Origin of the sequence: Oceanobacillus luteolus, assembly GCF_023715655.1 — a bacterium.
Classification (GTDB): Bacteria; Bacillota; Bacilli; order Bacillales; family Amphibacillaceae; genus Oceanobacillus; species Oceanobacillus luteolus.
In genome coordinates, this window is record NZ_JAMBON010000028.1 from 1 (window position 1) to 47572 (window position 47572).

The 47572-nt window shown below is 42.1% G+C and carries 39 protein-coding genes; 35 read left to right on the forward strand and 4 right to left on the reverse strand.

Annotated features, from left to right (window positions below):
- Window positions 1–159: 159 nt before the first annotated feature.
- Window positions 160–909, reverse strand: coding sequence for a hydrogen peroxide-dependent heme synthase (gene hemQ, locus M3210_RS14235; protein ID WP_251515711.1), 750 nt, complete (start codon window positions 907–909; stop codon window positions 160–162).
- Between the two features lie 182 nt (window positions 910–1091).
- On the opposite strand from hemQ, the gene pta reads away from it, so the two are divergent.
- Entirely contained in the window at window positions 1092–2069 is a 978-nt protein-coding gene (pta, locus tag M3210_RS14240) for a phosphate acetyltransferase (protein ID WP_251515713.1), read from the forward strand.
- Between the two features lie 346 nt (window positions 2070–2415).
- Here pta and M3210_RS14245 read toward each other — a convergent pair whose 3' ends face one another.
- Window positions 2416–3264: a lipoate--protein ligase family protein gene (locus M3210_RS14245; RefSeq protein WP_251515715.1), complete on the reverse strand. Its 849-nt coding sequence runs from the start codon at window positions 3262–3264 to the stop codon at window positions 2416–2418.
- Between the two features lie 80 nt (window positions 3265–3344).
- Here M3210_RS14245 and M3210_RS14250 point away from each other — a divergent pair, with 80 nt between their 5' ends.
- The 3 genes from M3210_RS14250 (at window position 3345) to M3210_RS14260 (ending at window position 5771) form a co-directional block, all read left to right on the forward strand.
- The gene (locus M3210_RS14250) at window positions 3345–4667 is read left to right on the forward strand and encodes an HD domain-containing protein (protein ID WP_251515717.1); all 1323 of its coding nucleotides are present in this window, start codon (window positions 3345–3347) and stop codon (window positions 4665–4667) included.
- A complete protein-coding gene (locus M3210_RS14255) occupies window positions 4657–5154 on the forward strand; it encodes a YwgA family protein (protein ID WP_251515719.1) in 498 nt (165 codons plus the stop codon). Before M3210_RS14250 ends, M3210_RS14255 begins: the two co-directional genes overlap by 11 nt.
- Window positions 5155–5258: 104 nt before the next feature.
- Entirely contained in the window at window positions 5259–5771 is a 513-nt protein-coding gene (locus M3210_RS14260) for a YwhD family protein (protein ID WP_251515721.1), read from the forward strand.
- A gap of 186 nt (window positions 5772–5957) precedes the next feature.
- Here M3210_RS14260 and M3210_RS14265 read toward each other — a convergent pair whose 3' ends face one another.
- Window positions 5958–7979 carry a transglycosylase domain-containing protein gene (locus tag M3210_RS14265; RefSeq protein ID WP_251515723.1) on the reverse strand — a complete coding sequence of 674 codons (2022 nt, stop codon included), beginning with the start codon at window positions 7977–7979 and terminating at the stop codon, window positions 5958–5960.
- 848 nt (window positions 7980–8827) lie between these two features.
- The gene (locus tag M3210_RS14270) at window positions 8828–9406 is read right to left on the reverse strand and encodes an NADPH-dependent FMN reductase (protein ID WP_251515725.1); all 579 of its coding nucleotides are present in this window, start codon (window positions 9404–9406) and stop codon (window positions 8828–8830) included.
- 228 nt (window positions 9407–9634) lie between these two features.
- On the opposite strand from M3210_RS14270, the gene M3210_RS14275 reads away from it, so the two are divergent.
- The 31 genes from M3210_RS14275 (at window position 9635) to glyA (ending at window position 46864) form a co-directional block, all read left to right on the forward strand.
- On the forward strand, window positions 9635–10072 hold the full coding sequence (locus M3210_RS14275; protein WP_251515727.1) for a YwiB family protein: 438 nt from the start codon (window positions 9635–9637) through the stop codon (window positions 10070–10072).
- Window positions 10069–11742: an arginine--tRNA ligase gene (gene argS / locus M3210_RS14280; RefSeq protein WP_251515729.1), complete on the forward strand. Its 1674-nt coding sequence runs from the start codon at window positions 10069–10071 to the stop codon at window positions 11740–11742. The genes M3210_RS14275 and argS overlap by 4 nt, the downstream gene beginning before the upstream one ends.
- 748 nt (window positions 11743–12490) lie before the next feature.
- Window positions 12491–14593, forward strand: a complete 2103-nt coding sequence (locus M3210_RS14285) for a heterodisulfide reductase-related iron-sulfur binding cluster (protein ID WP_251515731.1) — start codon at window positions 12491–12493, stop codon at window positions 14591–14593.
- A 465-nt stretch (window positions 14594–15058) separates the two neighbouring features.
- A complete protein-coding gene (locus M3210_RS14290; RefSeq protein ID WP_251515733.1) occupies window positions 15059–16240 on the forward strand; it encodes an acetyl-CoA C-acetyltransferase in 1182 nt (393 codons plus the stop codon).
- A 25-nt stretch (window positions 16241–16265) separates the two neighbouring features.
- A complete protein-coding gene (locus M3210_RS14295; RefSeq protein ID WP_251515735.1) occupies window positions 16266–17117 on the forward strand; it encodes a 3-hydroxybutyryl-CoA dehydrogenase in 852 nt (283 codons plus the stop codon).
- A gap of 19 nt (window positions 17118–17136) precedes the next feature.
- Window positions 17137–18270, forward strand: coding sequence for an acyl-CoA dehydrogenase (locus M3210_RS14300; protein ID WP_251515737.1), 1134 nt, complete (start codon window positions 17137–17139; stop codon window positions 18268–18270).
- An 11-nt stretch (window positions 18271–18281) separates the two neighbouring features.
- Window positions 18282–19421 (forward strand): acyl-CoA dehydrogenase, encoded by a 1140-nt coding sequence (locus M3210_RS14305; protein WP_251515739.1) that lies wholly within the window; start codon window positions 18282–18284, stop codon window positions 19419–19421.
- A gap of 252 nt (window positions 19422–19673) precedes the next feature.
- Window positions 19674–20621 (forward strand): methylmalonyl Co-A mutase-associated GTPase MeaB, encoded by a 948-nt coding sequence (meaB, locus tag M3210_RS14310; RefSeq protein WP_251515746.1) that lies wholly within the window; start codon window positions 19674–19676, stop codon window positions 20619–20621.
- Window positions 20614–21234 carry a TetR/AcrR family transcriptional regulator gene (locus M3210_RS14315; protein WP_251515776.1) on the forward strand — a complete coding sequence of 207 codons (621 nt, stop codon included), beginning with the start codon at window positions 20614–20616 and terminating at the stop codon, window positions 21232–21234. Before meaB ends, M3210_RS14315 begins: the two co-directional genes overlap by 8 nt.
- 19 nt (window positions 21235–21253) lie before the next feature.
- On the forward strand, window positions 21254–24496 hold the full coding sequence (gene icmF, locus M3210_RS14320) for a fused isobutyryl-CoA mutase/GTPase IcmF (RefSeq protein WP_251515748.1): 3243 nt from the start codon (window positions 21254–21256) through the stop codon (window positions 24494–24496).
- Window positions 24497–25541: 1045 nt separating this feature from the next.
- A complete protein-coding gene (gene rpoE, locus M3210_RS14325) occupies window positions 25542–26045 on the forward strand; it encodes a DNA-directed RNA polymerase subunit delta (RefSeq protein WP_251515750.1) in 504 nt (167 codons plus the stop codon).
- 266 nt (window positions 26046–26311) lie between these two features.
- Window positions 26312–27919 (forward strand): CTP synthase, encoded by a 1608-nt coding sequence (pyrG, locus tag M3210_RS14330; protein WP_251515752.1) that lies wholly within the window; start codon window positions 26312–26314, stop codon window positions 27917–27919.
- A gap of 144 nt (window positions 27920–28063) precedes the next feature.
- Window positions 28064–28429 carry a response regulator gene (locus M3210_RS14335; RefSeq protein WP_251515754.1) on the forward strand — a complete coding sequence of 122 codons (366 nt, stop codon included), beginning with the start codon at window positions 28064–28066 and terminating at the stop codon, window positions 28427–28429.
- 267 nt (window positions 28430–28696) lie between these two features.
- The gene (gene fba / locus M3210_RS14340) at window positions 28697–29551 is read left to right on the forward strand and encodes a class II fructose-1,6-bisphosphate aldolase (protein WP_251515756.1); all 855 of its coding nucleotides are present in this window, start codon (window positions 28697–28699) and stop codon (window positions 29549–29551) included.
- Window positions 29552–29584: 33 nt separating this feature from the next.
- A complete protein-coding gene (gene fsa / locus M3210_RS14345) occupies window positions 29585–30229 on the forward strand; it encodes a fructose-6-phosphate aldolase (RefSeq protein WP_251515758.1) in 645 nt (214 codons plus the stop codon).
- 134 nt (window positions 30230–30363) lie between these two features.
- On the forward strand, window positions 30364–31650 hold the full coding sequence (gene murA, locus M3210_RS14350; protein ID WP_251515760.1) for a UDP-N-acetylglucosamine 1-carboxyvinyltransferase: 1287 nt from the start codon (window positions 30364–30366) through the stop codon (window positions 31648–31650).
- A gap of 72 nt (window positions 31651–31722) precedes the next feature.
- Window positions 31723–32691, forward strand: a complete 969-nt coding sequence (gene glpX / locus M3210_RS14355) for a class II fructose-bisphosphatase (protein WP_251515761.1) — start codon at window positions 31723–31725, stop codon at window positions 32689–32691.
- Between the two features lie 341 nt (window positions 32692–33032).
- Window positions 33033–34313, forward strand: a complete 1281-nt coding sequence (gene rho / locus M3210_RS14360; protein WP_251515762.1) for a transcription termination factor Rho — start codon at window positions 33033–33035, stop codon at window positions 34311–34313.
- A gap of 455 nt (window positions 34314–34768) precedes the next feature.
- Complete coding sequence (locus M3210_RS14365; protein WP_251515763.1) at window positions 34769–35014, forward strand: type B 50S ribosomal protein L31; 246 nt, start codon at window positions 34769–34771, stop codon at window positions 35012–35014.
- Between the two features lie 281 nt (window positions 35015–35295).
- Window positions 35296–35916: a thymidine kinase gene (locus tag M3210_RS14370; protein WP_251515764.1), complete on the forward strand. Its 621-nt coding sequence runs from the start codon at window positions 35296–35298 to the stop codon at window positions 35914–35916.
- A 372-nt stretch (window positions 35917–36288) separates the two neighbouring features.
- Complete coding sequence (gene prfA / locus M3210_RS14375; RefSeq protein ID WP_251515765.1) at window positions 36289–37359, forward strand: peptide chain release factor 1; 1071 nt, start codon at window positions 36289–36291, stop codon at window positions 37357–37359.
- Between the two features lie 4 nt (window positions 37360–37363).
- Entirely contained in the window at window positions 37364–38215 is an 852-nt protein-coding gene (gene prmC, locus M3210_RS14380; protein WP_349774367.1) for a peptide chain release factor N(5)-glutamine methyltransferase, read from the forward strand.
- A gap of 182 nt (window positions 38216–38397) precedes the next feature.
- Window positions 38398–39006, forward strand: a complete 609-nt coding sequence (spoIIR, locus tag M3210_RS14385; protein ID WP_251515768.1) for a stage II sporulation protein R — start codon at window positions 38398–38400, stop codon at window positions 39004–39006.
- A gap of 129 nt (window positions 39007–39135) precedes the next feature.
- Window positions 39136–39537, forward strand: coding sequence for a GNAT family N-acetyltransferase (locus tag M3210_RS14390; RefSeq protein WP_251515769.1), 402 nt, complete (start codon window positions 39136–39138; stop codon window positions 39535–39537).
- Between the two features lie 208 nt (window positions 39538–39745).
- Window positions 39746–40759, forward strand: coding sequence for an L-threonylcarbamoyladenylate synthase (locus tag M3210_RS14395; RefSeq protein WP_251515770.1), 1014 nt, complete (start codon window positions 39746–39748; stop codon window positions 40757–40759).
- Between the two features lie 61 nt (window positions 40760–40820).
- On the forward strand, window positions 40821–41375 hold the full coding sequence (locus M3210_RS14400; RefSeq protein ID WP_251515771.1) for a manganese efflux pump MntP: 555 nt from the start codon (window positions 40821–40823) through the stop codon (window positions 41373–41375).
- An 801-nt stretch (window positions 41376–42176) separates the two neighbouring features.
- Window positions 42177–42782 (forward strand): arsenate reductase/protein-tyrosine-phosphatase family protein, encoded by a 606-nt coding sequence (locus M3210_RS14405; protein WP_285853808.1) that lies wholly within the window; start codon window positions 42177–42179, stop codon window positions 42780–42782.
- A 6-nt stretch (window positions 42783–42788) separates the two neighbouring features.
- Window positions 42789–44078 (forward strand): methyl-accepting chemotaxis protein, encoded by a 1290-nt coding sequence (locus tag M3210_RS14410; protein WP_251515772.1) that lies wholly within the window; start codon window positions 42789–42791, stop codon window positions 44076–44078.
- Between the two features lie 17 nt (window positions 44079–44095).
- Window positions 44096–44536: a ribose 5-phosphate isomerase B gene (rpiB, locus tag M3210_RS14415; RefSeq protein WP_251515773.1), complete on the forward strand. Its 441-nt coding sequence runs from the start codon at window positions 44096–44098 to the stop codon at window positions 44534–44536.
- Between the two features lie 448 nt (window positions 44537–44984).
- Window positions 44985–45533: a TIGR01440 family protein gene (locus M3210_RS14420; RefSeq protein WP_251515774.1), complete on the forward strand. Its 549-nt coding sequence runs from the start codon at window positions 44985–44987 to the stop codon at window positions 45531–45533.
- 74 nt (window positions 45534–45607) lie between these two features.
- Entirely contained in the window at window positions 45608–46864 is a 1257-nt protein-coding gene (gene glyA / locus M3210_RS14425) for a serine hydroxymethyltransferase (protein WP_251515775.1), read from the forward strand.
- The last annotated feature ends 708 nt before the right edge of the window (window positions 46865–47572 follow it).

Sequence of the window (47572 nt, forward strand, 5' to 3'; positions counted from 1 at the left end):
TATTTATGAAGCATTATAATGAAGAGCGTATTCAAGAAAAATTAGGCTACCAATCTCCAATAGAATTTCGTGGAATGGCAGCCTAAGAAGGTGTTTTATTATTGTCTCAAATTGCTATGTCAGTCTAGATGGAAGGCTTTTTTATAGACTAACTTCATATTAAACTTCAAAATAACCTGCAAAATCTTCTTCAGGTAGGTATGCTCCGATTATGAAGTCACCGAATTCGGCAAACTTAGTCGTCACTTCATCAAAACGCATTTCGTATACGATTTTTTTGAACTGAAGTGGGTCGTGGGCGAATAGAGTGACACACCATTCCCATTCATCCAAACCGATGGAACCACTGATGATTTCTTTCACTTTGCCAGCATATTTGCGGCCAGTCATTCCATGCTCATAAAGTAATCTTGTACGTTCCGCTTTGGAGATTTCAAACCAGTTCGCATGTTGCTCACGACGGCGAGCCATTGGATAGAAACATGCGTATTCCCATTTTGGCAGAATCGGTTTCAATCTTGCTTCCACCGCTGGGGAAAGCTCTCTGTCTTTTCCTTCTTGCATCGGATTATGCATAGTCATTTCCACGATGGATACATAAGAGTATGCAGGGATAAGGAAATCCCCCAGCTTAGAACGATTAATATCTCGTTTGATTTCTTCCAGCTCGTCCATTGTAGGACGTAGGAAAATAAATAACAGATCAGCTTTATTGCCGACCACTTTATAGACAGATTGACTTCCTTCTTTATTTTCTTCAACAGCATCCCATTTTTTCATGATTTCCTGAAATTCATTGATTGCTGCTTTACGTTCTTCTTCTGCGATCATTTTCCATGATGGCCAGTCAAAAGTGCGTGTATCATGTAGTTTGCACCAACCATCCATTGTTACTACTGCTTCAGCCATTCTATCTCTCCTAACATAATTGAATCTGCTTTCAATATAGCATAACTACCATATGTAATTCATCTTATAACTGTAGCTGTCAAACCTTTGTCAAATATCGGGTCAAATCAGTGGTTATTTCTTTCATTCATTAGCCAAATACCGTAAAATATTAGGTAAGACATCATAATGGAGGCGTTACAATGAGTGACTTATTCCAAGAGTTAAAACATAAAATTACTTCTGCAGACAAGAAAATTGTTTTTCCAGAAAGCCTGGACGAGCGAATCTTGGAAGCAGTATCGAAATTAAGTAAAGAGGGACTGCTGACACCTGTTTTAATTGGTGAAGAAAGTGCCATCCAGGAAAAAGCAAATTCCCTGTCATATGATATTAGTGGCTGTACGATAATCGCTCCTAATCATTATCCAGCTTTTGAAGAAATGGTAGAATCCTTTGTTGAGCGTCGAAAAGGAAAAGCTACGCCGGAACAAGCTCGTGAGGTTCTAAAGAATGAGAACTATTTTGGAACGATGCTTGTCTATCAAAATGAAGCGGATGGACTAGTAAGTGGCGCCGTCCACTCTACATCAGACACCGTTCGCCCGGCACTGCAAATCATTAAAACAAAGCCTGGGGTGAAGAAAACTTCTGGTGTATTCATTATGGTCAGAAATGAGGAAAAATATGTATTTGGCGACTGTGCCATCAATATTGCACCAGATGCAAATGACCTTGCTGAAATTGCAGTGGAAACTGCAGGGACTGCGAAGCTCTTTAATATCGACCCGCGAGTTGCCATGTTAAGCTTTTCTACAAAAGGCTCTGCGAAGTCAGAAGAGACAGAGCGGGTAATCGATGCGCTACAGATAGCCAAGGAGACTAACCCAGATCTTGTCATCGATGGAGAATTCCAATTCGATGCTGCCTTTGTACCAAGTGTTGCAGCTAAAAAAGCTCCAGATTCGGTCATCAAAGGAGATGCAAATGTATTTATTTTCCCAAGCCTTGAAGCGGGAAACATCGGCTATAAAATTGCCCAGCGCCTAGGTGGTTTTGAAGCAGTTGGGCCAATCTTGCAAGGACTTAACAGCCCCGTCAATGATTTATCCCGCGGGTGCAGCGCAGATGACGTGTACAAGCTCGCAATCATCACAGCAGCCCAAGCATTGGAAAGTTAATATCATATCAAAACGCATGGAACCAGCAGTTGGTTACATGTGTTTTTGTTTTGCTGAGACGTTGCTGGTTTAAATTCCTGGAAACTTGCTATTGGGAAGTGTTCGGTCAAATAAAGAGATTTTACTTTTCCGAAACCCTGCTTCCAAGGAGCGTTCGGGCAAATAAAGTGGCTTTACTTTCCCGAATTCCCGCTTATAAGAAGTGCTCGGTCGAATAAAGTGGTCTTACTTTCCTGAAATCCCGCTTACAAGATGTGCTCAGTCAAATAAAGCAGCTCTACTTTCCCTAATCCATGTCTACATGGATTGTTCAGGAAAATAAAGCTGCTTTATCTTATTCCAGGCATTAACGCTGGTCAATCCGCTCATTTCGCTTCAGCATTTGCTCATAGCGCTTTTCAAATGTTGCTTTCTCTTGCTCCGAGAACTCCTGCACGATAATTTCTTCGCTCAAATTCTCTAATGCGCGGTATACTCGACTTTTCACATCATCAACTGTCAGCGGGTGGTCGAGCAGATCGGATAGAGACCCCATCACTTCTGGAACAACTTCAGGATATACAAACTTCGTGCTTTCATCTCTTTTACTCAGCCTATAAAACTCTTGGATATGACGGGCGCGCTGTTGGCTATTGCCACGTACATCCAAATAAATTTGTGTCGCTGCTGCTTCCTTGATTCGACGCTGGGAGATACCGGCAAATTTTTTGCCATTAATACTTAAATCATAGTCCCCAGGACAGTAGGAGCCGACGATTTCATAAGCTTCGATTTCTCCTGTCAAATCTTGAAACATATGCTGGACAAAATGATACATCGCTTCATATGCATCGTGGATGGAAACATGCTGTACATCTGGTAATACCAAGGACAAATTAAGCACATCCTCGTCCAATGCTACCGCAAGTCCACCAGAATTACGGATAATGACTCGGTACCCTTGCTCCTGCAAGTAGGCGACCCCGTCGTCCAGAAAAGGTAGACGCCCGTCCGGAATTCCCAACACAATGGTACTCGGATGCTTCCATAGGCGAAAAGCAGGAGGGGATGCGCCGTTGCTCACTGCAGTTGCAATCGCATCATCTATCGCAAAAGAAGTCATTGCTGTATAAGGTTTCCCTTCAAATTCATGCAGAGCAGTGTGATCTATATAACGAAAAGTTTCATAACTTATAATTTCATCCCATTTTTTCATAGTTTTCTCCTTATCCTTTTTTCCTATCCAATTGTATTATATAATAAGTTAATAATCACCAAAAGAAACGGGTGGAAAAGTTGGCATATAAAGATGATCAATTATCAGAGGAGAAAGTATTTAAAGATCCAGTGCACCGCTATGTGCATGTGCGGGATCGTGTCATATGGGATCTGATTGCGACCCCGGAATTTCAAAGATTACGGCGCATTAAACAGCTAGGAACGACGCATCTGACCTTCCACGGTGCAGAACATAGCCGCTTCAACCATTCCCTCGGAGTCTATGAAATTGTCCGGAGAATCCTCAATAACTTCAAAGACCGTGAACATTGGAACAATGAGGAACGGTTACTCTGCCTTTGTGCGGCATTGCTTCATGACCTTGGACATGGACCTTTTTCCCATTCCTTTGAAAAAGTTTTCAAGCTCGATCATGAGTATTTCACCCAGGCCATCATTGTGGGCGATACGAAAGTAAATGAAATTTTGGAGAAAGTCAGTCCAGGTTTTGCGCGTAAAGTGGCAGACGTAATCGGAAAAACGTATGAAGATAAATTAGTCGTCAGTCTCATCTCCAGCCAAATTGATGCAGACCGGATGGATTACTTGCAACGTGATGCTTATTTCACTGGTGTCAGCTACGGTCATTTTGATATGGAAAGAATCCTCCGTGTCATGCGTCCAATCGAAGATCAGGTCGTCATAAAATCTACAGGTATGCATGCGGTGGAGGACTATATTATGAGCCGCTATCAAATGTACTGGCAAGTATATTTCCATCCTGTCACACGCAGTGCGGAAGTCATTTTATCGAAAATACTTCACCGTGCGAAACATTTATATCAAGATGTAGGGTATACGTTTAAATTAGAACCTATTCATTTCATTTCATTCTTTGAGGAAGATGTTTCCTTAGAAGATTATTTGAAACTGGATGAATCGGTTGTCCAATATTACTTCCAACTTTGGCAAGAGGAAGAGGACGAGATTCTAAGCGACCTGTGCGAACGTTTTATGAATCGCCGGCTTTTCAAATATGTCGAGTTCAATCCGAACTTACAAATTAATGATCTTCTGGAGCTTACGCAGTTATTTATGAAAGCAGGAATTGAGCCGGAATACTATCTAGTTGTAGATTCATCCTCCGATCTTCCGTATGACTTTTACCGGCCGGGAGAAGAGGAAGAGCGGCTGCCGATCCACTTGCAAATGCCGAATGGAAGCTTGAAAGAATTATCTCGGCATTCCGATATTGTTGAATCGATTTCCGGGAAAAAACGGACCGACCACAAATTGTATTTCCCACTGGACAAGCTGAAGGCCCTCACAGACAACGGATTAAAACGACAAATTATGGACATTCTTTACGGGCAAGGAGAGAGTAGAAAAAATGTTAATTAAACACGCAAAATTGATTCACTTTTTTTGTGTTGCCAATGAAGTAACCGGCCGAAAGAAATTGCAGAAGATGATCTATATTTTACAAAAAGCCGATTGTCCATTTGAGGAGAAATATCAATTTCATTTCTATGGACCCTATTCGGAAGAGTTGACGTTACGAGTCGAAGAGCTCTGTAACCTTGGATTTCTTACTGAAACAAAGGAAGATAAAGCGAACTACTTCCAGTATTGTTATCACGTCACACCGGAAGGCGAGAATTTCTTGAAGCAATTCACGCTCGACATGCCGGATATGATGGAAAAAGTGGATTTGCTGAAATCAAAAAGCTCGCGTTTTCTTGAACTTGTCTCTACTATTTTATACTTCGAAGATTTACCACAGCTTGAACAAGTAGAAAAACTGCACCAAGTGAAACCGAAACAAAACTTCTCGGATGAAGAGATAAAAGAAGCATATAAGTTTATTACACAGATTCGTGAGTTATAATTGGGATAAAGGAATAATGCCTTTCCCATTATGATGTGGGACAGGAAACACTGCTGTCCTGCTTTTTTATAGGAGTCAATTAGAGAGTGAAAGGAGTAATGACAATGACAAATGATCAAGAAAAAAAGAAAAATAGATTTACGATTATAAAAGATGATTCAACTGATGGACATGGAGGATACGGAGTGGGGGCAATCAGCTTAGAAAATATGTCTTCTGTCATCGTCGACCCGAATGAGAATAAAGCGTACGTTGATATGGGAGCGATGCATGCCCGCAGTGAAGTGGAGCGCCGCGTAAAGTGGATCCGAAATAAAGAAGAGGTACCAAATGGTAAGCTGTATTGGATCGTTTGGGTGAACCTTGATCGTAATGAGAAAGGCACGTATTATGCAGGGGTTGCCGGCAGTGAAATCCGCGTAGACCGGGAAATCAAGCGCGCCTACAAATCAATGGCAGAGCATGTGAAACATATGGAGCAGTCACTAAAAAATAAAATCGTCATCGACCATATGGATGAACATTCGAAAAAGTTGTTACGGGATTATCTCATTGAATTTAACGAAGAGATGTGGAATAACTCAACAGATGAATTAAAACAAGCGTTTGAACAGTGAGATTTGAACAAAATGTGACGAAAAAAGTAAAAAAACGTTAAAAAGTTGTGATTTAAGGTAGAAATTTGTAAAATATATTTAAATGGACATTTTTACTAGGACAAAAAAGAAACCAACAGTAGCTGAGCTGGACACTCGCTGCTCGTTGGTTTCTTTTTTGTAACAAACCTATTCAATTCGGGCGGTTCAGCCGAAAAACATTTGAAACCACTTTTTGAAAAATCCATCTTCCTCTTGGTCAGGATTGATTTGTGGCTCGCAATAATCCATTGGCTCTGTACCTTCCTCAAAGTACATGATTATATTCTCTCCACAGTAGGGAGTAGCACGCAATCCGGTTTCCAAATCAATCGGAACACCAACGACGCCATCTGGAACTGGAAAGTTTTCTTGAGGCTGGTCCTTATGGGCTGCCTCCATGACACGGGCCCAAATTTCTTTCGCATAAGTTGACTCTTGTACCAATTCAATCGTCCGGTTATCGTCATATCCTGTCCAAACCCCTGTTGCTATGGATGGGCTGTAACCAACCATCCAGTTATCCGAGGCAGTGGTACCGGACTTACCCGCATATAATCTCGACAATTGATTGGAAATCGGGCTACCTGTAACCGGCATATAACCATTCAACTTTGGCTCAAAAATCCCACTTAACAGATGGGTCAAAATAAAACTCGTCTTCTCATTCAATACCTGCTTCTGGCGCGGCTGCTCTCTTTCATAAATTACTCGATCATGTTTATCGATAATTTTTTCTATCGTATAGGGCGAAGTTTCTTTCCCGCCATTCCCCAGCATGCTATAAGCGTTAACCAATTCCTCCAGAGATACCGCCGCTGTGCCTAGGGCAAGGGACGGGACGGATGGCAGATCACCATCAATCCCGAATTTTTTCGCCGTTTCCACTAAACGATCGGTCCCCAAATAGATATTCGTCCGTACCGCATACACATTATCAGAAAGGGCAATCGCTTGAGCGAGATTGATCGGTTCGTAAGCGTAATAATGATTGAAGTTACTCGGTTCGTATATTTCACCGTTGTTCAATCTGAATGCCGTCGGCTTGCTCATCAGTTCCGTAAGTGGGGTATAACCGCTTTCCAGAGCGGTGTAATATAAAAATGGTTTAAAGCTTGATCCTGGCATACGTTCCGCACTCGTCGCCCGGTTGAACTCACTATTACGATAATTTTTACCTCCTGATAGGGCGAGCACCGCTCCCGTGTGGATATCCATTGAATAGATGGCCGTTTCAAGTTCTGTATCTTCTGGAATCACCTCGGGTATCACTTCTTCCAACTCGGTCTGGAGGTCCTCATCGAGTGTTGTATATAACCGATATCCACCTGAACGTATCTCTTCCTCAGGCAGTTCAAGGATGCCAGCCGCCTCGCTGATCGCTTGATCAAGAAAGTGTCCGGCAAACTCTTGGATCATCTTTTCTCCATTTGAATCGTATTCCAGTTTTTCATTAGCTGCCATATAATAAGTCGCATCGTCAATCACATTTCCACGCCAGAGGGTCTTGAGAATCAAGTCTTTCCTTGCAACGGCCTTCTCTTCGTTATTAAAGGGGGAATAGTGGGTTGGACCTTTAGGTATTCCAACCAACATCGCCGCCTCGGCATAAGAGAGATCTTCTTGGGATTTCCCGAAAAAATATTGACTCGCTGTTTCAATTCCATATGCTCCATGTCCGTAATAAATGGTATTTAAATAACCTTCCAATATTTCATCTTTTGTATAGTGCATTTCCAATTGAATCGTGTAAAATGCTTCCTTCAGCTTACGTACCCATGTCTTTTCATGGGTTAAATAGAGATTCCGAGCAAGCTGTTGAGTAATGGTACTGGCACCCTCGCGCAGCGAACCGGTCTGGATATTTTTTAAAATCGCTCCCCCGATCCGCTTAATATCAAATCCAAAGTGATCATAAAAATGTTTATCCTCAATGAGGATGGTTGTCGCAATTACTTTATCGGAAATGTCATCAAGCTCTATCCAAAAACGGTTCTCAAAAGCGCTCTCGACACCAATTATCTTTTCGTTATTACTATAAATCATTGTGTTTTGTTCGGTGCTCATTGGCGGAGGTCCCATCAAGTAACTTACCCCGAGCAATCCAATTACAGATAAGAGGACGACTGCAACCATGTAAAAACCTAACTTGAATATAATTCTTGGCAATCGTTTTTTTCGCCTTTTCACTTCTTCCAGCTCCCCTAATACTCGCTTTTCATCCAGTATGGGAAAATTAGGGAGAAAATAAACAATAATCCCTTGTTTTCTATTAGGAATGAGAATGGTGCAAGAGCTTCAGCTTAGGATGATTCACTCCGTTCGTGTTCTAATAAGTAGTCTAAGAGCATGAGTTAGGGAGAATTATTTATGCTTCGTGCTTTTGTAATTGATCTAAGAGCATGAGTGAGCAGAAATCTCCGCGGTTCGTGTACTTATAATTGTTCTAAGAGCATGAGTGGAAAGAATTCATTGTGGTTCGTGTTCCTATAATCGTTCTAAGAGCATGAATGAGCAGAAATTTCCGCGGTTCGTGTACTTATAATCGTTCTAAGAGCATGTACGAGAAGAATTTCCCGCGGTTCATGTTTTTATAAGTGGTCTAAGAACATGAATGAGAAGAATTTCCCGTGCCTCGTGTTCTAATAAGTAGTCTAAGAGCATGAACGAGTATAATTTTCCGCAGTTCGTGTACTTATAAGTATTCTAAGAGCACGAATGAGAAGAATTCCTCGTGCCTCGTGCTCTTATAAGTAGTCTAAGAGCACGAATGAGAAGAATTCCCTGTGATTCGTGTTCTTATAAGTGGTCTAAGAACATGAATGAGAAGAATTCCCTGCGCTTCATGTTCTTACAAGTGTTCTAAGAGCATGAACGAAAAAATTCTCCCGTGGTTCATGTTCTTACAAGCATTCTAAGTACACGAATGAATAGCTTCCGTCTATCATTCCGTTCTTATATACCAAATAAGGACACGAACAAGAGGTATTCTCTTCCGTTCGTGTCCTTAACTTTTACTAGAGCTGGATTGAGTTACCTTATACTTCCACAGCTGTTTTTTCTCTAACTGTTTTCAATGCCGTAGACCATGTAACAACTTCATCCAGCATGGTGTTGATTGTAGCTTCATGATACGGTGCTGGATTGAATACGCTCATATCCTGGAAGTCAGTGAATAAGCTTAATCCCGGTTGTGTACCGACTACCGCCACATTTGGAACGGATAATGCCAAACGCAGATTGTTTGCGGCAGTCACGCCGAGGGTGGATCCGTAGCCGACGATTCCTGCTGCTTTGTTATTCCATTCAGGATAGAGGTAATCAATTGCATCTTTTAATGATGAAGTGATTGCTTTGTTGTACTCCGGTGTAATGAAAACAAATCCATCAAGCTCATCAATCTTTTTTGACCAGACTTTCGCTTCCGGTGCTTGGTAATCTTGAGACATGATCGCTGGAACTGGCTCGTTGAATGGTGGCAGGTTATAATCTTTAATATCCACTAATTCATATTCCGCATCTGTTCTTTTGTCGGCAATGGATTTCACCCATTCTGCCACTTGTGTATTTACTCTTCCTTGTCTCGTACTTCCTGTAATAATTCCAATCTTAACCATTTGTATTCCTCCTAAGTAATTTGTTTTGTTGTATTTGCTTGTAATTCAATCCTAGTACATAATTAAACTGCCGGAAACTAATGGTTTTTCATTTTTGTTGTTTATCCAACATAAATCAAAAATTGTTTGAAAAGTTCCGTAGAATAGGGAACAATACATATTTTTATTGATAAGCTTGCTATTTTATCGATATAATAGTTACATTATCTAAAAAGGAAAGTCGATAACATGAATGAGCCAAAAAAACGAGTAGCTGTTGAATTGAAGACGACGATTCAAGATGCTGCCGATAAAGAAATGAACGCAGTAAAGGCCAATGGTGTCTTTATACAGAGTGCTGGAAGGGATGTCTTGTCCTATAAAGAAAAAGTTGATGATATGGATATCACTACGATGATTACGATTCAACAAGAAAAAGTATCGATTAAACGAAGTGGGGCAGTCTCCATGCATCAACAATTTCGTCTTGGACAGTTGACGGAGAATGTCTACAAACATCCCCATGGCAACATCCATATGGAAACTTTTACAAATACAATCGTGTATGAACAGCTTCAACCTAGTAAATCTGCGCGATTGAGACTGAAATATACGGTGAAGTTAAACGGACAGGATGAAAGAAATCATATGTTAGAGCTATTTATTAAAGAGGAGGACTCTGAATGAACGTATTAGAACAAACAGAGCAGCAGCTGAAACAGGAAATTGCTCAAGCAGTGCTTACAGCAGGACTTGCTAGCAAGGAAGAGCTTCCTGAAGTGATTTTGGAAAAACCAAAAGATAAATCCCATGGTGATTTTGCAACGAATATCGCAATGCAACTAGCCCGGATTGCTAAAAAAGCTCCACGACAAATTGCGGACGATATCGTGAAGGAAATCAATCAAGAAGAAGCATCCATTGAAAAAATTGAAATTGCTGGACCAGGATTCATCAACTTCTTCATGAAAAATGACTTCCTGCAACAAATTATTCCAACGGTCTTGGAACAAGGGGAAAATTACGGCAGATCGAATGCCGGAAATGGGGAACGGGTACAAGTGGAATTCGTATCGGTGAACCCAACTGGAGACCTGCATCTTGGTCATGCGCGTGGAGCGGCTTACGGAGATGTGCTTTGTAATGTGTTCGATGCAGCTGGATACAATGTTGAACGGGAATATTATATCAATGATGCTGGAAGCCAAATTGATAATCTCGGTTTATCTGTTGAGGCGCGTTATTTACAGGAACTCGGTCAAGATGTCGAAATGCCAGAAGATGGCTATCATGGTCAAGTCATTATCGATATGGCAAAAGCGATTATTGAAGAAGACGGCGATAAATGGCTGGAGAAATCCCATCAAGAGCGTTTGGAATATATGAAGGAATATGGCTTAAAAGCTTCCTTGAAAAACATTGAACGCGACTTAAAAGATTTCCAAGTCGAGTTTGACAATTGGTTTTCAGAGCGTTCTCTTTATGAAGATAATCAGATTCAGGATGCGATCAAGAAGCTGGAAGAAGGGGACTACGTCTATGAAAAAGATGGGGCAACGTGGTTCAAGTCTACCGCATTCGGTGAAGACGACAAAGACCGTGTCATCATCAAACAAGATGGCAGTTACACATACCTGACTCCAGATATTGCGTATCATAAAAATAAATTAGATCGTGGTTTTGATAAAATCATTAACGTTTGGGGCTCTGACCACCATGGTTATGTTGCCCGGATGAAAGCTGCAATTCAAGCTTTAGGATATTCAGCAGACAAGTTTGATGTAAAAATCATTCAAATGGTGAATCTCTTCGAAGGCGGCGAAAAGGTCCGCATGAGTAAGCGTACTGGAAAAGCGGTCAGCCTCCGTGAATTGATGGACGAAGTGGGCATTGATGCGACGCGCTACTTCTTCGTTTCCCGTTCGAACGATTCCCAGCTTGATTTTGACATGGACCTTGCACGTTCCCAGTCCAATGAAAACCCGGTATACTACGTACAATATGCCCATGCTCGGATCTGTACGATGTTGGAGCAGGCGAAAAATAAAGGCTTTGATGTTGATGCGGAGTTTAATCCTGAAATTTTAACAGCTGAAAAAGAGCAGGATTTATTAAAGAAACTTGGTGAATTCCCACAAACAATCGCTGACGCGGCGGAAAAACATGCACCACAACGTCTAACAAATTACGTGTTCGAGCTAGCATCATTACTTCATAGCTTCTATAACGCTGAAAAAGTACTCGATGCCGACGCTCAAGAACGTACAACTGCAAGAATAGCTTTAATGAAAGCAGTCCGAATTACCATCGCCAATGCATTGAATCTAATTGGTGTAACTGCACCAGAAAAAATGTAATTTAAATAAAAAGCCAAATCATTTCCTAGGGGGGGATGATTTGGCTTTTTTGGGCTTCATTCCTATTGGAGGTCCGCAGTACAAATACCTCTCGCTTTCCGCGGGCGGCTGGGAAGCCTCCTCGCGAGCAAGCTCGCTGTGGGGTCTCCCCTAAGCCTTTCCTCCCGCAGGAGTCTCGAGATATTTGGACTGCTCTCTGCTAAAATCAATAATGGCATTTTGATTATATAAGGCAATAGCGCTACTTGTAAGTAAAAATATCGTATGAATTAGATAAGTAAATTTATTCATTACGCTAAATAACAGAAATACCTGGGAGCAGCCCCCGATACACCGGAGACTCCTGTGGGAGCAGAGGCATCGGTGAGACCCCACAAGGCGCTTGCGCCTGAGGCAGACTAAGAACGCCACGTCCTGTGGCAACGTCTGCACTAGCACGTCCTGTGCGTCGGAGGCTCACAAAGCCGCCCACGGAAAGCGAAGGTGTATCGGGGGCTGCGGACCGTCAGAAGAAATTCTTTGAGTACATTAGGTTAGTAATCTGTATTAATCTCCAAATAATAAAATAATTTTATTTATACAAATCTATTGACTGAATGGTCATTCACCTATAAAGTAGTAGTAAAGAATTTTCTAAACTGGCGGTACATATCAAATATTGTATCATCCCCAGTTGCCATCAAATTTTTTTAGCACATTATGAAATCGCTATCATTCTGAATAAATAAAAAAGAGGGGGAGCATATAAATGGATACATTTCTTATCATCAACTGGATCGCATTCTTAATTGTAACGATTTATGCAATCTATTTATTTGCTAGAGTTGTTACGACTAGAATAGCCTACATCAAACTGGGGAGGAAGTCAGAGTTTGATGGCGAAGTTAAGTTACGCTTGAAGCGAGTAGGCAAGATTGTGTTTGGACAATCGAAATTGCTGAAGGACAAAAAATCGGGAATCATTCATGTCATGATGTTTTACGGATTTATCCTTGTCCAATTTGGCGCAATTGATATGTTCATCAAAGGATTGTCACCTGGAAACCATTTGCCGTTCGGTCCATTATACCCAGGATTCGTCTTTTTCCAAGAGCTTGTCACATTGATGATTCTCGTGGCGGTTGTTTGGGCCTTCTATCGCCGATACATGGAAAAGCTTGTCCGCTTGAAAAGGGGCTTTAAAGCTGGGGTCGTACTTATCTTTATCGGCACACTCATGCTTTCCGTGTTATTTGGAAATGGAATGCTCATGCTCTGGGAGGAGCGCGCAACTGCATGGACAGAGCCTGTTGCAAGTTTAGTAGCATCCACCTTTAGCTTCTTATCGCCAGAAGCTGCGATGGTCTTGTTTTTCATTGCATGGTGGGTCCATACGGTAACCCTTTTAGCGTTCTTAGTGTATATTCCACAATCCAAGCACTTCCACTTGCTTGCGGCACCAGTCAATGTGTTCTTAAGTAAGAAAGTGCCTGGTAAGCTTGAAAAGATTGATTTTGATATCGATGAGGAAGATGAAGACGAAGAGATTTCCTTTGGGGTAGGCAAGGTCGAGGACTTCAAGCAGTTCCAAATGATTGACTTTTATGCCTGCGTGGAATGCGGTCGCTGTACGGACGTCTGTCCAGCTGCAGGAACAGGAAAAATGCTTTCCCCAATGGATATTATGATCAAGCTCCGTGACCATTTAACGGAAAAAGGAGCAGCTGTAACCGGAAAATCTCCATGGGTTCCGAGCTATGCATTCGCCGGAGCAGCTGGAAACCAAGCAAGTGCAGGCGGAGAAGCTGCAGAAACGATTCAAAATATGAGTTTAGTAGGCGATGTCATTACAGCTGAAGAGCTTTCTGGTTGTACGACTTGCCGGAACTGTGAAGATGCTTGTCCTGTAAATAACGAACATGTTGGTACAATTATCGACCTGCGCCGTTATCTTGTGATGACGGAAGGGAAAATGGATTCCGACATCCAACGTGCGGTACAAAACATCGAGCGTCAAGGGAATCCGTGGGGCTTATCGAAAAAAGACCGTATCAAATGGCGTGAAGAAGATGAGTCAGTTTATATTCCGACAGTAAAAGAGTTGAAAAAAGAAGGAAAAGACTTTGAATACTTGTTCTGGGTAAGCTCGATGGGTGCGTACGACAGCCGTAGCCAAAAGATTGCCATCGCTTTTGCGAAACTGATGAATAAAGCTGGAGTGAGCTTTGCGATTTTAGGAAATACAGAGGCAAACTCAGGAGACACGGCTCGTCGAATTGGAAACGAATTCCTTTTCCAAGAAATTGCTGAAAAGAACATCAAACAGTTTACAAAATACGATGTGAAGAAAATCGTCACGATCGACCCGCATGCATATAATATATTTAAGAATGAATATCCGGACTTTGGCTTTGAGGCAGAAGTGTATCATCACACTCAACTACTCTACGATCTTATCATGGAAGGCAGCCTACAGCCAAAGGGAAGCATTAATGAACGCCTAACTTATCATGATTCATGTTATCTTGGAAGATATAATGGTGTCTATGACCCACCTAGGGAAATCCTAAAATCAATTCCAGGTTTGGAGTTGGTGGAAATGGTCCGTAACCGAGAGAACGGAATGTGTTGTGGAGCCGGTGGAGGCTTGATGTGGACGGAAGAAACGACTGGAACCCGCATCAACGTAGCTCGTACGGAACAAGCTTTAGCCGTCAGCCCATCGATGATTTCCACTGGATGCCCATATTGCTTGACGATGATCAGTGATGGAACGAAAGCAAAAGAAGTCGATGAAGACATCAGTACCATGGATGTTGCAGAAATTCTAGCAATCTCTGTATTCAAGGAAGAAGAAGCAAAGACTGCCTAAGCTCAAAAGCGAAAGTGCCCGTTTAGGGACGTACAGACTGGACCGAACCGCAGGAGATAAAGGAAACATGCCCCTTTAGGGGTATGCCGACGTTGGGCTTTAGCCCGTACTTAGTCGGCCCTCCTAAACATAGAGTCGATGTTGACTTATCGTGTCATGAGGTTTGGGAAGTCTGATAGTCCCAATGCTCGTCGTGTTGCAAGCTTAGTCGGTGTAGCGGCACTCCTCGCAAAGCTGCACGGAGTATTACAAAGTAGCAGATTCATGAAGATATACAAGTCGATGCTTCACTGGAGCTGGACGTGGCTATTGAACAAAACTACTCAGACATGCAGAAATTCTGCTCTTTAGCCTAATAGTACAATAGAAAGAGGTATAAACCCTATACCTCTTTCTTTACAACCAACACTTGAGCGAGCGTTCAATCGCAAGCTTGATATTAATATATTTTAAAGGAGGATTATTATGAGAAAAACGGTAATCGTATCTGGAGCAAGGACACCATTCGGAAAATTTGGGGGTGCTTTAAAAGCTTTTCAAGCATCTGATCTTGGGGGAAAAGTGATTTCGGAAGCGGTGAAGCAAGCTGGAATTGATGGTGAACAAGTAGATGAAGTAATTATGGGGTCAGTTTTACAAGGTGGTCAAGGTCAAATTCCATCTCGTCAAGCAGCTAGAAAAGCAGGGCTTCCATGGGGAGTGAAAACAGAAACAATCAACAAAGTCTGTGCATCCGGCCTTCGCGCAGTGACGCTTGCGGATCAGCTTATCCGTCTTGGTGATGAAGACGTTATTGTTGCAGGGGGTATGGAAAGCATGAGCAATGCTCCATACATCCTGAAAGATGCTCGCTGGGGAAATCGCATGGGGGATAAGCAGGTCGTCGATATGATGATTCACGATGGACTAACTTGTTCATTTGAAGGCGTCCATATGGGGAATTACGGAAACTCGACTGCAAATGAATTCAATGTAAGCCGTGAAGCACAAGATGACTGGGCATATCGCAGCCACAAACTTGCAGTAGAAGCGATTGAATCCGGAAAATTTAAAGATGAAATTGTGCCACTTGAAGTTCCACAACGTAAAGGTGACCCAATCGTTGTTGATACAGACGAAGCACCACGAAAAGATACAAGTGCAGAAAAACTTGCGCAACTGCGTCCAGCTTTTGATCCTGATGGAACGATAACTGCAGGAAATGCACCAGGTATCAATGATGGAGCAGCTGCTTTTGTTGTCATGGGTGATGATAAGGCAGAGGAGCTGGGAATTAACCCGCTCGCAACCGTTCTTGGTCACGCTGAAGTAGCGGTGGAAGCGAAAGATTTCCCACAAACTCCAGGTATCGTCATCAATAAGCTTTTAGAAAAAACAGGTTATACGAAAGACGATATCGATTTGTTTGAAATCAACGAAGCGTTTGCGGTCGTTTCCTTGGCAAGTAGCCAAATTGCTGGAATTGATATGGATAAAGTGAATGTTAACGGTGGTGCAGTTGCACTTGGGCATCCAATTGGTGCAAGTGGAGCGCGGATTATCCTCACGTTGATCCACGAATTGAAGCGTCGTGGCGGCGGACTTGGAATTGCGGCAATTTGTAGTGGCGGCGGCCAAGGTGACGCGATCTTAATCGAAGTAAAATAGAAACTTCATTCGGGAGGAAGAACACATGACAATCAAAAAAGTAATGGTCATTGGAGCAGGACAGATGGGTTCGGGGATCGCCCAAGTAAATGCCCAGGCTGGCTTCGATGTTCTTTTATATGATGCCAACCAAGAAGCTATTGAAAAAGGTCTTCAACATATTGAGAAACTCCTTATCCGGGCAGTGGATAAGGAGAGAATCACCGAAGACGAGAAAACAGCTACCCTGAAGCGACTCCAGCCAGCGAAATCGCTTAAAGATGCTGAAAGTTGTGATCTCGTAATTGAAGCGATTGTTGAAAATATGGATGTCAAAACAAAGGTGTTCCGTGAACTGGACGAAATCACACCAGAACATACGATATTAGCGACCAATACTTCATCCTTGCCGATTACAGAAATCGCAGCGGCAACTAAACGGCCGGAAAAAGTGATTGGCATGCATTTTATGAATCCTGTTCCAGTCATGAAGCTGGTGGAAGTGATTCGTGGAATTCAAACGAGTGATGAAACCTATGAAACGATCGCGAAGATGTCAGAAGCGCTCGGAAAAACATCTGTTGAAGTTGCTGATTTTCCTGGCTTTGCGGCAAACCGCATTCTTATGCCGATGATCAATGAAGCGATTTACGCCGTATATGAAGGAGTAGCAACGCCTGAGGATATTGATACGGTGATGAAGCTGGGTATGAATCATCCGATGGGACCACTTACGCTTGCGGACTTTATCGGCTTGGATACGTGCCTATATATTATGGAAGTTCTATATGAAGGTTTTGGAGACAGCAAATATCGCCCGTGTCCGCTACTTAGGAAGTATGTGAAGGCAGGTTGGCTCGGTAAGAAATCAGGCCGTGGTTTCTATGTATACGACTAACACCTTGGAGGTTACTACGATGGATTTAACGTTCACTGAAGAGCAGGAAATGATGCGGAAGATGGTCCGTGATTTTGCCAAAGATGAAATTGTCCCAGCGGTTGAGCAAATGGAAAAGGAAGATCGTTTTCCTATAGAGATTATCCGTAAAATGGGTGAGCTCGGTTTAATGGGGATTCCAATCCCTGAGGAGTATGGCGGAACAGGGATGGACTACACATCGTATATCATCGCTATTAATGAAATATCCAAGGCAAGTGCTGGTGTAGGTGTCATTTTATCGGTCCATACTTCGGTAGGTACGAATCCGATTCTAAAGTTTGGTAGTGAAGAACAGAAGAAAAAGTACATTCCGAAGCTTGCTTCTGGTGAATATATCGGCGCATTTGCCCTTACCGAGCCAGGTGCCGGGTCTGACGCAGCGAATATTAAAACGAAAGCTAGGCTGGAAGGCGACGACTATATTTTAAATGGGTCTAAATTATTCATCACAAACGGTATAGCAGCCAATACATTTATCACATTCGCGAGAACGGGCGAGGGGAATAAAGGAATCAGCGCTTTTATTATCGAAAGAGACACGCTAGGACTCTCTATCGGTAAAGCGGAGAAGAAAATGGGACTGCACGGAACAGGAACAGTAACGTTAAGTTTTGACAACTGCAAAGTGCCAAAAGGACAGCTTCTTGGAGAAGTAGGGGAAGGTTTTAAAATTGCCATGGCTAACTTGAATTTTGGCCGCATCGGAATTGCCGCCCAAGCGTTAGGGGTCGCGGAAGCAGCTTTTGAACATGCTGTGGATTATGCGAAGGAAAGGGAACAATTCGGAAAGCCGATTGCCCACAATCAAGGCATCTCCTTTAAATTAGCTGACTTGGCGACGCAAATTGAAGCAGCAAAACTATTAATCTATCGCGCGGTCGATCTTGCCGAACGGAATCTGCCGCACAGTAAGGAAGCATCTATGGCGAAAATGTATGCATCCAATACGGCAATGAAGACAGCTATTGAAGCGGTTCAAATATATGGCGGATATGGTTATACCGAAGATTATCCGGTAGAACGCTTTTTCCGTGAAGCAAAAGTGACGCAAATCTATGAAGGAACAAACGAAATTCAACATATCGTAATCGCAAAAAACTTACTGAATTAGGGGGAGACAGAATGAATTTTCAACTGACAGAAGAACAGGAAATGTTACGGAAAATGGTTCGCGATTTCGCCGTGAAGGAAGTGGAACCGACGGCTGCTGAGCGTGACGAAGAAGAACGTTTTGACCGGGAGATATTCGATAAAATGGCAGAACTAGGACTCACTGGAATCCCGTGGCCTGAAGAATACGGTGGAATTGGTTCCGACTTTGTGAGTTACTGTATCGCAGTTGAAGAATTATCCCGAGTCTGTGCCTCGACGGGCGTAACGCTATCGGCTCATTTGTCCCTTGCCAGCTGGCCGATTTATGCGTATGGGAATGAAGAACAAAAGAAAAATTTCCTATACCGATTAGCTACAGGTGAAGCGCTCGGTGCTTATGCATTATCGGAGCCAGGTGCTGGAAGTGACGTTGCCGCAATGAAAACAACCGCTAAAAAAGATGGCGATGCTTACGTATTGAACGGAAATAAAGTATGGATTACAAATGGCGGTGTCGCTGATATTTATATCGTGTTTGCAAAAACTGATCCAGATGCACGTCATAAAGGAATCAGCGCATTCATCGTGGAAAAAGGAACAGAAGGATTCTCCTTTGGTAAAAAAGAGAAGAAACTGGGAATCCGTTCCTCCCCGACGACAGAATTAATCTTTGAAAACTGCCGAGTCCCTAAAGAAAACCTTCTTGGGGAAGAAGGGGAAGGTTTTAAAATTGCGATGACTACCCTCGATGGTGGCCGCAATGGTATTGCAGCTCAAGCAGTTGGAATTGCTCAAGGCGCATTAGATGCATCGATTAATTATGCAAAGGAAAGAGAACAATTCGGAAAACCAATTGCCCATAACCAAGGAATCTCTTTTAAACTAGCAGATATGGCAACCGAAGTAGAAGCAGCCCGCTTATTAACGTATCAAGCTGCATGGCTTGAGAGCAATGGCAAACCATATGGCAAAGAATCCGCCATGTCCAAACTATTCGCAGGTGACGCTGCCATGCGCATCACAGTCGAAGCAGTCCAAATCTTCGGCGGCTACGGCTACACAAAAGACTACCCAGTAGAACGCTACATGCGCGACGCAAAAATCACTCAAATCTACGAAGGCACCCAAGAAGTCCAACGCCTCGTCATCGGACGCACAGTGACTAAGTAATTGAGTGGGTCACGGTTTCATACTAGGTTATATAAAGCTATTCTATTAATAATCAAATAAAGATCACTGTAAAATGGGATTCCCTCGGAGCAGTCCAAATACCTCGAGACTCCTGCGGGAGGATAGGCCAGAGTGAGACCCCGCAGCGCAGCGAGGAGGCTTACGGGCCGCCCGCGGAAAGCGAGAGGTATTTGGACTGCGGACCTCGGGGGAGAATCACACAGAATGAAACCAACTGAAAGGAAGAACCAAATGCATGAAATAGTTGAACGGATCAAACAAAAGGATATTCGTGCCCTTGCCCGAGCTATCACAATGGTGGAAAACGACCACCCAGAAAAGCTCGAGCTATTAAGCGACGTGTTTAGCCAGCAAAAACATGCTGTCTATGTCGGACTTACCGGCTCACCCGGCGCAGGTAAGAGCTCCCTCGTAAACCGGCTCATTACCCAAATCCGGAATGAGGGAAAAACCGTCGCTGTCATCGCAATCGATCCTACGAGTCCGTTCAGCGGTGGTGCACTCCTCGGTGACCGGGTCCGGATGAATGAACATTTTCTCGATGAAGGAGTGTTTATCCGGAGTATGGCCACCCGTGGCAGTCTGGGCGGCCTTGCCCGAGCTACGAAGGATGCGGTGCGAATATGCGATGCTTACGGATTCGATGTCATTCTAGTCGAGACGGTCGGTGTCGGACAATCTGAACTTGATATTATGAAAATTGTTGATACAACCGCAGTCGTGCTTACTCCTAACAGCGGAGATGTGCTGCAAATTTTCAAAGCAGGCATCATGGAAATCGCGGATCTCTTTGTCATCAACAAAGCAGATCTCCATGGATTTGGGAAGTTAAAAGCACTACTCAAAGAGCTGGTGATGATCACCGCAACGGAAGAAAGAGAAACACCGATTGTAAAGACAATAACAACTGAAAATAAAGGCATCGATAAGCTTTGGATGAAGATTAAAGAACATCATGACTACTTGTATCGTACTGAAGAAGGTAAACGTAAACGGACGATGCAGCAAGAACTGGAAGTGTATGAACTGATCCGAGATGAAATTTGGCGGGATGTGGAACAGTTTGTGGAGGCGAGGAAACATTTCCAGCCAATTGAAGCGGATGCTGACCCATATCGTTTAGCGAAGGATTGGTATACAAGATGGAAGAAGGAGGGAGACCACAGTGGTGATGGATAAGAATCAAATTATCTCCTCCGTAAAAGATGAGGACCTGATTAAAAAACGCCGCAATCAAATGATTCAGGGTGCGATACGGCTTTTTAAAGAGAAAGGTTTCCACCGGACAACGACAAGGGAAATCGCGAAAGAATCTGGATTCAGTATCGGTACGCTGTACGAATATATCCGCAAAAAGGAAGACGTTTTATTTTTAGTTTGCGACTACATTTATGATGGGGTGCAGGAGCGGTTCGAATCAGCGATGAAACTGGACGCTCCCTCGAAGGAAAATGTTGAAGCAGTCATCCGTTCTTACTATCAATTAATGGATGACATGCAAGAAGAGATCCTTGTTCTTTATCAAGAAATAAAAGGACTGAATAAAGAAACGAGAAAATACGTACTTAAAAAGGAAAAAGATATGGTGGCCATGCTGGAGAAATTGATTCTTTCCAGTTACGCGAACCTCGATGAAGCAGCGGCTGCCATTGTGGCTAACAATATTTTTGTCCAGGGCCATATGTGGGCTTTCCGCCGTTGGATTTTACAAAAAAGCTTCACCATCGAAGAGTACGCGAATATCCAAATTAATCTTAACCTGAACGGTCTCTTGCATATGAAGAAAAACTAAAGGGGAAGGAGAAATACCTATGCAACAAGTGGAGATTTATAAACCGAAAAATCCCGTCCGCTTTGTCACTGCATCCAGTCTGTTCGACGGCCATGACGCATCGATAAATATCATGCGCCGTATCCTGCAGTCAACTGGGGCAGAAGTGATTCACCTTGGACATAATCGCTCTGTAGAGGAAATCGTTTATGCTGCCATCCAAGAAGATGCGCAAGCCATTGCCATCTCTTCTTATCAAGGTGGTCATGTGGAGTACTTCAAATATATTGTTGATTTGCTGAAAGAACTCGGTTCGGAGCATATTAAAGTATTCGGAGGCGGAGGAGGAACGATTATCCCTCGGGAAATCAAAGAACTCCATGATTATGGTGTCGATTGGATATTTTCTCCGGAGGACGGAAGAAAGTACGGCCTTCAAGGAATGATTAATAAGATTATGGAACTCAGTGATTTCATGCCGCCGGTTGATATCGAAAAAGAGAAACCACGATTATACAATAGTGAGCGGGACGCCATGGCCAAATTTATTACGTACATGGAAAACACACCGGATGATTCAGAAGAAAAGGAAAAACTTCTGCAGGAATTCCAGGAAAAAGCGAATGAAAATCTACCGGTATTAGGAATCACGGGTACAGGTGGGGCAGGGAAAAGTTCTCTTACTGACGAACTTATCCGCCGATTTTTAAATGAGGTACCAGATAAGAAGATTGCTGTCATTTCGATTGATCCGACGAAAAGAAAAACTGGTGGTGCACTTCTAGGCGACCGAATCCGGATGAATGCGATTTTTAATGAGCGGGTCTACATGCGATCGTTGGCAACAAGGGATTCTCGGGATGAACTGTCAAAAGCAATCAATGACGTCCTAGATGTCGTCCGGGCTACTGACTTTGACTTTATCATCGTGGAAACAAGTGGTATTGGTCAAGGAAATGCCGCAATTACTGATGTGACCGATCTATCCATGTATGTCATGACAGCTGAATTCGGTGCACCTACCCAACTTGAGAAAATTGACATGATTGACTATGCGGATTTCATTGTCATCAATAAATTCGAACAACGTGGTTCGGAGGATGCATTGAATCAAGTCCGCAAACAATTTGAGCGAAGCCGCATGTTGTTCGGGCAGGATAAAACGAAATATCCGGTATTTGGCACCATTGCCAGCCAATTCAATGATAAAGGAACAAACGCACTTTTCGCCTCGATTATCGATACATTGAATGAGCGTTATGATTGGAATGAGGAAGTTGATTTTGAGAGGCATGTCCTCTCAGAAAAACAAAATCAAATCATCTCCAGCGAACGCCGTCATTACTTACGTGAAATTGCCAGCATTATCCGCAATTATAATAAAAAGATTGAAGATCAAAGTGATATTGCGAGAAAGCTTTATCAGTTTCAAGGTACAATCGACATCATCGAGGATGAAGAAGTAAAAGAATTACTCCAAACGACAATGAAACAATATGAGAAGCAGCTCGATAATCAGTCGCGGGAACTTCTTGAATCTTGGGATGAAACGAAGGAAAAATATAGTGGAGACACCATTACATTCAAAGTCCGTGATAAAGAAATCGTTACAGAAATAACCACAGAATCTTTATCCGGCTTGAAAATCCCGAAGGTGGCATTTCCGAAATTCCAAGATTGGGGCGAGCGTCTCCGCTGGCTGATGAAGGAAAACGTTCCAGGTGCTTTTCCGTTTACAGCTGGAGTATTCCCGTTTAAACGTGAAGGCGAAGACCCGACCCGACAGTTTGCCGGAGAAGGAACGCCGGACCGGACGAATCGCCGTTTCCATTATTTATCCAAGGATTCCGAAGCAAAACGACTCTCCACCGCCTTCGACTCGGTCACTTTATATGGAGAAGACCCAGCCGAGCGTCCAGATATTTTTGGAAAAATTGGTGAAAGTGGTGTAAACGTTTGCACGTTGGACGATATGAAAAAGCTATACGCCGGTTTTGATCTGACACATCCGCTGACGTCTGTTTCTATGACCATCAACGGGCCAGCACCGATTATTCTAGCCATGTATTTCAACACGGCAATCGACCAGCAGGTGGATAAATTTACCAAGGGAAACGGCCGCCAGCCAACACAGGAAGAATATGAAAAAATCAAAGCTGAAACGATTTCTGTCATTCGCGGTACCGTGCAAGCGGATATTTTAAAAGAAGATCAAGGTCAAAATACATGTATCTTCTCAACTGAATTCGCCCTGCGCATGATGGGAGATATCCAGGAATATTTTATAGAAAATAATGTACGTAATTATTATTCTGTCTCGATTTCCGGCTACCATATCGCCGAAGCGGGAGCGAACCCGATTACCCAGCTTGCATTTACATTGGCGAACGGCTTTACCTATGTCGAGTACTATTTAAGTCGGGGAATGGATGTAAATAAGTTTGCACAAAATCTATCTTTCTTCTTCTCCAATGGACTGGATCCGGAGTATACCGTAATCGGCCGTGTCGCGCGCCGCATTTGGGCAGTTGTCATGAAGGAAAAGTATGGAGCAAACGAACGAGCGCAAAAGCTGAAATATCATGTCCAGACTTCGGGCCGTTCCTTGCACGCTCAGGAAATTGATTTTAATGATATTCGGACAACGTTACAGGCACTTCTAGCTATTCAAGATAATACAAACTCGCTTCATACAAATGCATATGACGAAGCAATCACAACACCGACAGAGGAATCTGTCCGCCGTGCGATGGCAATTCAAATGATTATTAATAAAGAATTTGGACTGACAAAGAACGAGAACTCCATCCAAGGCTCCTTTATCGTTGAAGAATTAACGGACCTTGTGGAGGAAGCCGTTCTGAAAGAATTTGAAAGGATGAATGATCGGGGTGGAGTGCTTGGAGCGATGGAGCGTCAATACCAACGCGGCAAAATCCAGGAAGAGTCCCTCTACTATGAAGGGAAAAAACATTCCGGTGAACTTCCAATCGTTGGCGTGAATACGTATCTCAATCCCAACCCGCCATCTGATGAAGAGATTGATTCCATGGAACTTGCCCGCGCATCCCAAGAAGAAAAACAACATCAAATCACAGAACTGCGCAAATTCCAAAAGAAACACGAAAACGAAACAGAAGCAGCATTAACCCGCTTAAAAGAAGTCGCCGTATCCGGAGGCAATATTTTCGAAGAACTGCTAGAAACAGTAAAAGTTGCCAGCCTCGGCCAAATCACAAGCGCCCTCTACGAAGTTGGCGGACAGTATAGAAGAAATATGTAAACAGAAATGGAAGGTATCCGCTTATGTAGTGGATACCTTCTTTTTCATTTGTTGGGCACTATAGAACTTAGAGCCAACACTCTTCTTGTCGTGAAGCAACCAGAGAAGTACTCAATCCTGACAAGAGAAGCATCCTCATGTCATGAACGCATCAAAACGCTTGGTCTTCATGACAATATAGGTGTCCTCAAGTCATGAACGCATCAAAACGCTTGGTCTTCATGACAATATAGGTGTTCTCATGTCATGAATGCATCAAAACGCTTGGTCTTCATGACAATATAGGTGTTCTCATGTCATGAATGCATCAAAAAGCGTGGTCTTCATGACAATATAGGTGTTCTCATGTCATGAATGCATCAAAAAGCGTGGTCTTCGTGACAATATAGGTGTTCTCATGTCATGAACGCATTCAAAAACTTTATCTTCGTGACAAGAGAGGCGTCCTCATGTCATGAACACATTCAAAAATTTTATCTTCTTGACAAGAGAAGCGTTCTCATGTCATGAACCGCATTCAAAAACTTTATCTTCGTGACAATATAGGCTTCCTCATGTCATGTACGCATTCAAAAACTTTATCTTCGTGACAAGAGAGGCGTCCTCATGTCATGAACGCATTCAAAAACTTTATCTTCCTGACAAGAGAAGCATCCTCATGTCACGAATGCAACAAAAATCTTTGTCTTCCTGACAAGAGATATCGCTCTTGTCAGGAATGCATCAAAAACTCCATCTTTCAGATAAGAGAGCGCATCGTCTAAATGAACATTCAAGATCCTCAGCTCAAGTTCAGCTTTTTTATCCGTTACGAAACTAATCTTAGATTCACATTCATATTCTAAAAAATCTCTCAGCGGATTTCCTCTAAGAAACTTTGTATAATTTCTCTTAAACCCCTAGCATAAACACTATATACTTGTATATAATGAAAGGTATGTTTATCTTAGTAATATAAAAGTTTTGCTAAATGAATCATTTATGGTAAAGTACTTAAATCAATTACAAATTTTATTATGAATATATAGTAAAGGGAGTGCGTGCAGTGTTAGGTAAATATAGCCAAGAAGAATTAAAGAAAAAGTCCATGCTTGAATTGGCGAGCATCATTTTAAAAGATGCAAAAAAAGCATTAAACTTCAATGAAATTTATGACCAAATAGCTGAAATCAAAGAATACACCCAAGAAGAGAAGGACGAGCGTGTTGCTCAGTTTTACACGGAGCTGAACGTGGATGGCAGTTTTATGACCATCGGTTCCAATATTTGGGGCTTGAAAGAGTGGTATCCGGTGGAGCAGGCAGATGAGCAAGTCACTTCTGTACCGAAGAAGCGTAAGAAGAAAAAAGGCGACGATGACTTGGATGACGATGACCTGGAATTCGATGAAGATCTAGACCTCGTTGAATTAGGCGAAGAGGAAGAAGAATTAGAAGAACTCGATGTCTACGATGAGGATGTCTTTGATGAGGATTTGGAAGATGATGAAGAGGAAGTCCTTGAAGTAGACTTGGATGTTGAAGACGAAGATGATGAGGAAAAAATCTAAGAAGGCTACTTGACTTTTTCTATCAGGATAAGTACAATTTTATTTGGGCTCCTTAATTGAGAAGAACAGGCGTTTTCCCAGAAAAAAATGGGAAGGCGCTTTTATTTTTTATAATAAAAATTATTTAAAGCGTCAGCTGGAGACACATGAATATTCATGTCCAGCTCCGCTTTTGAATTTTTTATACAGAGTCACCAAATCAAGTTATAAATGTTTGTCTTCGGGCAACATATGAATAGAATCTTTGGAAAGAAAGAGGGAAAGCAGTGACTAAATATATATTCGTTACAGGTGGAGTTGTTTCTTCATTAGGAAAAGGAATTACAGCTGCCTCACTTGGTCGTTTACTTAAGAACCGTGGGCTAAAGGTTACCATTCAAAAATTTGATCCTTATATTAACGTGGATCCTGGAACAATGAGTCCGTATCAGCATGGAGAGGTATTCGTCACGAATGATGGTGCTGAGACAGATTTGGACCTTGGTCACTATGAGCGTTTTATCGATATCAACCTGAACAAATACAGCAATATTACAACTGGAAAAGTGTATTCGACTGTCATTAAGAAAGAACGCCGCGGCGATTACAACGGTGGTACGGTCCAAGTCATTCCGCATATAACGAATGAAATCAAAGACCAAGTCTTCCGTGCAGGCAGTGCAACAGATGCGGATGTCGTCATTACCGAAATTGGCGGTACGGTCGGAGATATTGAGTCTCTTCCTTTCCTTGAAGCCATTCGTCAAATTAAAAATGAAGTAGGCAGAAACAGTGTCATGTATGTCCACTGTACATTGGTACCATACATTGCAGCTGCTGGCGAGTTGAAGACAAAACCGACACAGCACAGTGTGAAAGAATTGCGTTCGCTTGGAATTCAGCCAGATGTCATTGTGCTTCGTACAGAAGTAGATGTATCTAAAGAACAGAAAGAGAAAATTGCTTTATTCTGTGATATTGCAGAAGAAGCCGTAATTGAAATGCCGGATGCCGACACTTTATATCAAATTCCAATCTCCCTTCAAGAACAACATTTAGATCAGCTAGTTTGTGACCGTTTTGGTTTGGACTGCGAAGAAGCGGATATGGATGAATGGGTGCAGCTCGTTGAAAAAGTGCGCAATCTATCCAAAACGATTGAAATTGGTCTCGTTGGAAAATACGTGGAATTGCCAGATGCATACTTATCTGTCGTTGAATCATTAAAGCACGCTGGTTATGAATTTGATGCAGATATTAATGTGCATTGGATCAATTCGGAAACACTGACGAAAGAAGCGATTGAGGAAGAACTATCTCACGTCGACGGCATTATCGTTCCTGGTGGATTCGGTACACGTGGCATTGATGGTAAAATTGAGGCTATCCGCTATGCTAGAGAAAACAACATTCCGTTCTTTGGCATTTGTTTAGGAATGCAGCTTGCAACAGTGGAATTTGCCCGTAATGTTGTTGGATTGGAAAATGCCCATTCTGCAGAAATCGATCCAAACACGAAACATCCTGTAATTTCTCTGCTTCCTGATCAAGAGGATGTAGTGGATTTAGGTGGAACACTGCGTCTTGGAGCTTATCCATGTAAATTAGTGGAAGGCACTAAAGCAAGAGAAGCATATGAAGGAAAAGATATGATAGAAGAACGTCATCGCCACCGCTATGAATTTAATAATGAATACCGTGAACAGTTGGAAGAGAAAGGCTTTGTCATCTCAGGTCTTAGCCCGGATGGAAGATTAGTGGAAATTATTGAGCTGAAAGATCATCCTTGGTTTGTAGCTTGTCAATTCCACCCAGAATTTACTTCTCGACCAACTCGTGCCCAAAGTTTATTTAAAGGGTTCATTGGTGCTATTGCAAATGGAAAAAAGAGTTAATGTCCTAGGACATTAACTCTTTATTTTTACTCCATTTATAGACCAAAATATCTACAATTAAAATGTAAACTGAATAAAATGAAGGAATTTCATGACATGTATCGAACTTAGAGAATGGGGAGAATGATAAGAGGGGGACAAATTATGTTAAAGGATGTATTGGTAGTTGATGATCAACCGGGAATCCGCCTATTATTGACGGATATTTTAATGAATGAGGGCTATAATGTGACTACTGCCAGTAATGGTAAGGAGGCTATCGAAAAGCTTGTCGAGAAACATTTTGCTACCATCCTGCTGGATTATAAATTGCCGATTGTAGACGGTGTGGAAGTATTAAAAAAGATAGAGGAATTAAACCTCCGCATACCTGCAATAGTAATGAGTGGTCTAGTAGAAAAAATCGAAAATGAGCTGGAAAGTTTTCCAATTGTGAAAACCGTTTTAGCGAAACCTTTTGATATTCAGCAAATTCCTATTCTTGTAGAACAGTCTATTGATTCTCTTTAACCTGAAGAAACGTTGAAAGTTGTACAACTGTCGGAGCTTCATCCCATGAATATCTACTATATCCCTCAAACAAAGCTTACACCTTCCTCGAGGGAATAATAAAAGTCCAATATGCAACTACTTTAATCTGTTGCACCAAAGAGTTTGAGTTGGTATTCTTATAGTAACGTCTATTGGAATTTCAGCTCCGTGATATCTTTGGATGGCTCGTAGCTTCAAATAATATTCAATCGGACGGTTGTTACATACTTTAGAGGAGGAATTACCATGCCATTAGTTTCAATGAAGGAAATGCTGGAAACAGCCAAGGATAAAGGATATGCCGTTGGTCAGTTCAATATTAACAACCTTGAGTACTGCCAAGCGATTTTGCAAGCAGCTGAAGAAGAAAAATCTCCAGTAATCTTAGGTGTTTCAGAAGGTGCAGCAAAATATATGGGTGGTTTCAAAGTAGTTGTTGCGATGGTGAAAGCTCTTATGGATTCTTACGGTACAACGGTACCAGTAGCTATCCACTTGGATCATGGTACCAGCTTCAAGGCATGTGCAGAAGCAATTCATGCTGGTTTCACTTCCGTTATGATTGATGCATCTCACTCGCCAATTGAAGAAAATATTGCTACTACGAAGAAAGTGGTGGAACTAGCTCATATCCACGGTGTATCTGTAGAAGCAGAAGTAGGAACAGTTGGTGGAGAAGAGGACGGTATAGTCGGTGGTATTATGTATGCCGATCCAGATGAATGTAAACAGCTCGTTCAAGAAACGAATGTCGACTGCCTTGCACCTGCATTGGGTTCTGTTCATGGTCCATATCAAGGAGAACCGAACTTAGGCTTTAAAGAGATGGAAGAAATTTTAAATCTTGTTCAAGTCCCACTTGTACTTCACGGTGGTACAGGTATTCCATTGAAAGATATTCAAAAAGCAATTTCTCTAGGTACAGCAAAAATCAACGTAAATACAGAAAACCAAATGGCACAAACAAAAGCTGTTCGTGAAGTATTGGCTCAAAAACCGGATCTGTACGATCCACGTAAATATTTAGGACCTGGTACGGAAGCAATCAAAGAAACAGTAAAAGGAAAAATGCGTGAATTTGGTTCATCTCAACAAGCATAAATAAAGAAATAATCACAAAATGGAGGGACAACGATGAAATTTTTTATTGATACAGCGAACATAGACGACATCCGTTCAGCAAACGCATTAGGTATCTTAGATGGGGTTACGACAAACCCATCATTAGTGGCGAAAGAAGGCGTTTCTTTCCACGACCGTCTGCGTGAAATTACGGAAGAAGTTTCTGGTTCCGTAAGTGCGGAAGTTATTGCAGAAGATGCTGAAGGTATGATTGAAGAAGGAAAAGAATTAGCGGCGATTGCTCCAAACATTACAGTAAAAGTTCCGATGACTTTGGAAGGTTTGAAGGCAGTTAAAGCATTCAGCGATTTAAATATCAAAACGAATGTGACGCTTATTTTCAATGCAAACCAAGCACTTCTTGCAGCTCGTGCGGGCGCAACTTATGTTTCTCCATTCTTAGGCCGTCTCGATGACATTGGTCATAACGGGATGGAATTGATTTCAACAATTGCAGAGATATTCGATACACATGGAATTGCTACGGAAATCATTGCAGCATCTATCCGCCATCCGCTACATGTAACGGATGCAGCGCTTCACGGTGCGGATATTGCAACGATTCCTTACAATGTATTGGCTCAGTTAGTGAAACATCCATTAACGGATCAAGGTATCGAACGCTTCCTGCAAGACTGGGAAAATGCGAAACAATAGCATAAAAATTGGTTGACGTGTAAAACTAAGAAGTATAGAAATCTGCTCATTGGACAAGCTATCCCCTTTCCGTCACTGGAATGGAAAGGGGATGGGCGGATTTAAATAAATCCTCAGTAGGAGCGATTTGAGATATGCAAAAAATACTTATTGAAGGTGGCCATCCATTAAACGGAAAAGTACGAATCAGTGGTGCAAAGAATAGTGCAGTCGCACTACTCCCAGCCGCCATTTTAGCTGATTCTGCCGTTACGATTGAGGGATTGCCCAATATTTCTGATGTGGAAACATTAAGTGACCTGTTGGAAGAAATTGGCGGTACTGTTTCGAGACAAGACAATAATATTACCATTGATCCAGCGAACATGGTTGCGATGCCACTTCCAAATGGGAAAGTGAAAAAGCTCCGTGCCTCGTATTATTTCATGGGGGCCATGCTCGGAAAATTTGGTAAAGCTGTGATTGGTTTACCTGGAGGCTGTTTCTTAGGCCCTCGGCCTATTGACCAGCATATCAAGGGGTTCGAAGCGCTTGGTGCAACCGTTACGAACGAACAAGGTGCGATTTACCTTCGTGCGGAAGAATTGCGTGGCGCAAGAATTTACTTGGATGTGGTCAGTGTTGGAGCGACGATTAACATCATGCTCGCAGCAGTAAGGGCAAAAGGGAAAACCGTCATTGAAAATGCAGCCAAAGAACCTGAAATCATTGATGTTGCGACTTTGCTCAGTAATATGGGGGCAAAGATCAAAGGTGTTGGTACAGATGTCATTCGTATTGAAGGTGTCCCAAGCTTAGAAGGATGTACACATACGATTATCCCTGACCGAATTGAAGCAGGTACATACGCAATAGCAGCCGCAGCACAAGGGGAAGAAGTCATTATCGACAATGTCATCCCTCAACATATTGAATCGCTTATAGCAAAACTTCGGGAAATGGGTGTCACTGTTGAAGACGGTGACGAACAGTTGCTTATACGCCCAGGCAAAACATTTAAGAGTGTTGATATCAAAACATTGGTTTATCCTGGATTTCCCACTGATCTTCAGCAACCGTTTACATCTTTACTTACAAAAGCCGAACAAACTGGAGTCGTCACCGATACCATTTATTCAGCTCGTTTAAAACATATTGACGAACTTAGACGTATGAATGCTATAATTAAAGTCGAAGGTGGATCCGTCATTGTCTCTGGTCCATCCCAGCTGGAAGGCGCAAAAGTGAAAGCATCTGACTTGAGAGCTGGAGCAGCGCTAATTGTAGCTGGGTTAATGGCAAATGGAGTTACGGAAATCACCGGTGTAGACCATATAGATAGAGGCTATGAACAAATTACTGAAAAGCTGTCAGAACTTGGTGCGCGAATTTGGCGGGAAGAGATGACCGACGAAGAAATCATTCAGTTGCAGAATTCATAGTCCATGTTCTCTTTCTTTATCGATTTTCCTTTTGGGATGAGGATCATTTATGTATAGAGGAGAGGACGACAAATGGAAAGAAGTTTATCTATGGAGTTAGTTCGAGTGACAGAAGCAGCAGCCTTATCATCTGCCCGTTGGATGGGAAGAGGTCTTAAAAATGAGGCGGATGATGCTGCAACAACAGCGATGCGTAACGTATTCGACACCATCCCCATGGAGGGCGTTGTCGTCATTGGGGAAGGTGAGATGGACGAAGCACCGATGCTTTACATTGGAGAGGAACTCGGAACCGGAGACGGACCGGGTGTGGATGTAGCGGTCGATCCTCTAGAAGGCACATCGATCGTGGCACACGGCTCTTGGAACGCACTATCTGTTGTTGCGATTGCCGATAAAGGGAATCTGCTTCATGCACCAGATATGTATATGGAAAAGATTGCAGTCGGTCCAGCAGCTGTAGGGGCTATTGATATTAATGCGCCGGTCATCGATAACTTACAAGCTGTTGCCGAAGCAAAGAATAAAAAGGTTGAAGATCTTCTTGTGACGGTACTTGACCGCCCGCGTCATGCTCAGTTGATAGAAGAAATCCGTTCATCAGGTGCACGGATTAAGTTGATTCCAGACGGCGATGTAGCAGCTGCCATCAACACAGCTTTTGACTGGACAGGTGTGGATATTTTATTAGGTAGTGGCGGTGCCCCGGAAGGTGTCATTGCTGCAGCCGCATTAAAATGTCTCGGTGGTGAAATTCAAGGAAAACTGTTGCCGAAGGATGCTGATGAACTCGCCCGTTGTAAAGAGATGGGAATTGATGATATTAATAAAGTGTTCCATATGGATGATTTCTGTAAAGGTGACGATGCGATTTTTGCCGCCACAGGAGTAACGGATGGCGAACTGTTGAAAGGTGTCCAATTCAAAGGTTCCAAAGCAACGACAGAAAGTGTGGTCATGCGGGCCAAAAGCGGCACGGTACGGTTCGTTCAAGGAGAACATAGTTTAATCAAGAAACCGAATTTAGTTATTGATAAATAGAGTGCTAGGAGGATAGGAAGCCATATGATGGGCTTCCTATCCTCATCATTTCCTCTAAAAAGAAAACTTCTTCTAATTAGACGAGATGATGTTGAATAAACGAATGTAAACGTGTAATATAATAGATGTTTACAATATACCAAACTTGGTTATTCTAGACACAATGGCAGAAAGCGCCCAGCGCTGGAGCTGATGTGATGTACTAGTAAAATATGACTTACCAGATTACACTTCCAATTCTACTTCCAATACTCTCTTCTTTTATTCTGGAAATACCAATCATTCTTAGAAGTGGATATAAAATTGTTTATTAAAGACAAAAGAATAGGCGTGATTAATTTATGGCAGAATTAACTATTTCAACATTAGAAACATTGACACTAAAGGAGCTATACGCTCTTGCAAAGGAATATAAAATTTCCTATTACGCAAAATTAACGAAAAAAGAACTTATTTTTGCTATTTTAAAAGGACAAGCAGAAAAAGATGGTTTCTTATTTATGGATGGGATTTTAGAAATTATACCGTCTGAAGGTTTTGGATTTTTGCGTCCAATTAACTACTCACCGAGTGCAGAAGATATTTATATCTCCGCATCACAAATTCGCAGGTTTGACCTCCGGAACGGTGACAAGGTTTCAGGAAAGGTGCGCCCACCTAAAGAAAACGAACGTTATTACGGCCTTCTTCATGTGGATGCAGTGAACAGCGAGGATCCGGACTCTTCAAAAGAAAGAGTACACTTCCCTGCATTGACGGCACTTTATCCAGACCGTTTTATGAAACTGGAAACAGAATCCAATCAATTATCAACAAGAATTATAGATTTGATGACACCGGTTGGATTTGGACAACGTGGCTTGATCGTTGCGCCACCAAAAGCCGGAAAAACGATGCTCATTAAAGAAATCGCAAATAGCATTTCAAAGAACCATCCAGAAGCAAAACTAATCATCCTATTAGTGGATGAACGCCCAGAAGAAGTTACGGATATTGAACGTTCTGTAGCACCGGATGTTGATGTCGTCAGCTCCACATTCGACGAAGTGCCGGAAAGTCATATCCGCGTATCAGAACTTGTATTGGAACGTGCGATGCGTTTAGTGGAACATAAGCGTGATGTAATTGTACTGATGGATAGTATCACAAGACTTGCCCGAGCATACAACCTTGTCATCCCGCCAAGCGGACGTACACTATCCGGAGGGATCGACCCCGCAGCATTCCACCGTCCAAAGCGATTCTTCGGAGCAGCACGTAACATTGAAGAAGGCGGAAGCTTCACAATCCTAGCAACTGCTCTTGTTGAAACAGGCTCCCGTATGGATGATGTGATTTATGAGGAATTTAAAGGAACCGGTAATATGGAGCTCCACCTCGACCGTAATCTAGCCAACCGCCGTATCTTCCCAGCGATTGACATTTTACGTTCAGGAACACGTAAAGAAGAGTTGTTAGTGGATAAAAATCATCTGGATAAAATCTGGACGATCCGCAGAAGGATGCAAGATTCCAACGATTTCACAGAACGCTTCCTGAAAAAACTCAAAAACACGGCTACAAACGAAGACTTCTTTGCAGAAATCGATGAAGAGATGAAACGAAAAGGAATCAAAAGGTAAGAAAATATAATAAAGTGTAAAGGCATGTGAGAAATTGTACTTTTTCTTCGTGTCTTTTTTATTTCTTTGAGGAATTAGATGATTGTTTTCCCGGAGGAGGTGTTATGAGCTTCACTCGGTTGAATAAAGGGGCTTTAATCTCCCGAAGCAGATGAAATGCACTTCATTCAATCGAATAAGCTACGTTTTTTCCAGAGTTTAATGAAATTCATGACATTCCAAAAAAACTCTTTTATTACACGTATGAAAGCTTACAAAAATGGGGTAAACTCAATATAGAGCAGCGATTTAAAGAGAATACACAACCAAGATTTTACTATAAAAAACCATTGCAAATGGAACATGTTGCTGGTATAATTCTTTTATGTGAGTTTTGATAAGGTATTTTACTTAGACGGCTCTTACAATAACTCTGTTTTCACTAAAGGATTCAGGGCAAAAAGGAGTGGAAGGAAATGAAAAAGGATATTCATCCAGAATACCGTAAAGTAGTTTTTCTTGATACAAGTTCAGATTTCAAATTCTTGAGCGGCTCTACTAAAAGCTCAAACGAAACGATTGAATGGGAAGATGGCAACACTTACCCACTAATCAAAGTTGAAATCAGTTCTGACTCTCACCCATTCTACACTGGTAAGCAAAAAGCTGACCGCGTAGGTGGCCGAGTTGACCGATTCAAGAAGAAATATAATATGAACTAATAGGCTGAAGCTTTTGAAGCTAAGGCTAGTTTAATTAAAATGCGGAGGCGATGTTTAGTCATTGCTTCCATAAACAAAACAGACAGGCAAAATGACGAAAGCCAAATTGCCTGTCTTTTTGTTTGTATTGATTGATATGAGGTTGAAGCTTTATGACATAATCTTTAAAGCTTCGGCAAAAATAGATATAATCTTGCCTGATTAAGGGTTAAAATAGAACGAAAATTGGTATACACTAAGTACATATAGAAACTGAAACGGTAGAAATGGGGTATAACAAGATGTACATGATGAAGCAAAGCGGTTGGGTCGAAGTGATTTGTGGAAGTATGTTTTCAGGTAAATCAGAGGAACTGATCCGCCGTATTCGGCGTGCAACGTATGCAAAAATGTCGATAAGAGTGTTTAAACCAGCAATCGATAATCGCTATGATGATGAATCCGTTGTATCTCATAATGGTACTTCGGTTATGGCTAGACCGATTAAACGAGCGGAAGAAATCTTTGATAATATTGATGATTCAACTGAGGTTGTCGGTATTGATGAAATACAATTTTTTGAGGAAAACATTGTTGATATAGTCGAAGAATTAGCCAATCGTGGCATCCTTGTTATTGCAGCTGGTCTCGACACCGATTTTCGTGGTGAACCATTTGGACCGATGCCTCGCTTAATGGCATTAAGTGAGTCTGTGACAAAGCTGAATGCGATCTGCCCTGTTTGTGGTTCTCCAGCTACCCGAACGCAACGGTTGATAAATGGAAAGCCTGCATCCTATAACGATCCTGTCATACTTGTTGGAGCATCTGAATCATACGAACCGAGATGCAGACATCATCATGAAGTGCCCCATAGTCCAGCAAGCCAGTCCATAAAAAAATTGCTGAACGCTTCTAAATAACATTTTTTAATAAAATCAGTATAATGAATCGAAGAGAAAAATGATTCTGGCGCTTGCTGGAATCATTTTTTAATTATATAAGTATCTAAATAAAGTACAGGAACAAATGAAAAGTATATTTTGACCATCAGCATCGGGTATACTATAATTAGAATGTTAATGCACAAAAGCGGAAGCACCCGTTTAGCGACGTACAGACTGGACTGGGCTGCAGGAGATAAAGGAAACACGGTGAGGAACGAACCGATGTTGACTTATCGTACGGAGGTACAGAAAGTCCGATAATCGTTGGGTGCTGGAGCTGGACGTGGACATTCGGTCGTAAGTAAAGTTGATTTATGTTTTTAATGCAACTAAAAAGAGGTGTTCGTGATGTTAGAACGATTACAATCGTTGGAAGATCGTTATAATAAATTAAATGAAATGCTCAGTGATCCTGCTGTGGCAAGTGACCCAAATAAACTTCGTGAGTACGGAAAAGAACAGTCTGATTTACAGGATGTCGTTGAGGCTTACCGGGAGCATAAGGATTTGAGCGCGCAGCTTTCCGATGCGAAGGAAATGCTTGACGATGACTTGGATAGTGAAATGGAAGAAATGGTTAAAATGGAAATCAGTGAACTTCAGGAACAGCTTGAAGAACTGGATGAAAAGATAAAAGTTCTTCTGCTACCAAAAGACCCGAACGATGGAAAGAACGTTATTATGGAGATTCGTGGTGCAGCTGGTGGAGACGAAGCGGCCCTGTTTGCTGGTGACTTGTACCGGATGTATTCCCGCTATGCGGAGGATAGAGGCTGGAAGACGGAAGTGATGGAAGCGAACACGACCGGAGTCGGCGGGTATAAGGAAATCATTTTTATGATCAACGGTAAAGATGTGTATTCCCGCTTGAAATACGAAAACGGTGCTCACCGAGTACAGCGTGTTCCAGAAACAGAATCTGGAGGCAGAATCCATACATCAACTGCGACGGTTGCCGTGCTACCTGAAGCGGAAGAAGTTGAAATCGATATCCACGAAAAAGATATCCGTGTTGACACATTCGCATCCAGTGGACCTGGTGGGCAAAGTGTAAATACGACAATGTCTGCTGTTCGTCTTACCCACGAACCGACGGGAATTGTGGTTTCCATTCAAGATGAAAAATCACAAATTAAAAATAAAGAAAAAGCGATGAAAGTTCTTCGTGCGAGAGTTTACGATAAGTTCCAGCAGGAAGCTCAGGCGGAATACGATGAAAACCGTAAATCTGCTGTTGGAACGGGAGATCGTTCAGAACGTATCCGTACGTACAACTTCCCGCAAAACCGTGTAACCGATCACCGCATTGGACTTACAATCCAAAAGCTTGATCAAATTCTAGACGGAAAACTGGATGAATTCATCGACGCACTGATTCTAGAAGAACAAACTGAAAAACTAGAGCAAATTGGTGAATAATATGATGAAAAAACAATATGAAGTCCTGCGATGGGCTTCTGTTTTTTTAGAAGAAAACAATCGCGAATCGCGGGTTGCTGAACTGCTCCTCCAACATCATCTTGGTGTCACAAGGTCACAATTTTTCATGAACATGCAGGAACATATTCCTGTCGAAGTTTATGAAGCATTTAAAGCTGATATTGAAAAGCATGCAACTACCGGAATCCCTCTCCAGCATCTTACAGGTTATGAAGAATTTTATGGAAGAAGGTTTTCGGTAAATGAACATGTGCTGATTCCTCGACCGGAAACGGAAGAGCTTGTTCAACATGTGATACAAGCTGTGGATAAAGTTCCGAATCAAAATCTGCGGCTAGTTGATGTTGGAACAGGGAGTGGCGTGATAGCAATTACTTTGGCTTTGGAACTTCCGAATGTCGAGGTGTTAGCAACGGACATCTCCCCAGAAGCACTTCAAGTTGCAAAGGCTAACGCGGCCAGTTTGCAAGCAAATGTTACTTTCCATCAAGGTGATTTTTTAGAACCACTAAATTATCAACAGAAAACTGTGGATATCATTGTGTCTAACCCACCATATATTGCGGAAAGTGAAAGAGAAGAGCTTTCGGATACAGTTAAGTTATATGATCCAGATCTTGCACTTTTTGCTGAAGATGACGGACTGGCAGCTTACAAAAAGATAATTAAACAGGCTAAATCAGTGTTGAAAGAAGACAGTCTAATTGCTTTAGAGATTGGTTATACACAAGGTGAGGCTGTCAAAAAGCTTTTGCTGGACAGTTTTCCACAAAGTGAAGTAAAACTCATCCAAGATATCAATGGGAAAAACAGAATTATTATCGCAAAACTTTAAATTTATAAAGTGAGTTTCTGAATAAACGGAATAAGGAATTGGCGTGCTAGCAATACTCCACTTTAAAAAAGTTGGAGATATTACAAAACATCAATGCCTATTATTTTTTACTAGAATACTAGTTTAAATTTTCGATCCTCTGGCCATACTGTGGATAGTTCAGTAGTAAAGGGGTAGCGAAAATGAAAAAACTAGTATTTTTTGTTCTTATATTAATTATTTTGTTAATAAGTTATGCTGGTCTGAATACTCAAGCTACAGATGGGGAAATGGACTACCAAGTCATCCCGGATGAAGCGATACGACTTCGAATTCTTGCAAACAGTGACCAAGAATCCGATCAACAGTTGAAGCATATCGTGCGAGACCGGGTTAGTGAAGAGGTAAGTGAGTGGGTGGCACAGATAGACGATATCGAGGAAGCTCGTCAGCTTATCCAAGAGCGTCTTCCAGAAATAGAGCAAATTGTTGGCGATGTCATTGTTGAGGAAGGTGATAGTAACGAGTACAGCGTCGAGTATGGAAAAAATGTCACATTTCCAATGAAGCTTTATGGCGATTATCTCTATCCAGCTGGTGAATACGAGGCAATTTTGATTACACTAGGCGAAGGAAATGGTTCCAATTGGTGGTGTGTGCTCTTTCCGCCGCTCTGTTTCCTGGATTTTTCATTCGGTACAACCGTCGAGGCAAAAGATGCAGAAACGGAAAGTGAAGTAGAAATAGAAGAGGAAGAAGAGCAGGAGACAGAAGTAAAGTTTTTTCTATTTGAATGGCTAGGTTGGTCATAGAATTTCTGTTTCAATCATAGAATAGTTCAAAGTGATTCTTCCGTAAGAGCTAAGGCAAATAGAGTCACTTATAGATCGTTCCTCTGCACTTATATTTCATAAATAAACTAATCTTTTGAGGTGAATCGAATGAAAATAATGCCTGTTAAACAAGCAACCTACGAGCAGCTTGATAGTTTTCTCAGTAGAAATCAAAATATCGATAAGCAACTCCTCGTGGATAAAGGGTTTGTTGTAGATATTGATGGTCAAATTGAGGCGAGCTTTATACTTGATGAACTGGAGTCTGGTGGACTTTGGCTGAAGCAACTTTACATTACGCAGTCACATGCTGCGAAACTACCAGTATTGCTAGAAACTATTCTTCAAATTGCTAAACAGCAAAGGGCGAGTGCGGTATATGTCCACAGTCACCAACCGGTTGTGGATATCTTGTTGGAAGCTCTTGATTTCCGACAAGAGAAAAAGCAAATCAAAATTCCGCAAAACCCTTCAAGGGCAGGTAGTTGGTGGAGCTATGAGGTCTCCTGAACATGTGCTGATATTACTCACAATTATCTGTGAATAACTTGTTGATAAATATAGTATTTATATAAAAAAGCTGATTCCTCCCCCTTTTATTATATAGAAACCTGTGGATAATTTACCACAGGTTTTTTTGTGGAAAAGTCAATCACATTCCTAAATTGCACAAATACGGATAATCAACTAAACTGTAAACAGAGAAACGAGGGTTTATATGAAAACAAAACAATGGAATCTAATGAATGACAAAATAAATATTGAATCAGCGATCCAAGAGGCCGCTTTACTTCTCAAAAAAGGAGAAACCGTTGCCTTTCCAACCGAAACGGTTTATGGATTGGGAGCAGATGCGACTAATGCAGAAGCTGTCGCAAAAATATTCCAAGCGAAAGGTCGTCCACAAGATAATCCATTAATTGCTCATGTCGCAACTGTGGAACAATTAAGAAAACTTTTGGATAAACTACCAGGCTATGTGGAAGATTTAATTTCTGCATACTCTCCTGGACCCTTGACGTATGTGCTTCCGAGCAATGGAACTTGCGCCCCCAATGTCACTGCCGGATTATCCACAGTTGCTGTGCGTATCCCGGATCATCCTATCGCACTTGAGCTGCTCACAGCATGTGATGTTCCGGTAGCTGCACCAAGTGCAAATCTTTCCGGTAAGCCAAGTCCTACAACGGCGGGCCACGTCGCGGAAGATCTGGATGGTAAAATTGCAGGTATCATCGATGGAGGACCTACCGGGGTAGGTGTAGAGTCCACGGTGATTGCTTGCCGTGAGGATGATGTCGTTATTCTCCGACCGGGCGGGGTTACGAAAGAACAGATTGAAAAATTTGTTCCCGTTGCCGAAACGTTTGAAAAAAATGTGGATAAGCCTACCGCCCCAGGAATGAAATATAAACATTATTCTCCAGAAGTTCCACTTTGGCTTGTGGATGGGGATATTTCGAGAATTCAAGGTGTTATTGATGAGGAAAAGTCAAAAGGAAAGACGGTTGCTTTACTTGCTCGTGATGAAGTGCTAGAACAAGTTAGGGCAGATATTAGGCTAAGTCTTGGATCCAGCCTGGAAGACGTCGCCAATAAGCTTTACGATAATTTAAGAAAAGTGAAAGAGACGGACGCAGATGTCATCATTTCTGAAGTTTTTCCGGATTCGGGAATCGGACAAGCGGTTATGAATCGATTGAGAAAAGCAATGACCACGTACATTGACTAACTTCCAGCATATCCCAAAGGGAGCTTGCATATAGTGTATAAGCATGTCCAAGGGGGGATGAATGCTGGAGAATTCAATCGGCGAATTGCTCGTACTCATTTTCATGGCTCAAGCATTGGCACTCGACGCCTTTTCCGTATGTTTAGGCCTCGGAATGCAGCAGTTAAGGCTCAAACGAATTTTGTGGATAAGTTTAATCATTGGTGCCTTTCATATCATCATGCCGTTTATCGGAATCCTGTTAGGAAAAATGGCATCGGCACCATTTGAAAGTTATGCACAACTCATTAGCAGCATGCTGCTAATTTTCATAGGAGCCCAAATGTTTTTCAGTGCGTTCACCGAAGAAAAGAAAATGCTTATTCAACCAATTGGAATCGGGTTACTCATTCTTGCCTTTACGGTAAGTATGGACAGCTTTACAGTTGGATTCGGCCTCGGACTCGCAGGGGTAAAAGTGGTACTTGCCCTCATATTATTTGGCCTTTCAAGCGCATTTCTATCAGGTCTCGCACTACTGATTGGGCGCCACGTCCAAGGGGTTTTAGGTAGATATAGTGAACTGCTTGGTGGAAGCATCCTTGTCGGCTTTGGTTTATATGTGCTTTTTGCTTGAAGAGATCCTTCATGATTGGAGGGTCTTTTCTTTTTTATTGGATGTTTCATATGCTAAATTAACGTGTGATTTTGATTTCGTTCGTTCATTCATGCTCTAAACGCCTGAAAGGAAAAATGATTCGTGTATTCGGTCGCTCATCTACGCTCTGAACGCCCGAAAGGAAATCTAATTCGTGTATTCGGTCGCTCATCTATGCTCTAACCGCCCGAAAGGAAGACTGATTCGTATATTCGGTCGCTCATCTATGCTCTAACCGCCCGAAAGGAAGTCTGATTCTTGTATTCGGTCGCTCATCTATGCTCTAACCGCCCGAGAGGAAGTCTGATTCGTATATTCGGTCGCTCATCCATGCTCTATACGCCCGAAAGAAAATCTAATTCGTGAATCCGCTCACTCATCTATGCTCTAACCGCCGGAAAGGAAGTCTAATTCGTGAATTCGGTCACTCATCTATGCTCTAAACGCCGGAAAGGAAGTCTAATTCGTGAATTCGGTCACTCATCTATGATCTAAATGCCTGAAAGGAAAACTAATTCGTGTATTCAGTCGCTCATCCTCGCTTTAATCACCCTAAAGCAAGCAGAATTTTCAAATCCAGTAGTTTACTAGCGCCACCCGGACTACCTCAAAATTCCTATCCAAAATAGTACAAAACCACCCATTTTTCCCGCATAATCTCTTCCCTAAATCCTCTATCCGACTCGATAAGAATATGATATATTTATAGTAGATGTATGATTTTTTCTAATATGTTTACGGGTGGAACGTATTCCCGTTTTTAATAATGGAGGTTTGTTGATGAACATTTTATTTGTTTGTACTGGTAATACTTGTCGAAGTCCGATGGCTGAGGCGTTGCTGCGCGACAAATCTCCGCAAATCAATGTGAAATCGGCAGGTGTTTTTGCGGCGGATGGTGCGCCGGCAAGTCCTCAAGCACTACAAGCTTTAGATGAAGAGAACATTACGTTGAATCACCAAGCACAAAAAGTGACAGGAGAACTGCTGGATTGGTCTAGTCTTGTGTTAACGATGACTACCCAACATAAACAGTTACTGATCATGGAGCACCCTGATCACCAGGAAAAAATCTATACGCTTAAAGAATATATTTCAACCTCGAGTGAAAAAGAAATTCAGCAGTTACAGCTTCAAATCGAAAATAAACGTCGCAAGTTCATTGCAGAAAATCCAGAACTTACAAGCGAAGAGCTTGAACAAAAGTTGGATGAACTTGTAAGTGAAGAAGTGGATAAGCTCCAACAATTGGAAGCAGCAAGTTATAATTATGATATTTCCGATCCATATGGGGGTGACTTAGACCTATACCGTGCTACAAGAATCGAATTAGAACAACAAATTGAAAGGCTTATTGATAAGCTCGATGCAACTAAGGAGGATTAAGGCTTCATGGAGAGGAAATATTCATTCAGCATCAGGAAAAAGCTCGTTTTATTCACTACTCTATTAGCAATAATTACTTATGGCACTTCCTTTGTCTTTATTTTTTTCTTATATGATTTTTTCCAAGAATACATACCTTTTAGTCTTGAATGGTTTACCATCATAACCTTTGTCTTAGGAATTATGTGGTCAGGAATTCTTGCCTATTTCTTTGCGAGCTTTATTACAAAATCAATTGAGAATCTCGAAAAAGTTGCAAATATCGCTGCAGAGGGTAATCTAAATCAAACAGTGGAAATTCCAAAAACGAATGATGAAATACGTGGATTGGCGATATCCTTTAACGCGATGCTTACGAATTTGAATGATATCGTGAAAAATATCGATGATAATTTTGATAAAACGAATGAAGCTGTTATCCAGATGAAACAGGCATCAAGCACAGCCTTTTCCCATTCGCAGCTAATTGGTAGTTCCATTAGTGAAATTTCACAAGGAGCGGAGAATTCTTCGGAGGCTATTCAAAATACAGCAGAATCTGTTGAAATTGCTTCTGACCTTGCGATGAAAGTTCAGGACCGGGCGGCAGAGTCGAAAAATAAATCAGACCAAATGCTCGACACACTGAATATGACAAAGCAGGTGGTGAGTACGCTTGTGGAAGGGATCGACCGTATCGCCAAGGACCAGCAGCAGTCATTAACCAATGTGGATAACTTGAAACAAAATGCGTTTCAAGTTGAATCGATTATCACGATGGTCGGAGAAATTGCGGAACAAACGAATTTGTTAGCGTTGAATGCATCCATTGAAGCGGCAAGGGCGGGTGAGCATGGGCAAGGATTTGCCGTTGTGGCGGAAGAAATCCGGAAGCTTGCCGATCAAAGTGCCCAAGCAGTTCAGCAAATATCGGGGCTTATTGGCGCCATCCAAGATGATGTGAAAAACGTTGTGGAAAATATAAATCAGAATGTTGTTTTTGCAAATAAAGAAGCGGAAAATGGGCAAAAAACTAATACAACCTTTGAAGAAATGTCCAATTCCGTCATGGAAGTCGCATCAGAAATTGAAACGATTTCCACGCTTGTAGATAAGCAGTTAGAGTCGATTCAAGATACGAGCCGTGAATCTCAAGAAGTCGCAGCAATTGCTGAGGAAACATCAGCTGGTGCTGAAGAAGTGAACGCCGCTATTCAAGAACAGGTGGCCAGTATCGAAGAAGTGGATCGCTTGGCTGCTGATATTGAAGAACATGCGATGCGCTTGAAGAAACAAATTAACCAATTCCAACTTTAGTGGAAAGGATGAAAGATATGAAGGTTTTAATTACAGGTGATCACGCAGGAATGACCCTTCGCAATGAAGTAGCGAATTTATTGGAAGAGATGGGAATTGAGTACGAGGACGCAGGTGCAAGCTGTACAACATCTGTCGATTATCCGGACTATGCTTTACCAGCAGCTGAACGGATTGCAAGTGGTGAATTTGACCGCGGAATCTTCATTTGTGGAACAGGAATCGGCATGTCGATTGCTGCCAACAAAGTAAAAGGAATCCGCGCAGCTTTAGTGCACGACATGTTCAGTGCCCGTGCTACAAGACAGCATAATAACTCAAATGTACTTGCCATGGGAGAACGAGTCATCGGACCAAGCCTGGGCAGAGAAATCGCCAAAATCTGGCTCGAAACCGAATTCGAAGGCGACCGCCACAGCCGCCGAATTGAAAAAATCCATTCCTATGAAGACAAATAAGTAGTATAGTAGATACAAAAGCTGAAGAGGGCGTTTAGGGACGTTCAAACTGGAGTACGGTGCAAGGAGATAAAGGAAACATGCCCCTTTAGGGGGTATCCGACGTTGGGCTTTAGCCCGGTTTTAGTCGGGCATCCTTAGACTTGGAGCTGATGTTGACTTATCGACTGAAAGCGTACGAAGTTTGAGCAGTCCCTGCCCTCTGAAGCTAGCCGCAACAAAAGCGAAAGCGGCCGTTTAGGGACGGCCGAACTGGAATGCGGTGCAGGAAGATAAAGGAAACACGGCGAGGTACGAGCCGATGTTGACTTATCGACCGGAGGCGCATGAAGTTCGGGCAGTCCCTGGCCGCTGTAGCTAGCCGCAACAAAGCGAAAGCGGCCGTTTAGGGACAAAAGTAAATACCAACACTCCCGAACGGTCTTACAATATTGGAGGTGAACCGATAATGCAAGAACAAATAAAACAAGATCTCCAAGATATCGTTGATGAATGGCTTACGACAGACTACTTACGGAAAGGACAACTATTTGTCATTGGTTGCTCAACAAGTGAAGTAGCTGGTAAGAAAATTGGTACAGCAGGTACTGAAGAGATTGCCGAACTGATTTATGATGAAATGAACCGTCTGAAAGAAGAAACGGGAACCCATCTTGCTTTTCAGTGCTGTGAGCACCTTAACCGTGCACTTGTAGTGGAGCGGGAAGTAATGGAGGCATTTGATTTAGATGAAGTGACTGTCGTTCCGGTGCGAGAAGCAGGTGGCTCGATGGCAGCTTATGCTTATAAACATATGAAGGATCCAGTCGTTGTTGAGTCTGTGCGTTCACGCGCGCATGCTGGCATTGATATTGGTGAGACGATGATTGGAATGCATTTGAAACAAGTCGCTGTTCCACTTCGTTTTAGCAAAAAATATATTGGGGAAGCAAGAATTGGTTTAGCGCGTACCAGACCAAAATTAATTGGTGGAGAACGTGCCAAATACAATAGTTAGTTGGTAGAGAACAATTTGTTCTTTTTACTATAAAATTTACTACATTATATATTACATGCAAGGGGGACTGTACAATGGAGCAAGTAGTAAAGCAAGCCGCAGTAAGAGAAGCGGATCCAGAAGTTTTTGCAGCAATGGAGAATGAAAGAAAGCGTCAGCAGGATAATATCGAACTGATCGCTTCTGAGAACTTTGTATCTGAAGCTGTTATGGAAGCGATGGGTTCGGTTTTAACGAATAAATATGCGGAAGGTTATCCAGGTAAACGGTATTACGGTGGGTGTGAATTTGTTGATGTAGTGGAAAATTTGGCACGTGATCGAGTGAAGGAATTATTCGGGGCGGAACATGCAAACGTTCAGCCACACTCTGGAGCGCAAGCGAATATGGCGGTATACTCAACCGTTTTACAGCCAGGCGACACAGTACTAGGAATGAACCTAAGTCACGGTGGTCACCTTACACATGGTAGCCCAGTGAACTTCAGTGGAAAATTATACAACTTTGAAGAATACGGTGTTGATGAAGAAACAGAGCAACTAGATTACGATGCAATTTTAGCTAAAGCGAAAGAAGTTAAACCGAAGCTGATTGTTGCTGGTGCTAGTGCTTATTCTCGTACCATTGATTTTGCGAAGTTCCGTGAAATCGCTGATGAAGTAGATGCATACCTCATGGTTGATATGGCGCACATTGCAGGACTTGTAGCAGCTGGTTTGCATCCTAATCCAGTACCATACGCAGACTTTGTGACGACAACGACTCATAAAACACTACGTGGTCCACGTGGTGGTGTCATTCTTACAAGACAGGAATTTGCGAAAAAAGTGGATAGTTCAGTTTTCCCTGGCATGCAAGGTGGTCCATTAATGCATGTGATTGCAGCAAAAGCTGTTGCATTTAAAGAGGCACTTTCCGATGACTTTAAAGAATACTCGAAACAAGTTGTTAAAAACGCAGCTGTCCTTGCTGAAGAATTATCAAACGCAGGAGTGCGCATCGTTTCAGGTGGAACGGACAACCACCTTCTGCTTCTAGATGTGAAAACACTAGGCTTTACTGGAAAAGATGCTGAAAAAGTATTGGATGATATCCTAATCACAACAAATAAAAACACAATTCCATTTGATACTGAGAGTCCGTTTGTGACAAGTGGTGTTCGAATTGGAACGGCAGCAGTCACTTCACGTGGCTTCAAAGAGGCGGAAATCAAAGAAGTTGCTGATATTATTGCAACAGCTCTTAAAAACCACGAAAATCAAGAAGTTCTTGATGGCTTGAAAGAGCGCGTACTAAACTTGACGGAACGCTTCCCGCTATATAATAACTAATTAACATAACCCGTTTAGAGCTATCTAAGCGGGTTTTTCTTTTTGGTAGGGTGTTTTCGCACGTGGCACTCATTATAACCGCTATAATGCTTCGAATGGAAATATTGCACGAGCGTTGGAGTCGTTATAAGCCTTATAAAGACCCGAATAGAAGTTTTACAAGAGTGTTCGAGTCCTTATAAGCTCTCTAAAGACCTGAATGGAAATTTTGCAAGAGTGCTCGAGTCCTTATAAGCCCTATAAAGACCTGAATGGAAGTTTTGCACGATCCTTCGAGTCTTTATAAGCGCTATAAAGTCCCGAATGGAATTTTTGCACGATCCTTCGAGTCCTTATAAGTGCCAATAAAGTCCCGAATTGGAGTTTTGCACAAGCCTTCGAGTCTTTATAAGCGCTATAAAGTCCCGAATGGAATTTTTGCACGATGCTTCGAGTCCTTTTATAAGTGCTATAAAGTCCCGAATTGGAGTTTTGCACAAGCCTTCGAGTCCTTATAAGCCCTATAAAGCCCCGAATTGGAGTTTTGCACGATGCTTCGAGTCCTTATAATCGCTTTAAAGCCCCGAAGTGGAGTTTTGCACGGATAACGTCCTTATAATTGTGTAAAAAGGTATAAAAAAATAGGTCATCTTCCAGACCCATGTTAAAATATTTTCGACCAAGAAAACAACACATGGAGGTAGGAAAAGATGACCCAAATAAATATTA

Excerpts from the sequence above, each read along its gene's own strand:
- hemQ (WP_251515711.1), bottom strand. The coding sequence starts at position 909 with ATGGCTGAAGCAGTAGTAACAATGGATGGTTGGTGCAAACTACATGAT.
- pta (WP_251515713.1), top strand. The coding sequence starts at position 1,092 with ATGAGTGACTTATTCCAAGAGTTAAAACATAAAATTACTTCTGCAGAC.
- M3210_RS14245 (WP_251515715.1), bottom strand. The coding sequence starts at position 3,264 with ATGAAAAAATGGGATGAAATTATAAGTTATGAAACTTTTCGTTATATA.
- M3210_RS14255 (WP_251515719.1), top strand. The coding sequence starts at position 4,657 with ATGTTAATTAAACACGCAAAATTGATTCACTTTTTTTGTGTTGCCAAT.
- M3210_RS14260 (WP_251515721.1), top strand. The coding sequence starts at position 5,259 with ATGACAAATGATCAAGAAAAAAAGAAAAATAGATTTACGATTATAAAA.
- M3210_RS14270 (WP_251515725.1), bottom strand. The coding sequence starts at position 9,406 with ATGGTTAAGATTGGAATTATTACAGGAAGTACGAGACAAGGAAGAGTA.
- M3210_RS14275 (WP_251515727.1), top strand. The coding sequence starts at position 9,635 with ATGAATGAGCCAAAAAAACGAGTAGCTGTTGAATTGAAGACGACGATT.
- argS (WP_251515729.1), top strand. The coding sequence starts at position 10,069 with ATGAACGTATTAGAACAAACAGAGCAGCAGCTGAAACAGGAAATTGCT.
- M3210_RS14285 (WP_251515731.1), top strand. The coding sequence starts at position 12,491 with ATGGATACATTTCTTATCATCAACTGGATCGCATTCTTAATTGTAACG.
- M3210_RS14290 (WP_251515733.1), top strand. The coding sequence starts at position 15,059 with ATGAGAAAAACGGTAATCGTATCTGGAGCAAGGACACCATTCGGAAAA.
- M3210_RS14295 (WP_251515735.1), top strand. The coding sequence starts at position 16,266 with ATGACAATCAAAAAAGTAATGGTCATTGGAGCAGGACAGATGGGTTCG.
- M3210_RS14300 (WP_251515737.1), top strand. The coding sequence starts at position 17,137 with ATGGATTTAACGTTCACTGAAGAGCAGGAAATGATGCGGAAGATGGTC.
- M3210_RS14305 (WP_251515739.1), top strand. The coding sequence starts at position 18,282 with ATGAATTTTCAACTGACAGAAGAACAGGAAATGTTACGGAAAATGGTT.
- meaB (WP_251515746.1), top strand. The coding sequence starts at position 19,674 with ATGCATGAAATAGTTGAACGGATCAAACAAAAGGATATTCGTGCCCTT.
- M3210_RS14315 (WP_251515776.1), top strand. The coding sequence starts at position 20,614 with ATGGATAAGAATCAAATTATCTCCTCCGTAAAAGATGAGGACCTGATT.
- icmF (WP_251515748.1), top strand. The coding sequence starts at position 21,254 with ATGCAACAAGTGGAGATTTATAAACCGAAAAATCCCGTCCGCTTTGTC.
- M3210_RS14335 (WP_251515754.1), top strand. The coding sequence starts at position 28,064 with ATGTTAAAGGATGTATTGGTAGTTGATGATCAACCGGGAATCCGCCTA.
- fba (WP_251515756.1), top strand. The coding sequence starts at position 28,697 with ATGCCATTAGTTTCAATGAAGGAAATGCTGGAAACAGCCAAGGATAAA.
- fsa (WP_251515758.1), top strand. The coding sequence starts at position 29,585 with ATGAAATTTTTTATTGATACAGCGAACATAGACGACATCCGTTCAGCA.
- murA (WP_251515760.1), top strand. The coding sequence starts at position 30,364 with ATGCAAAAAATACTTATTGAAGGTGGCCATCCATTAAACGGAAAAGTA.
- glpX (WP_251515761.1), top strand. The coding sequence starts at position 31,723 with ATGGAAAGAAGTTTATCTATGGAGTTAGTTCGAGTGACAGAAGCAGCA.
- rho (WP_251515762.1), top strand. The coding sequence starts at position 33,033 with ATGGCAGAATTAACTATTTCAACATTAGAAACATTGACACTAAAGGAG.
- M3210_RS14365 (WP_251515763.1), top strand. The coding sequence starts at position 34,769 with ATGAAAAAGGATATTCATCCAGAATACCGTAAAGTAGTTTTTCTTGAT.
- M3210_RS14370 (WP_251515764.1), top strand. The coding sequence starts at position 35,296 with ATGTACATGATGAAGCAAAGCGGTTGGGTCGAAGTGATTTGTGGAAGT.
- prfA (WP_251515765.1), top strand. The coding sequence starts at position 36,289 with ATGTTAGAACGATTACAATCGTTGGAAGATCGTTATAATAAATTAAAT.
- prmC (WP_349774367.1), top strand. The coding sequence starts at position 37,364 with ATGAAAAAACAATATGAAGTCCTGCGATGGGCTTCTGTTTTTTTAGAA.
- spoIIR (WP_251515768.1), top strand. The coding sequence starts at position 38,398 with ATGAAAAAACTAGTATTTTTTGTTCTTATATTAATTATTTTGTTAATA.
- M3210_RS14390 (WP_251515769.1), top strand. The coding sequence starts at position 39,136 with ATGAAAATAATGCCTGTTAAACAAGCAACCTACGAGCAGCTTGATAGT.
- M3210_RS14395 (WP_251515770.1), top strand. The coding sequence starts at position 39,746 with ATGAAAACAAAACAATGGAATCTAATGAATGACAAAATAAATATTGAA.
- M3210_RS14400 (WP_251515771.1), top strand. The coding sequence starts at position 40,821 with ATGCTGGAGAATTCAATCGGCGAATTGCTCGTACTCATTTTCATGGCT.
- M3210_RS14405 (WP_285853808.1), top strand. The coding sequence starts at position 42,177 with ATGAACATTTTATTTGTTTGTACTGGTAATACTTGTCGAAGTCCGATG.
- M3210_RS14410 (WP_251515772.1), top strand. The coding sequence starts at position 42,789 with ATGGAGAGGAAATATTCATTCAGCATCAGGAAAAAGCTCGTTTTATTC.
- rpiB (WP_251515773.1), top strand. The coding sequence starts at position 44,096 with ATGAAGGTTTTAATTACAGGTGATCACGCAGGAATGACCCTTCGCAAT.
- M3210_RS14420 (WP_251515774.1), top strand. The coding sequence starts at position 44,985 with ATGCAAGAACAAATAAAACAAGATCTCCAAGATATCGTTGATGAATGG.
- glyA (WP_251515775.1), top strand. The coding sequence starts at position 45,608 with ATGGAGCAAGTAGTAAAGCAAGCCGCAGTAAGAGAAGCGGATCCAGAA.